Origin of the sequence: Campylobacter sp. BCW_4323 (assembly GCF_001763115.1) — a bacterium.
GTDB classification, from domain to species: Bacteria; Campylobacterota; Campylobacteria; order Campylobacterales; family Campylobacteraceae; genus Campylobacter_D; species Campylobacter_D jejuni.
The window spans coordinates 66,230-123,900 of sequence record NZ_MJYC01000087.1; the positions used below are offsets into that span (position 1 = coordinate 66,230).

At 30.9% G+C, this 57,671-nt stretch carries 55 protein-coding genes, 1 tRNA gene and 2 pseudogenes (2 of these 58 running past the window's edge); 25 read left to right on the plus strand and 33 right to left on the minus strand.

Features of this window, described 5'->3' with window-relative positions; translation table 11 throughout:
- The 4 genes in view from AJN60_RS08780 to AJN60_RS08795 are tightly spaced (at most 10 nt apart) and all read left to right on the plus strand, a layout consistent with a single transcriptional unit that may run on beyond the window.
- A protein-coding gene (locus AJN60_RS08780; RefSeq protein ID WP_002861961.1) for a hydrogenase small subunit crosses the window boundary here: on the plus strand, positions 1 to 340 show its 3' portion. The gene continues 800 nt to the left of window position 1, outside the view; 340 of the gene's 1,140 nt are visible here — the last part of the coding sequence; its start codon lies off the left edge, out of view; the stop codon is at positions 338 to 340.
- A 2-nt stretch (positions 341 to 342) separates the two neighbouring features.
- Complete coding sequence (locus AJN60_RS08785) at positions 343 to 2,058, plus strand: nickel-dependent hydrogenase large subunit (protein ID WP_070286288.1); 1,716 nt, start codon at positions 343 to 345, stop codon at positions 2,056 to 2,058.
- 10 nt (positions 2,059 to 2,068) lie between these two features.
- Positions 2,069 to 2,761 carry a Ni/Fe-hydrogenase, b-type cytochrome subunit gene (gene cybH / locus AJN60_RS08790; RefSeq protein ID WP_002855770.1) on the plus strand — a complete coding sequence of 231 codons (693 nt, stop codon included), beginning with the start codon at positions 2,069 to 2,071 and terminating at the stop codon, positions 2,759 to 2,761.
- A complete protein-coding gene (locus AJN60_RS08795; protein ID WP_070286289.1) occupies positions 2,758 to 3,294 on the plus strand; it encodes a HyaD/HybD family hydrogenase maturation endopeptidase in 537 nt (178 codons plus the stop codon). The genes cybH and AJN60_RS08795 overlap by 4 nt, the downstream gene beginning before the upstream one ends.
- Here AJN60_RS08795 and recR read toward each other — a convergent pair.
- Genes recR through AJN60_RS08810 form a run of 3 tightly spaced genes read right to left on the minus strand, consistent with a single transcriptional unit; the run spans position 3,291 to position 5,766 of the window.
- Complete coding sequence (gene recR, locus AJN60_RS08800; protein ID WP_070286290.1) at positions 3,291 to 3,863, minus strand: recombination mediator RecR; 573 nt, start codon at positions 3,861 to 3,863, stop codon at positions 3,291 to 3,293. The genes AJN60_RS08795 and recR overlap by 4 nt on opposite strands.
- A complete protein-coding gene (locus AJN60_RS08805) occupies positions 3,863 to 5,098 on the minus strand; it encodes an ArsS family sensor histidine kinase (protein ID WP_044780121.1) in 1,236 nt (411 codons plus the stop codon). Before AJN60_RS08805 ends, recR begins: the two co-directional genes overlap by 1 nt.
- Positions 5,095 to 5,766 carry a response regulator transcription factor gene (locus AJN60_RS08810; protein ID WP_002861955.1) on the minus strand — a complete coding sequence of 224 codons (672 nt, stop codon included), beginning with the start codon at positions 5,764 to 5,766 and terminating at the stop codon, positions 5,095 to 5,097. Before AJN60_RS08810 ends, AJN60_RS08805 begins: the two co-directional genes overlap by 4 nt.
- 154 nt (positions 5,767 to 5,920) lie before the next feature.
- Here AJN60_RS08810 and dnaJ point away from each other — a divergent pair, with 154 nt between their 5' ends.
- A complete protein-coding gene (dnaJ, locus tag AJN60_RS08815) occupies positions 5,921 to 7,045 on the plus strand; it encodes a molecular chaperone DnaJ (protein WP_070286291.1) in 1,125 nt (374 codons plus the stop codon).
- 117 nt (positions 7,046 to 7,162) lie between these two features.
- On the opposite strand, the gene AJN60_RS08820 is transcribed toward dnaJ, so the two are convergent.
- Together AJN60_RS08820 and AJN60_RS08825 are read right to left on the minus strand one after the other, a co-directional pair.
- Positions 7,163 to 8,467 (minus strand): major outer membrane protein, encoded by a 1,305-nt coding sequence (locus AJN60_RS08820; RefSeq protein ID WP_070286292.1) that lies wholly within the window; start codon positions 8,465 to 8,467, stop codon positions 7,163 to 7,165.
- A 251-nt stretch (positions 8,468 to 8,718) separates the two neighbouring features.
- Positions 8,719 to 9,174 (minus strand): low molecular weight protein-tyrosine-phosphatase, encoded by a 456-nt coding sequence (locus AJN60_RS08825; RefSeq protein WP_002861952.1) that lies wholly within the window; start codon positions 9,172 to 9,174, stop codon positions 8,719 to 8,721.
- Positions 9,175 to 9,227: 53 nt separating this feature from the next.
- Between AJN60_RS08825 and AJN60_RS08830 the strand changes: the two genes are divergently transcribed.
- Positions 9,228 to 10,412 (plus strand): MFS transporter, encoded by a 1,185-nt coding sequence (locus tag AJN60_RS08830; RefSeq protein WP_070240375.1) that lies wholly within the window; start codon positions 9,228 to 9,230, stop codon positions 10,410 to 10,412.
- Positions 10,413 to 10,429: 17 nt separating this feature from the next.
- A pseudogene (locus AJN60_RS08835) lies at positions 10,430 to 11,079 on the plus strand (DUF4230 domain-containing protein).
- 36 nt (positions 11,080 to 11,115) lie between these two features.
- On the opposite strand, the gene AJN60_RS08840 reads toward AJN60_RS08835, so the two are convergent.
- From AJN60_RS08840 to guaA, 7 genes are all read right to left on the minus strand, one after another.
- Positions 11,116 to 11,598, minus strand: a complete 483-nt coding sequence (locus tag AJN60_RS08840) for a DNA-deoxyinosine glycosylase (protein WP_070274396.1) — start codon at positions 11,596 to 11,598, stop codon at positions 11,116 to 11,118.
- Positions 11,595 to 13,754 carry a polyribonucleotide nucleotidyltransferase gene (locus AJN60_RS08845; RefSeq protein WP_052949410.1) on the minus strand — a complete coding sequence of 720 codons (2,160 nt, stop codon included), beginning with the start codon at positions 13,752 to 13,754 and terminating at the stop codon, positions 11,595 to 11,597. The genes AJN60_RS08840 and AJN60_RS08845 overlap by 4 nt, the downstream gene beginning before the upstream one ends.
- 69 nt (positions 13,755 to 13,823) lie before the next feature.
- On the minus strand, positions 13,824 to 15,872 hold the full coding sequence (locus AJN60_RS08850; RefSeq protein WP_070286293.1) for an LPS-assembly protein LptD: 2,049 nt from the start codon (positions 15,870 to 15,872) through the stop codon (positions 13,824 to 13,826).
- Positions 15,862 to 16,314, minus strand: a complete 453-nt coding sequence (locus AJN60_RS08855; protein ID WP_002871012.1) for an RDD family protein — start codon at positions 16,312 to 16,314, stop codon at positions 15,862 to 15,864. Before AJN60_RS08855 ends, AJN60_RS08850 begins: the two co-directional genes overlap by 11 nt.
- Entirely contained in the window at positions 16,311 to 17,561 is a 1,251-nt protein-coding gene (gene purD / locus AJN60_RS08860) for a phosphoribosylamine--glycine ligase (protein ID WP_002861945.1), read from the minus strand. The genes AJN60_RS08855 and purD overlap by 4 nt, the downstream gene beginning before the upstream one ends.
- 239 nt (positions 17,562 to 17,800) lie before the next feature.
- On the minus strand, positions 17,801 to 19,261 hold the full coding sequence (locus AJN60_RS08865) for a hypothetical protein (RefSeq protein WP_070240383.1): 1,461 nt from the start codon (positions 19,259 to 19,261) through the stop codon (positions 17,801 to 17,803).
- Between the two features lie 87 nt (positions 19,262 to 19,348).
- Positions 19,349 to 20,884 (minus strand): glutamine-hydrolyzing GMP synthase, encoded by a 1,536-nt coding sequence (gene guaA, locus AJN60_RS08870; RefSeq protein WP_070286294.1) that lies wholly within the window; start codon positions 20,882 to 20,884, stop codon positions 19,349 to 19,351.
- Positions 20,885 to 21,022: 138 nt separating this feature from the next.
- Between guaA and AJN60_RS08875 the strand changes: the two genes are divergently transcribed.
- From AJN60_RS08875 to AJN60_RS08885, 3 genes are read left to right on the plus strand one after another with little or no spacing between them, the layout of a single operon-like run.
- Positions 21,023 to 21,517: a hypothetical protein gene (locus AJN60_RS08875; RefSeq protein ID WP_070286295.1), complete on the plus strand. Its 495-nt coding sequence runs from the start codon at positions 21,023 to 21,025 to the stop codon at positions 21,515 to 21,517.
- Complete coding sequence (gene uvrC / locus AJN60_RS08880) at positions 21,510 to 23,312, plus strand: excinuclease ABC subunit UvrC (RefSeq protein ID WP_070286296.1); 1,803 nt, start codon at positions 21,510 to 21,512, stop codon at positions 23,310 to 23,312. Before AJN60_RS08875 ends, uvrC begins: the two co-directional genes overlap by 8 nt.
- 1 nt (position 23,313) lies before the next feature.
- A complete protein-coding gene (locus AJN60_RS08885) occupies positions 23,314 to 24,510 on the plus strand; it encodes a hypothetical protein (RefSeq protein ID WP_070286297.1) in 1,197 nt (398 codons plus the stop codon).
- On the opposite strand, the gene AJN60_RS08890 is transcribed toward AJN60_RS08885, so the two are convergent.
- The 5 genes from AJN60_RS08890 to AJN60_RS08910 form a co-directional block, all read right to left on the minus strand.
- Positions 24,507 to 25,409, minus strand: a complete 903-nt coding sequence (locus AJN60_RS08890; protein WP_052857449.1) for a radical SAM protein — start codon at positions 25,407 to 25,409, stop codon at positions 24,507 to 24,509. The genes AJN60_RS08885 and AJN60_RS08890 overlap by 4 nt on opposite strands.
- Positions 25,406 to 26,428: a uroporphyrinogen decarboxylase gene (hemE, locus tag AJN60_RS08895; RefSeq protein ID WP_002866238.1), complete on the minus strand. Its 1,023-nt coding sequence runs from the start codon at positions 26,426 to 26,428 to the stop codon at positions 25,406 to 25,408. Before hemE ends, AJN60_RS08890 begins: the two co-directional genes overlap by 4 nt.
- A 72-nt stretch (positions 26,429 to 26,500) precedes the next feature.
- Positions 26,501 to 27,034, minus strand: a complete 534-nt coding sequence (locus AJN60_RS08900; protein WP_070242778.1) for a hypothetical protein — start codon at positions 27,032 to 27,034, stop codon at positions 26,501 to 26,503.
- Between the two features lies 1 nt (position 27,035).
- Positions 27,036 to 27,356, minus strand: a complete 321-nt coding sequence (gene ciaC / locus AJN60_RS08905; RefSeq protein WP_002871002.1) for an invasion antigen CiaC — start codon at positions 27,354 to 27,356, stop codon at positions 27,036 to 27,038.
- Between the two features lie 55 nt (positions 27,357 to 27,411).
- Positions 27,412 to 28,611, minus strand: coding sequence for an MFS transporter (locus AJN60_RS08910; protein ID WP_070286298.1), 1,200 nt, complete (start codon positions 28,609 to 28,611; stop codon positions 27,412 to 27,414).
- A gap of 63 nt (positions 28,612 to 28,674) precedes the next feature.
- On the opposite strand from AJN60_RS08910, the gene AJN60_RS08915 reads away from it, so the two are divergent.
- Positions 28,675 to 29,202 (plus strand): hypothetical protein, encoded by a 528-nt coding sequence (locus tag AJN60_RS08915; protein ID WP_070286299.1) that lies wholly within the window; start codon positions 28,675 to 28,677, stop codon positions 29,200 to 29,202.
- Here AJN60_RS08915 and pdxA read toward each other — a convergent pair.
- Together pdxA and AJN60_RS08925 are read right to left on the minus strand one after the other, a co-directional pair.
- Complete coding sequence (pdxA, locus tag AJN60_RS08920; RefSeq protein ID WP_070286300.1) at positions 29,192 to 30,286, minus strand: 4-hydroxythreonine-4-phosphate dehydrogenase; 1,095 nt, start codon at positions 30,284 to 30,286, stop codon at positions 29,192 to 29,194. The two genes, AJN60_RS08915 and pdxA, sit on opposite strands and share 11 nt — an antisense overlap.
- Entirely contained in the window at positions 30,283 to 31,056 is a 774-nt protein-coding gene (locus AJN60_RS08925; protein ID WP_002870998.1) for a pyridoxine 5'-phosphate synthase, read from the minus strand. Before AJN60_RS08925 ends, pdxA begins: the two co-directional genes overlap by 4 nt.
- 55 nt (positions 31,057 to 31,111) lie before the next feature.
- On the opposite strand from AJN60_RS08925, the gene AJN60_RS08930 reads away from it, so the two are divergent.
- Positions 31,112 to 32,086: a Ppx/GppA phosphatase family protein gene (locus AJN60_RS08930; protein ID WP_070286301.1), complete on the plus strand. Its 975-nt coding sequence runs from the start codon at positions 31,112 to 31,114 to the stop codon at positions 32,084 to 32,086.
- Here AJN60_RS08930 and AJN60_RS08935 read toward each other — a convergent pair.
- Genes AJN60_RS08935 through AJN60_RS08970 form a run of 8 tightly spaced genes read right to left on the minus strand, consistent with a single transcriptional unit; the run spans position 32,039 to position 39,773 of the window.
- Positions 32,039 to 33,034, minus strand: coding sequence for an SAM-dependent methyltransferase (locus tag AJN60_RS08935; RefSeq protein ID WP_070286302.1), 996 nt, complete (start codon positions 33,032 to 33,034; stop codon positions 32,039 to 32,041). The genes AJN60_RS08930 and AJN60_RS08935 overlap by 48 nt on opposite strands.
- On the minus strand, positions 33,031 to 33,852 hold the full coding sequence (locus AJN60_RS08940; RefSeq protein WP_002870995.1) for a M23 family metallopeptidase: 822 nt from the start codon (positions 33,850 to 33,852) through the stop codon (positions 33,031 to 33,033). Before AJN60_RS08940 ends, AJN60_RS08935 begins: the two co-directional genes overlap by 4 nt.
- The gene (gene glyS / locus AJN60_RS08945; RefSeq protein WP_070261340.1) at positions 33,849 to 35,843 is read right to left on the minus strand and encodes a glycine--tRNA ligase subunit beta; all 1,995 of its coding nucleotides are present in this window, start codon (positions 35,841 to 35,843) and stop codon (positions 33,849 to 33,851) included. Before glyS ends, AJN60_RS08940 begins: the two co-directional genes overlap by 4 nt.
- A 55-nt stretch (positions 35,844 to 35,898) precedes the next feature.
- Positions 35,899 to 36,519, minus strand: coding sequence for an HAD family hydrolase (locus AJN60_RS08950; RefSeq protein WP_044779052.1), 621 nt, complete (start codon positions 36,517 to 36,519; stop codon positions 35,899 to 35,901).
- Positions 36,516 to 36,848, minus strand: coding sequence for a hypothetical protein (locus tag AJN60_RS08955; RefSeq protein WP_002853180.1), 333 nt, complete (start codon positions 36,846 to 36,848; stop codon positions 36,516 to 36,518). Before AJN60_RS08955 ends, AJN60_RS08950 begins: the two co-directional genes overlap by 4 nt.
- 9 nt (positions 36,849 to 36,857) lie before the next feature.
- Entirely contained in the window at positions 36,858 to 38,483 is a 1,626-nt protein-coding gene (locus AJN60_RS08960; RefSeq protein WP_002870991.1) for a cation:proton antiporter, read from the minus strand.
- 6 nt (positions 38,484 to 38,489) lie between these two features.
- Positions 38,490 to 38,864 carry a heat shock protein transcriptional repressor HspR gene (locus tag AJN60_RS08965; RefSeq protein WP_002861924.1) on the minus strand — a complete coding sequence of 125 codons (375 nt, stop codon included), beginning with the start codon at positions 38,862 to 38,864 and terminating at the stop codon, positions 38,490 to 38,492.
- A 15-nt stretch (positions 38,865 to 38,879) separates the two neighbouring features.
- Positions 38,880 to 39,773 (minus strand): DnaJ family protein, encoded by an 894-nt coding sequence (locus AJN60_RS08970; RefSeq protein WP_002870990.1) that lies wholly within the window; start codon positions 39,771 to 39,773, stop codon positions 38,880 to 38,882.
- 199 nt (positions 39,774 to 39,972) lie between these two features.
- Here AJN60_RS08970 and htrA point away from each other — a divergent pair, with 199 nt between their 5' ends.
- From htrA to AJN60_RS08990, 4 genes are all read left to right on the plus strand, one after another.
- On the plus strand, positions 39,973 to 41,391 hold the full coding sequence (htrA, locus tag AJN60_RS08975; RefSeq protein WP_002861922.1) for a serine protease HtrA: 1,419 nt from the start codon (positions 39,973 to 39,975) through the stop codon (positions 41,389 to 41,391).
- A gap of 75 nt (positions 41,392 to 41,466) precedes the next feature.
- Entirely contained in the window at positions 41,467 to 42,141 is a 675-nt protein-coding gene (locus AJN60_RS08980) for a response regulator transcription factor (protein WP_002777451.1), read from the plus strand.
- Positions 42,138 to 43,385: an ArsS family sensor histidine kinase gene (locus AJN60_RS08985; protein ID WP_004305599.1), complete on the plus strand. Its 1,248-nt coding sequence runs from the start codon at positions 42,138 to 42,140 to the stop codon at positions 43,383 to 43,385. Before AJN60_RS08980 ends, AJN60_RS08985 begins: the two co-directional genes overlap by 4 nt.
- Positions 43,386 to 43,477: 92 nt before the next feature.
- Positions 43,478 to 43,552, plus strand: a tRNA-Asn gene (locus AJN60_RS08990).
- Positions 43,553 to 43,770: 218 nt separating this feature from the next.
- Here the strand turns inward: AJN60_RS08990 and AJN60_RS10070 are convergent.
- Together AJN60_RS10070 and AJN60_RS09000 are read right to left on the minus strand one after the other, a co-directional pair.
- Positions 43,771 to 44,010, minus strand: a pseudogene (locus tag AJN60_RS10070) (ribbon-helix-helix domain-containing protein); the annotation flags it as partial.
- Positions 44,011 to 44,020: 10 nt separating this feature from the next.
- Positions 44,021 to 44,620, minus strand: coding sequence for a bacteriohemerythrin (locus AJN60_RS09000; RefSeq protein WP_070286303.1), 600 nt, complete (start codon positions 44,618 to 44,620; stop codon positions 44,021 to 44,023).
- A gap of 148 nt (positions 44,621 to 44,768) precedes the next feature.
- On the opposite strand from AJN60_RS09000, the gene dccR reads away from it, so the two are divergent.
- A complete protein-coding gene (dccR, locus tag AJN60_RS09005) occupies positions 44,769 to 45,434 on the plus strand; it encodes a two-component system response regulator DccR (protein ID WP_070286304.1) in 666 nt (221 codons plus the stop codon).
- Positions 45,427 to 46,617, plus strand: coding sequence for a two-component system sensor histidine kinase DccS (dccS, locus tag AJN60_RS09010; RefSeq protein WP_070286305.1), 1,191 nt, complete (start codon positions 45,427 to 45,429; stop codon positions 46,615 to 46,617). Before dccR ends, dccS begins: the two co-directional genes overlap by 8 nt.
- Before the next feature lie 44 nt (positions 46,618 to 46,661).
- On the opposite strand, the gene groL is transcribed toward dccS, so the two are convergent.
- Both groL and groES read right to left on the minus strand, forming a co-directional pair.
- Positions 46,662 to 48,299 (minus strand): chaperonin GroEL, encoded by a 1,638-nt coding sequence (gene groL, locus AJN60_RS09015; protein ID WP_070286306.1) that lies wholly within the window; start codon positions 48,297 to 48,299, stop codon positions 46,662 to 46,664.
- A gap of 19 nt (positions 48,300 to 48,318) precedes the next feature.
- Positions 48,319 to 48,579 (minus strand): co-chaperone GroES, encoded by a 261-nt coding sequence (gene groES / locus AJN60_RS09020; protein WP_002825273.1) that lies wholly within the window; start codon positions 48,577 to 48,579, stop codon positions 48,319 to 48,321.
- Between the two features lie 161 nt (positions 48,580 to 48,740).
- On the opposite strand from groES, the gene AJN60_RS09025 reads away from it, so the two are divergent.
- The 4 genes from AJN60_RS09025 to AJN60_RS09040 are packed head-to-tail and all read left to right on the plus strand — an operon-like array spanning position 48,741 to position 52,750.
- The gene (locus AJN60_RS09025) at positions 48,741 to 51,281 is read left to right on the plus strand and encodes a hypothetical protein (protein WP_070286307.1); all 2,541 of its coding nucleotides are present in this window, start codon (positions 48,741 to 48,743) and stop codon (positions 51,279 to 51,281) included.
- Between the two features lie 8 nt (positions 51,282 to 51,289).
- Positions 51,290 to 51,901 (plus strand): riboflavin synthase, encoded by a 612-nt coding sequence (locus AJN60_RS09030; RefSeq protein ID WP_070286308.1) that lies wholly within the window; start codon positions 51,290 to 51,292, stop codon positions 51,899 to 51,901.
- The gene (locus AJN60_RS09035; RefSeq protein ID WP_070286309.1) at positions 51,865 to 52,545 is read left to right on the plus strand and encodes a polyphenol oxidase family protein; all 681 of its coding nucleotides are present in this window, start codon (positions 51,865 to 51,867) and stop codon (positions 52,543 to 52,545) included. Before AJN60_RS09030 ends, AJN60_RS09035 begins: the two co-directional genes overlap by 37 nt.
- Position 52,546: 1 nt before the next feature.
- A complete protein-coding gene (locus tag AJN60_RS09040) occupies positions 52,547 to 52,750 on the plus strand; it encodes a hypothetical protein (protein WP_002853612.1) in 204 nt (67 codons plus the stop codon).
- On the opposite strand, the gene AJN60_RS09045 is transcribed toward AJN60_RS09040, so the two are convergent.
- A complete protein-coding gene (locus AJN60_RS09045) occupies positions 52,747 to 53,907 on the minus strand; it encodes a peptidoglycan DD-metalloendopeptidase family protein (RefSeq protein ID WP_070286310.1) in 1,161 nt (386 codons plus the stop codon). The genes AJN60_RS09040 and AJN60_RS09045 overlap by 4 nt on opposite strands.
- Positions 53,908 to 54,028: 121 nt before the next feature.
- Between AJN60_RS09045 and AJN60_RS09050 the strand changes: the two genes are divergently transcribed.
- Genes AJN60_RS09050 through AJN60_RS09060 form a run of 3 tightly spaced genes read left to right on the plus strand, consistent with a single transcriptional unit; the run spans position 54,029 to position 56,949 of the window.
- The gene (locus AJN60_RS09050) at positions 54,029 to 54,754 is read left to right on the plus strand and encodes a plasminogen-binding N-terminal domain-containing protein (RefSeq protein ID WP_070286311.1); all 726 of its coding nucleotides are present in this window, start codon (positions 54,029 to 54,031) and stop codon (positions 54,752 to 54,754) included.
- 2 nt (positions 54,755 to 54,756) lie between these two features.
- Positions 54,757 to 56,139: an FAD-linked oxidase C-terminal domain-containing protein gene (locus AJN60_RS09055; RefSeq protein WP_070286312.1), complete on the plus strand. Its 1,383-nt coding sequence runs from the start codon at positions 54,757 to 54,759 to the stop codon at positions 56,137 to 56,139.
- Positions 56,140 to 56,142: 3 nt separating this feature from the next.
- Positions 56,143 to 56,949 (plus strand): YihY/virulence factor BrkB family protein, encoded by an 807-nt coding sequence (locus AJN60_RS09060; RefSeq protein WP_052857490.1) that lies wholly within the window; start codon positions 56,143 to 56,145, stop codon positions 56,947 to 56,949.
- Here the strand turns inward: AJN60_RS09060 and AJN60_RS09065 are convergent.
- Positions 56,893 to 57,671 carry the 3' portion of a ComEC/Rec2 family competence protein gene (locus AJN60_RS09065; protein WP_002880582.1) on the minus strand. It continues 481 nt past the right edge of the window, so only the last 779 of its 1,260 coding nucleotides appear in the window; its start codon lies beyond the right edge, outside the window; the stop codon is at positions 56,893 to 56,895. The genes AJN60_RS09060 and AJN60_RS09065 overlap by 57 nt on opposite strands.

A 57,671-nucleotide genomic window follows, 5' to 3' on the forward strand; every position in this document is an offset into this window, starting at 1 on the left:
GCATGCCTTTGGAGATGAAGGAGCAAAACAAGGTTTTTGTCTTTATAAAGTAGGTTGTAAAGGGCCTTATACTTTCAATAACTGTTCAAGAGAAAGATTTAACCAGCACACTTCTTGGCCTATTCAAGCAGGGCATGGTTGTATAGGTTGTTCTGAGCCTGATTTTTGGGATACTATGGGACCTTTTGAAGAACCTATGGCTAGTCGTAAATTTGATACTGTTTTTGGTTTGGGCGCGGATAGTGTTTCAGATAAAATCGGCATAGGCGTGCTTACGCTCACAGGTGTTGCTATAGCAGCGCACGCAGTTATATCTTCCATGCAAAAAGATAAGGAATAAAAATGAGTCAAAAAATAATCGTAGATCCTATTACAAGAATTGAAGGGCATTTAAGAGTTGAAGTTGTTGTTGATGATAACAATGTGGTAAAAGAAGCTTATGCGGGCTCTACTTTGTGGCGTGGTATTGAAACCATAGTAAAAGGGCGTGATCCAAGAGATGCAGGTTTTATGACGCAAAGAATTTGTGGAGTTTGCACTTTTTCACATTATAAAGCAGGTATAGTTGCTGTTGAAAATGCTTTAGGTATTACTCCACCTTTAAATGCGCTTTTAACAAGAACTTTAATGAATGCGGCTTTATTTTTACACGATCATATCGTGCATTTTTATCAACTTCATGGGCTTGATTGGGCTGATGTGGTAAGTGCTTTAAGTGCTGATGTTAAAAAAGCAAGCGATGAAGCTTTTAAATACACTCCAAATCCTTATGCAACAGGTGCAGATAAACTTCTTGAAGTGCAACAAAGACTTAAAACTTTTGTAGATAAAGGAAATTTAGGACCTTTTGCTAATGCATACTATGGTCACCCAACTTATCGTTTAAGTCCTGAGCAAAATTTAATCGTTCTTTCTCACTATTTAGAATGCTTAAGAATCCAAAGAATCATTGCTCAATGTATGGCGATTTTTGGAGCTAAAAATCCACATCCACAAAGCTTAACTGTTGGTGGTGTAACTTGCGTTATGGATTTGCTTGATCCTGCAAGAATGGGTGAATATATGGTTAAATTCCAAGAAGTACAAGACTTTGTTAATCGCGCGTATTATCCTGATCTTGTGATGGCAGGAAAAGCTTATGCACATGAAGCAAGCGTTTTAAATGATATAGGGGTAAATAATCTTTACACCTTTAAAGAATTCCAAATCGGAAGAGATGAATGGCTTTTTGAAAGTGGTATTATCAAAAATGGAGATTTAAGCAAGGTTTATGAAGTAGAAGAAGATAAGATTACTGAAGAGGCAACTCATTCTTGGTATGCAGACAATGAACCTTTACATCCTTATGAGGGCAAAACAAATCCAAATTATACAGGACTTGTAGATGGGGAAAGCGTAGATCATCATGGAAATCATGTTCATTCTAAAGTGTTTGATACTAAGGGTAAATATAGCTGGATTAAAGCTCCACGCTATGAAGGAAATCCTATGCAAGTAGGACCTTTAGCAAATATCGTTGTAAATTATGCTAAGGGTAATCCAAATGTTGTTCCTGTAGTAGATGAGTTCTTAAAAGAAACAGGACTTCCTTTAAATGCTGTATTTAGTACACTTGGAAGAACAGCTGCGCGTTGTATTGAAGCAAAAATCGTTGCAAATAATGCTTTAAAAGCGTTTAATAATTTAGTTGAAAATTTAAAAGTAGATCAGAGTACTTGCGCGCCTTATGTGATCGATAATTCTAAAGAATACAAAGGACGCTATATGGGGCATGTGCCACGCGGAACATTAAGTCATTGGTGTAGAATTAAAAATGGCGTCATTGAAAACTGGCAAGCTGTGGTGCCTTCTACTTGGAATGCAAGTCCAAAAGACGCAAATGGCGTAGGTGGAAGTTATGAGCAATGTTTGATAGGACTTAAAATCGCTGATGTAAAACAACCGCTTGAAATCATTAGAAAAATTCACTCTTATGATCCTTGTATTGCTTGTGCGGTGCATGTAATGGATACTAAGGGCAATAATCTAAGCGAATATAAAGTGAATGTCAATTTATAAGGAGGCTTTCATGCAAAACAAAGAAGAAAAATTGCAAAGAAAAGCTGAATATGAATTTAGCATAGGTTTGCGTTTAACGCACTGGGTAAGAGCTATTGCTATAGTGATTCTTATTGGCACAGGATATTATCTTTCTTATGTGTTTCAAAGTCCTATTAGTAACGGCGAACCCGTAAATTTTATGCAAGCAAAATACCGTTTAGTACATCAAGCGGTGGGTTTTGTTTTAATCGCTTGTATTATTTTTAAAGTATATTTGTTTTTTTGTGACAAGGTGAGTGCAAAAGAACGCAGAAGTGTATGGGATATTTTTAATATCAAATTATGGATAGAACAAGTAAAATTTTACATTTTCTTAGGAAAACATCCGCATTTAAAAGGGGTTTATAATCCTTTGCAATTTGTAACTTATTTTTTCTTTTATCTTGTGATGTTAGGTATCATTCTTACAGGGCTTATTCTTTATACTCATACTTACCATGAGGGCTTAGGTGGGCTTTTATATCATATTTTAAGACCACTTGAAGCTGCAATGGGCGGTTTGGCTGATGTAAGAACTTATCATAGAATTTTGATGTGGGTGATTATGATTTTTGTACCAGTACATATTTACATGGCGATTTTTAACGCAGTAAAAGGTAAAGATGGTGCTATGGATGCTATTATTAGCGGATATAAATTTGTAAAAGAAGAAAAGCATTGAAATTCTTAGTCCTTGGAATAGGCAATATCATGTTTGCAGATGAAGGCTTAGGCGTTCATCTTTGCAAACAACTTGAAAAAAACTACAAATTCACTCATCCTGAATTTACTTTAGATTTTGTTGATGGTGGAACTTTGGCTTTGCAACTTAGCTATATCATCGCTAGGTACGATAGACTTATCGTTTTAGACTGCATAGAAGCGCAAGATGCGAGTATAGGAGATGTATTTTTCTTTCCTTATGATGCTATGCCTAATAAAATTAGCTGGAGTGGAAGTGCTCATGAAATAGAAATGCTTCAAACCTTGCAATACATGGAACTTGCAGGAGATTTGCCTAAAACACACATCTTAGCTTGTGTGCCAAAGCGTATCGAAGCGATGAGTTTTAAGCTCTCAGATGAGCTTATACAAGGGGTTAAAATCATGGAAAAAACTTTACTTGATTTTTTAAACAAGGAAGGTTTTGTTTATGAGAAGATTGCGGATTTTTCCTTGCAAGAATTAGCCGATATTTCTTATAAAAATTTCTAAATTTTTGTTCTAAAATTCATAGCTTTATTTAAAGAGATTAAATCCACATTTTCTAAATTTACACCACTTGGAATTCCTTGAGCGATTTTACTAAAAGTTAGGTTTAAGCCTTTAAATTTATCTTCTATAAAAAAGATAGTTGCATCAGAATTAATGCTATGTGTCAATGCAAAAATGAGCTCAGAGATATTTAGCTTAAGTATGATTTGCTTTAGTTTTTCAAGTTTTTCTTCATTTAACCCATCTAAAACAAAATATAGCCCATTGTAACTTTGACTCTCTTCGAGTGTTAGTATATCTTTTGGGCTTTCAACTATACATAAAATGTTTTTATTTCTTTCTTCATTGCTGCAAATTTCGCAAAGCTCATTTTCACTTAAAGCACCGCATTGCTCACAAGGTTTTATAAAGCGGATAGCATTTTCTATATTGTGTGCGAGTTTCATACCATCGATTTGATTATTTATGCAAAGGTGATAAGCAAGCCTTATGGCGGTTTTTTTTCCTATGGTAGGTAAATTTGCAAAACTTTCAACAAGTTCGTTGAATTTTTCTAGGCCTTTTGCCATTATTTTTCTTTATCTCCAAAGAAAATTTTAAAGCAATGCTTTCCATCATCATAAAAATAAATCAAATCAAAATTATGCAGTTTGCATACCTCTGAAACTATATAAAGTCCTAGCCCCATACCTTTAACCTGATTGTGTTTTTCTCTTGCGAAAGCTTCAAGATAATGTTCTATAGGCTCTGCTAAAGGCTTGCCTGGATTTTTAATAGTAAAACATTCTTTACAACAAAAAAGCTCACAAGTGCCATTGTTTGAGTATTTTAAGGCATTATCGATAAGATTTTTTAAAATTACAGAGAAAATTTCCATATCAACATTGATTAAAGCATCATATCTAATATCAACTTTTACAACTTTATTAAAATCATCTCTCATAAGGTGTTCTTTAGCTTCCTCAAGTATAGTGCTAAAACGACTAGGTTTAAAGTGTAAGTTGTAGTTTTTTGAAAATAAATTTTCGATTTTGGCAAATTCATTGATCAAAGAATCCATACGTAAAAATATAGCGATAAGTCTTTCTTTTTGTCTGTCTTCTTTGATCATTTCAGAAATGATTCTCCCTTTTCCTATAGGAGTTTTTAACTCATGCATAATTGTTCTTAGGAAAAGTTGTCTTGATTGGATTAATTCTTGATTTTTTTTAAAAGCTTTTTGAAATTCAAAGGCGATTTTGCCTACTTCATCTTCTTGATAATCTAAAAAATCAGGTTGCTCCCCATTTGCAACTTTAGCAACTTGCCTTCTTAATTTTTTTAAAGGTTCTAAAGATTTTAATACCGAAAAATACATAAAAACAACCAACAAAGAAAAAGAAAAAAATCCTATTAATAAAAGATTATAAACTCTATCGCTAGTATTTTCTTCATATAAGCCATCAAAATCTTTACATTGAACATCAAAATAAAGATTGCTATGATATTTTAAAGAAGAAAGGGTGCAAAATTCTCCATTTGCTTTAAAAAGTGATTGTCCATTATTTCTTATGCTTTTTACAAGATAGGGATTTTGTATAGTATTAAAACCGCTATTTTCAAGATAGGATCCTATTTTAGCACCTGAAGTGTTTTCATAGGAGATGAGTAAATTTTTTATAAGATTTTCTTGTTTTAAACTTTCTTCTTCGTTGTAAGCACTTCCTTCTATTTTCAAAAGAACGATAAAAAGCACACAAACTAAGAAAAAAGTAACAACAAATAAAATAATTAGCTTGGTATAAATAGAATAATTTTTTGTCATCCTATTAGTTTATATCCTATACCTCTAACAGAAAAAATATGTTTTGGAGATTTTGAACTATCTCCTATTTTTACTCTTAATCGACCAATGATAACATCAAGACTTTTAGAATCTTTATCTTTTAGATTTTTACAGCGACTTACAAGCTGTTCTCTTGAAACGCTATATCCGTGCTGCTGGATAAGGTATTCTAAAATTTCAAACTCAGCAGGAGTAAGTGTTAAAACCTTATCTTCATAGGTGATCTCATGCCTTCTCTCATCGATTTTGAAAGCAGAATTAATATTTTCATTATTTGCGTGTTCAACTCTTTTTGTGCGACGAATAAGACTCATAATCCTTGCATACATTTCTTTTGGATCGTAAGGCTTTGGTAGGTAATCATCAGCACCAATTTGAAGCCCTACAACCTTATCGCTTAAGTCGCCTCTAGCTGATGAGATAATAATGGGAATATTGCTTTTTTGTCTGATTTCTCTACAAACTTCAAGACCATCAATTCCTGGTAAAGTTAAATCCAAGATTAGGCAATCATAGCCTTGAACGCCTACATTTAAGGCGCTTTTAGGATTTTCAAAATTTGTGATTTTAATATTAAACTGCGCTAAATACTCAGATAATAATTGCGCAAAATCAGGATCATCTTCTATCATCAACACATTAATCATTTTAGTATCCTTTAAATTTTATCTAAGATTTATAATATTTGCATAATTTTATTTAAAATTTGATAAATTATTGATTTTATTTTTGCTAAAATTAGATTTTTGAATTTTTAAGATTAAAATTCTAGCAAAATTTTAAATTTTTTAAAGGAATAATGTGGAAATAAGTTATTATGAAATTCTTGAAATCACGCAAAGTGCTGATAAAGAAACCATAAAAAAAGCCTATAGAAAAATGGCTTTAAAATACCATCCCGATAGAAACCAAGGCGATAAAGAAGCAGAAGATAAATTCAAGCTTGTTAATGAAGCCTATGAAGTTTTAAGCAATGATGAAAAGCGAGCTATTTATGATAGATATGGAAAAGATGCTTTAAAAGGCGGTGGATTTGGTTCTAATAGCTCAGGTTTTGGTGGTTTTGAGGATTTAGGAGATATATTTTCTAGTTTTTTTGGAGAAGGCTTTGGCTCATCATCGCGTCGTAGAAAGAGTTCAAATGATGAGAAAATCCCTTCCGATTTTATCGTTAATTTAAAATTAAGTTTTAAAGAAGCGGTTTTTGGTTGCAAGAAAAATATAGATTTTACTTATAAATGTTCTTGTAAAACTTGTAATGGAACAGGGGCTAAAGATGGAAAACTTCAAACTTGTCCAAAGTGTCAAGGTAGAGGACAGGTTGGAATTTCTCAAGGTTTTATCACTTTTGCACAAACTTGCCCTGATTGTCAAGGAAGTGGAGAAAAGGCTAGTGAAAAATGTAGCGATTGTAAAGGTTTAGGTTATAATGAAAGCAAAGATAGTGTAGAACTTAATATCCCAGAAGGTGTAGATACAGGTATGAAACTTCGTGTCAATGCTAAAGGCAATATCTTAAAAAATGGCACTAGAGGGGATATGTATGTTAAGATCATTGCTGCCGAAGATGATACTTTTATCAGAGATGATGACGATATATATATAGAATTTCCAGTGTTTTTTACTCAAGCTATTTTAGGACAAAGTATCAAAGTACCTACCATACGCGGTGAAGCAAGTTTAAATTTACCAAAGGGTGCTAAAGATGGGCAAAGATTTGTTCTTGAAAAAGAAGGAGTAAAAGATGTTCATAGTTCTCGCATAGGAAATCAAATCGTTCAAATTTCTATCAAATTCCCAACTTCTTTAAACGATGAACAAAAAGAACTTTTAGAAAAACTAAGTGAAAGTTTTGGTATCAAAGATGGTATGCATCAAGAGCAAAAAGGGCTTTTTGAAAAAATCGCTAATTGGTTTAAGTCCTAATTTTCCTAAAGCTTTTTAGCTTGGGAAAATCTTTTTTTATATAAATTTAAGTTTTAAAAATCAGGCATAAAAAAAGGCGGGGTAAAACCCCGCCTTGAAGTTAGACTTGAAAACTTTTTAGAATTTGTAAAGAGCTTGAAGTCTTACAGCATCGTGATGAGTGCTTTCAGGATCTGTATTAACATTTACATAAGAGTAGAATGCTGAGAAGTTAAGTTTTGGAGAGTATTTGTAATCTACTCTTGCAACAGCTTCAAGTTTCTTACCACCATTGCCAATTTCCCCTGTTTTTGTTCCACCGTATACAAAGTCAGCACCAACGCGAACTGTTTCATTAAAAGTATATCCAGCAGTTACATAACCAAAGATATTTCTACCAATATCGCCATTTAAATTAGAACCATTAGTATAGAAAATTTCTTCACCTGCAAGCAAAGAGCCAAGATTACCTTGATCTTCAATTGTGGTTAAAGTAACTTTATCTTTTTTACCATAGTATAAACCACCAAGGCTAGCATCCCAACCATTTAATTCAACACTACCTCTTAAAGCGAAGAAATTACCGTTAGCTGCTTGATTTGAAAGTGCATTTTTAAGTTTGCTATCCAAGGAATTTCCTAGGTAAGCACCTTCGATGGTCCAGTTGATTCCATCAAAGATAGTTGTGCTATAAGCTGCATCTACAGCATATAAGAATGCATTATCACTCATATAAGCTAACCATAATTGAGGATTAAATTGTCCACCTAAGAATTCATAAGAACCTATGGCAGCAGCACCATAAAGATTTTTATCCCAGTTTAAAGCACCGCTTGTATCGCTATCACCTTGAGGATTTCCACGATTAAATTGAACTCCTGTAATTTTGTTACTACCAGGATCTTGAGTGATTATTACAGTAGAGTCTGAAGCTTCGTTGAAACTATCTACTGCAAAAGCAGCTAGAGTTAAACCATCGATGCTGTTGTTTACTACTTTAATACCTGTTCCAACTAAACCATCAACTCCATTATCAGTCCAGATAGTGTTTAGTTGTTGTTTACCAGCAATTACGCTTGTTGCAACATCTTCATTTGTATAAGTTAAATATAATTGGCGAACACTTAAGGTATCACTTGTGTTGCTGATGCTATTTTCACCATAACCACCATCTTTCGAATTATAGTCAAATTGAACAAAAGCTTTGAAGTTATCAGCTATAGCGGCATTAAAGTTAACTTGTGCTCTGTATTTATGATCTTGTTTACCAGAAATACCAGAACCATAATTATCATTGCTCCATGGATTGCTACTTTCATATCTGTATCTTAATACTCCAGATACATCGATATCTTTGATCGCTTCTTCAAGTGGAGTAGCGTTAGCTGCTGAAAAAGCACCTGCAGCAAGAGCTGCAACTAAACTAAGTTTAACTAGTTTCATGAGAATTCTCCTTGTCAAAAATTAATAAAACATCGTAATTGTAGCACATAAATTTGGAGTTTTTTCTTAAGAAGCACTTAAAATAGTAAAAATTTTAAATCTGAAGGATAAAAACATCTAAAGAAAAGCCTAGCTAAAGGGATTTAAGCTAGGCGTGTAATTTTAAGGAGTTTTTCTTATGAATGTTTTTCGGTTCGTTTAGAAGTATAAGTCTAAAAAGTAAACGAGAAGTAATATATAGTTGTTTTAAATTATTTTGATAAAAAAACAAGTAAATTTTTACAAGCTAGGGATAAAATTTTATAAGTTTCATCAAAATTCCCACTATACCAAGGATCAGGGACTTCATTATAGTTTAGACTAGGACTAAAATCAGTGATTTTTAAAACTTTGTTTTGGGTGTTGGTGAAGTTTTTTAAAACATTTTTGAAGTTGGAATTGTCCATAGTGATTAAAAAATCGCTTTCATCGCAAAGCTTTTGAGTGAGTTTTTTGCTTATGAAATTTTTGTGTTCTATGTTAAGTTGGGCAAGCTTGTTTTTGGTACCATAGTGCATACCTTCTCCATCGTGTTCTCCTGAAGTTCCAGCACTGCTTATAAAAAATTCTTTTTCTAAATTTGCTTTTTTGACAAGATCTTTCATGATAAATTCTGCCATAGGTGAACGGCATATATTGCCTAAGCATATAAAGAGTATTTTTTTCATTTTTATCCTTGAGTTTTAATTAAAAATTATAAAAAATATCATACAATAAATCCATGGAAAATTTCAATAGAACTTTGCTTGTGTGTTGGTTTGGTGTTTTTACCACAAGTATGGGGCTTAGTCAAATCGCTCCGATTTTGCCTTTTTATATCAAAGAACTAGGACATGTTAATACGAGTGAAATAGCGTTTTATTCAGGACTTGCTTTTGGGATCACTCCGCTTTTTATGGCTGTTTTTTCGCCTTTATGGGCTTTTTTAGGTGCAAAGTATGGTTATAAAAATATGCTTCTTCGTGCAAGTTTTGGGATGTCGGTTTTAACCTTATGGCTCAGTTTTGCTCATAGTGCTTTAGAAGTGGTTTTTGTGCGGGGTTTAACAGGAGTAATTTCAGGTTTTACTTCTGCTGCTGTTGTGTTTATCGCTGTAATAGCGCCTAAAGAAAAAGTCGCTTATGCTTTAGGAACTCTTTCTACGGCTTCTATAAGTGGAAGTTTGCTTGGGCCTTTGTTTGGTGGCTTTGTGGCTGAATTTTTTAGCATTAGTGCGGTTTTTGATGTGGTGGCTTTTTTGATCGCTTGTTCTTTTGTGACGATTTATTTTTTCATCCATGAAAGAAAAATTCAAAAAGAGGCGAAGAAAAATACCCAAAAAGTAAAAGAAAACAAAACCCTTATCATCGTTCTTTTTATCACTACTTTTGTGATACAATTTGGTACTTTTGGAGTGATGCCGATTTTAAGTATTTATGTTGAGCAAATTCATCAAGGTGGAACTTTAGCTCTTTGGGCGGGTATAGTGGTGGCTGCAAGTGGGATTAGCAATCTTTTTTTCGCACCAAAACTTGGAAAAATCGCTGATAAGATAGGGCCTAGTAAGATTATTTTTGGAGCTTTGATATTTTGTGGAATTTGCTTTTATTTGCAGGCTGTAGCAAGTAATGTTTATATGCTTATTTTTGTGCGTTTGCTTATAGGTATAGGGCTTGGAGGGCTTTTGCCTTGTGTGAATGCCTTGCTTAAAAAAAGCGTGAGTGCTAAAAATTTAAGTGTGATTTTTGGTTTTAATCAAACTTGTCAATTTTTGGGAAATTTTTGTGGTGCTTTTGGTGGAGGGCTTATGGCTTCGCATTTTAGCGTGGAATTTGTTTTTACTTTTGTGTGTTTGATTTTTATCATTAATGCTTTTATTTTCTTAGCGTTTGAGAAAAAATATATCTTTTCAAATCAAGGTTTATAAATTTAGAAAGGTTTAAAATGGAAATGATTTTATTTGTTTTAGTGATGATTTTGCTTGTGCTTTTGTTTGTAGTGCTTTTTAGGCAGTATAAAAGCCCTAAAATAGAAGAAAAAAGCACGCAAAGTTGCAGCTTAAATCCATAGGAGAATTAAGTGTTTTTCAGGTTTTTAGTAAAGAGATTGTCACTAAAAAAGATAGTGCTTTTAATGGAATTTGGAAAAATCTTTTAGGATGGTCTTTGAGTGAAAGACAGATTGCTTTGATTTTTGAATTTGAGATCACTTTCTTGTATGATTTAAGGGATAAAAACTTTGATATTTTGCCTTTAGGGGACGATGCTTATAAGATCATCATGCCAGAGTGTAGATACAAACACAGCATCATAGATATGAAATTTTATGATGAAAAAAATGCTAAATTTTTACCTTTTTTACTGCCTGATTCTATCAATAGTACGGGAATTAATTTTAGCGAAAGTGATAAAAACAAACTCATAAAAGAAGCCAAAGATGAGGTTAAAGACTTGTCTTTAAATCTTATCCAAAATTTAGAAAGCAAAATTCATAAAAGTGCTAAGGATACTTTAGAAGCTATTGCTAAAGGTTTTGGGGCTAAGAGAGTGGAATTTGAATTTAAGGATAACACGCAAAAGCTAGATGTAAACTAGCTTTTTTCTTTTCTTGCTTGAGTGATGCTTAGTTTGTTATTTTGTAAATTTTTTGATTATTTCATAGTTTTGTAAAAGCTGTTCAAAAGAAAAATTTAAATTTGAAGGAGAAGTTGAGGGTAGGGCTACGGCTTTTAAATGAGAGTGAAATTTAGTAAAAAATTTATAAGCACTTTGTCCGGTGGTAAAAATGGCTTGGATTTTGGCTTGAGAAAGGATCAGGTTTAAATCATTAGCTTTTGCATAACTTATGGTTTTATCATCTGAATTTTTTATCTTGCAACTTTGAAGTACATCCCAAAGAGCGATATGTTTTTTTCTTAAAAAGGCTTGTTGTTCTGTGATATTTTCTAATTTTACATCAAAAAGTGTTTCTAGTATAGGCCAAAAACGATTTCTTGGGTGTTGATAATAAAAGCCGTCTTGTCTTGATTTAATAGAAGGAAAAGAGCCCAAAATTAAGATTTTAGAATCCTTGTCAAAAAAAGGCTCAAAAGGATGAGTTAGAAATTCACTCACTCGCACAAATCCACAGAAATTTTTCCGTTTTTAATTTCGCTGATTTTAACTTTTAAGCTTTGGTTTTCGCTTAAATTAAGATGCTTGCTTTTTGAACTATGCAATAAACCATCAACACCATTTTTAAGTTCCACAAAGGCTCCAAAAGGAGCGATTTTTTTAACAATACCTTGAAATTCTTGCCCAAGTTCAAAGTCTGATATATCTTTGTCTTTAGAGCCTTTTTTAGTTCCTTTTTGAGAGCTTGTGATGTTTATGATGTAGTCTTTTGCGGCTTTGATTTGTTCGTTTTGATTACCTGCTATTTTTACTTCACCTTTTTCGCGATCTAAGTCTATAGAAACGCCAAATTTTTCTATGATTTCTTTGATGGTTTTTCCAGCTTGCCCTATGATATCAACGATTTTTGAAGGATCAACGCTAAAAAGCTCAAGTTTAGGTAAAACTTCTTCATTGACTACGATTTCTTTGGCGGCTTCTTCCATGATATTTAGGATGTGAATTCTTCCTTCTTTGGCTTGGTATAAAGCTTGTTTTAGTGTTTCTTGATCGATTCCGCCTAGTTTTATATCCATTTGAAGAGCAGTAACGCCGTCTTTGCTTCCTGCTACTTTAAAGTCCATATCCCCATCATGATCTTCAAGTCCCATGATATCTGTTAAAACAGCAAATTTGCTATCTTCAAAGATAAGCCCCATGGCTACTCCTGCAACAAGTTTTAAGCTTGGCACTCCTGCTGCTTTTAGGGCTAAAGATCCGCCACAAACCGTTGCCATAGAACTTGAGCCATTGCTTTCTAAAATTTCACTGACTAAGCGGATTACATAAGGATAGTTTTCATCTATGCTTGGATAAAGTGCTCTTTTGGCTAAATTTCCATGTCCTAGCTCTCTTCTTCCTGGAGCTTTGATAGGACTTGCTTCGCCTACTGAAAAACCTGGAAAATTATAATTTACCATAAAGCGTTCGCTTATAGGATTTTTTTCTGTAAGCAAGTCTATCATTTGAGCATCGTTTTCTCCGCCTAAGGTTGCAACCACTAGAGCTTGAGTTTGTCCACGAGTGAAAAGACAAGAGCCATGAGCGTTTGGCAAGATATTGGTTTCTATACTGATAGGACGCACCTCGTTTAAACTTCTACCATCAGCTCTTTTGCCTTCATTTAAAATTTGCTCACGAATAAGTTTGCGTTTGACTTTAGCTAAGGTATTTAAGATACTTTCTTCGCTCCAGTCTTTAGCGATTTCAAGATTTAAAATTTCTTTAGCGATTTTATTTAGTTCGCTTGCTCTTTCACTTTTTGCCATTTGGTTGATGGCTTCTTTGATTTGTTTTTGGAAATTATTTTCTATAAAAGCTAAAATTTCAGGATGTTCAATCTCATTTTTTAGTTCGATTTGAGAATTTTTTTTGTGTTTGCTAAAGGCTTCTTCATAAGCATTTGAACCATTTAATATAGCTTTTTGAGCTAAATTTAGAGCTTCTAAAATTTCATCTTCGCTAAGTTCATTCATATTTTGTGAAGTGGTTTGAGTTAAAACATCAGCATAAGGAGCTTCGATAAAAATTTCATTTTCTTTTTGATCAGGTAAGGCTCTCATTTCTATCATCAAAAGCTCATCTTTTACACCTGCTACATAGAGATCTAGAGTGCTATTTTGAAGCTCTTCATTGTTTGGATTGAGTATGAAATTTCCATCTATCTTTCCTATGCGAACACCACATACTGGAGCTTTCATAGGTATATCACTAAGATAAAGTGCCACGCTTGCGGCATTTAAGCTCATTACTTGCAAATCTACTTTAGGATCAGCTGAGAGAACCATCACAACGATTTGAGTTGGATAAGCATAGCCTTTTGGAAAAAGAGGGCGTAAGCTTCTATCGATAATACGTGCTGTTAAGGTTTCTGCATCGCTTGGCTTGGTTTCTCTTTTAACATAGCCACCAGGGATTTTTCCTGCGGCATAAGCTTTTTCGATGTATTGGACGGTTAGAGGTAAAAAATCTTCTTCAACTTGTTTTTCTTCTCTTGCAACTGTAGCTAGAACAACGCTTTTGCCTTGTCTCATTAAAACAGCACCAGCAGCTTGTTTGGCGACTTTATCTATATCAAATATTTCTGTATTTTTGTTAATTTCTATGCTGTATTGCATTATTTTTCCTTTTTTACCAGATAATAAATTCGTAAAATTTTTTAAAATATTTAGCAAATTTCATCCTTTTTAAATTTTGTTTTCACTTTCTGCTAAAGAGAAATCGTATTTTACTCCTCCTAAAGGATAGAAGTTGAAAATAAAATAAACTCCGCTTTGATTTTTAGCTGTGATACCACCACTTGTGAGTTGTGGATCGATTCTTTCTCTATACATTAAAGAATAGTTCCAACATTTTCTTTGGTAGGTATAGCCAAGTTCCCACATGTTTGCATGAGCTCTTTGGGTATCAAACCAAATTCCACCAAATAAATTGTAATTAGGTGTGGCAATATAATTTGCTCTTGTACCAATAAAGCTATATTTTCCATACTCATCGTTTTGATAAGCATGAGAAAACATCCAATTAAATTTTGAATTTGTATTGACTTCTATTTGGCTGATGACATTGGTAAAGCGACTTTGTTCATAAGAGTAAAGCACTTCGCTGTTGAGATTGATATTTTCATTAAAATAATAAGTTAAAAGATTTTCAAGTTCATAGAATTCATTTTGTTTATTGAGGTAGTCAAGTGAAAATCTGTGTTTGAGTTTTTTTTGTCCTTCGTTGTTATAGAAATATTGCACAGCATAAAGACTTGTATGTTCATTTTCTTTGTCGTATTCTTCAAGATAATCTTGCGTGATTTTACCTGATTTTGCTCCTGGTAAAACGTAATTCACCCCTAAATTTAAAGTATGAAAGAAATTTTCATAAGCTTTTGAAAGATCGGTGTAGAGATTAAAATCATGAGTGTTTCTAAAATAATGCTCATGGTTTCTTTCGGGATCGTTGCTATAATTTACAAAAGAAGCATAAAATCTTTCTGTAAAAGTAAAGTGTAAAAAATCTCCAAAAAAAGCATTGTGATACGAGATAGGCAAGTCTAAATTTAACTCATTTGCATAAGAACCAGCAGGACGGTAAAAATTATGAAATGAAGTATCAAATGAATAACGCAAGCGTTCATCAAAAAGGTTATTTAAAAATCTATGATATTGAAAGCTTGGATATTCTTGCAAGGTTGTATTGTTGCTAAGTTTAGATGTGTCGATATAATATCTTGCATAAGCTCCATAAAAATTGTTTTCATCGGCTAAAAAATAATTGATTTTGGAGGTTACAAGCGAGTTAAGATCTCGATAATCTCTACTTCCTAAATTTAAATAATCCACATCGTTGAGATAGGTTGCATCTATCCATAGACCTTCTTGAAAATTATCGCTGAGTAAAGATTTGATTAAATCATCTCTTGAGTATTTTAGTTCTATTCCATAGTGGGTTTGATTTTTCAAATTTTCATCGTGAAAATAGGAGCTATTTTCCCTAAAAGCACCAAAATTTAATTCTCCTGTTGAATATGGAGAATCAAGAAATCTTAAAGTAGAATAAAGTCCAAAACCACGGTTTGTTCGAATTTGTGGATCAAGTTCTAAATCCCAATTTTCTTGAGTGGCTATATAAATAGGTTGTTCATAGTATAAGCCTTCGCTACTTTTTAAAACGATTTTTGGGATTAAAAGCCCGCTTTGTCTATGAGTATCAGCACTAAATCCAAAATAAGGTAGATAAAAAACCGGGGTATTTTTAACATATAATCTTGCATTGTAAAGATGAACAAAATTGGTTTCCCGGTTAAGCCAGCCTTTTGAAAAACGAATTTCCCAATCAGGATCTTCAACATTGCAGCTTGAAACTGCTGAAATTTTACTTTCAAAGACTTTATCATTTAGATGGCTTGTTTTGCTTTGAAACCATACTTCAAGATTGTTATTGGAAAAGAAAAAATTACTAAAATCGGCTTGATTGGAATTTAGGTTGATTTTAGCATAATCAGAATGTGATCTTTCGTTTTGTCCCCTTAGGATGTTAACATCGCCAAAAAGCTCAACATCTCCGGTTTTTTCATTGTAAATTGCTTTATTGGCAGTGATGAAATAAAAATCAGAAAAAATAATAACATCATTGTTTGCAGTAAGAATATCACCTTCTTTTTTTGCATCAAGAGCGTAAATATCAACTTGTGCTGCACTTAAAGCTATGCTAGTTCCTAGCAATAAGGAAAATTTACGCCACATCGACTACTATTGTCCTTGCTAGATAATCCTCCCAAGCTTTACGTAAATCATTGCTTAAAGCCCAAGCAAATCCAAGCATAAATGCCATAGCACTAACCTGTCTTATGGCAGATCTGATGCAACTTTGGATGAGATTGGGTTTGTCAAGAAGATTTTCATCCAAGATGATAATTTTGCATAATATTTTTCCCAAACTTGCCCCATAAAGATAAGTAAAAATTGCTTGATAACTAAAATGAAGCAAGATGAAGCCAAGATAAAAATTTCCTATAATTTGAGTTGTTTCAAATAAATCTTTTGCTTGGATTAGACGATCATAAAAAATGATAAACACAATCAAAGAAATAATCATATCATCGATTAAAAAAGCTAGAACTCTTTTTCCAAAACTTGCTATTTTTAGATTTTCACGCTCTAAGCGGTCTTGTAAATTTTCTTTCATTTAAGAACCTGATGAGCGATGTCTTTTCTGTATTGCTTTCCTTTGAAATTTACATTATCACAAAGTTTATAAGCATTTTTTTGCGCTTCTTCTATACTTTTTCCTGTGCCAACGCAAACCAAAACTCTTCCACCATCAGCCATTAATTTGCCATCTTCTAGGCTTACTCCAGCATAAGAGATATGAGAGTTTTCAGGAATGTTATTTACAGTAATTTCACTTTTTGGTGAACTTTTGTAAGGATAGTTTTCACTCGCGCATACAACCCCTACTGCAAATTCTTTTTTGATTTTGATTTTTGTGTGTCTTAAGCGTCTTTGAGTAGCAGCTAAAATAAGCTCCAAAGGATTTTCGATTAAAGGCATTAAAACTTCACATTCAGGATCGCCAAAGCGAACATTAAATTCTAATACATAAGGTTTATTTCCAACGATCATAGCACCTATAAATAAAACACCACAAAATTCCGCTCCTTCTTTTTTCATGCCTGCTAAAGTCGGTAAAATAATATCTTTTTGAACTTTTCTAAGCAAGCTTTCATTCGCTAAAGAGCTAGGAGCGTAAGCACCCATTCCGCCAGTATTTGGCCCTTGATCATTATCGAGTAATTTTTTGTGATCTTGTGCTACAGGAAGTAAAACAAAATCATTGCCATCACATACTGCAAAAATGCTTAATTCATAACCATCTAAAAATTCTTCAATTACAACGAGTTTTCCAGCATCTCCAAAGCTTTCTCCGCTCAGCATTTTAGCTGTTTCTTCTATGGCTTCTTCATGAGTCTTAGCTATGATAACACCTTTTCCTGCGCAAAGTCCATCGGCTTTTACTACTATAGGAGGGGTTAAACTATGTATAAAATTTTTTGCTTTTTCAATATCATTTGTGTTTAAAAATTTGGCTGTTTTGATACGGTATTTTTTAAGAAAGCTTTTCATAAAAGATTTTGAGGTTTCAAGCATTGCAGCAGCTTTACTTGGCCCAAAAATAGCAAGTCCTTGTTGTTTAAAAATATCTACAACACCTTCAGCTAAAAAACTTTCACTTCCTACTATACAAAGATCAAAACCTTTTTCTTTCGCATAGGTTGCTAAAACTACTGGATCTTTTAGGTTTAAATTTGTTCCAAGACTTTCGGTAGCGCCATTTCCAGGAGCAAAATAAAACTCTAAATTTTTGTCTACTCTTCTTAAGGCTAAAGCAATAGAATATTCTCTTGCACCACTACCCAAAATCATTATTTTCATTTATATCTCCTTTTAAACCCAAACAGCCGTTTAACAAAGATTGACCCCAAAAAGTCAAAGAAAACCGCTAGGTAATTTTTAAAGGCTGCAACTTCTCGCTTTTTTCAAAGCTCAAACGATGCCACAGAACACGGTAAATCACACAATCGCAGTTAATAAAAATGTGTTGGATCACTTTAAATACCACAAACTGTTTAGGCAAGGAAATTATAGCTTAATTTAGCTTAAATTTCTATGTCTTAAATCAGTTTAAATTTGGTTTTTCCTGATTTGTCAAAATGCTTTCCTTGTAAAATAATATCGGCAACATTTTCCCAAACATGTTTTTCATCAATATAGACTATATCAAAGGTGTTATCACGCATTAAAGACTGATAATTCACTTTTTTAGGTGCGTATTTTACTAAATAATATGGATTTTGTGAAAAGTTTTCAATTTTTAATTTGCATAATAAATCTAAATCCGATGTGACAACTAAAAATTTTTTTCTTTGTTCTTTTGTAATTTTTTGAATATACACTAAAAGTTTTTGGTCAAAAGGATTTAGAGCGGATTTATTTAAGCGACTTAAGTAATGTTCTGCAAAAGAAAGAGAACAGAAAGAATTTTCTATATTGCTCATAGTAAAATAAGAATTTTTAACCCCTGATGATTTTAAAGATAAGTGCCAAATTTTAACATCCATTATGGTTGCACATAGATTTAAACCTGTGACAATTTTTTTAAAGAGCTTTTCTCGTGAAAGCTTAAAAGCATTTTCGAAAATATTGTAATTTTTCTTATAAAAATCCTCCCTTATAGCATCAAGTCTTTTTAGTGTTGTTCTGTAGTATTCTGCTTCTTTTTGTAGCTTAGCCAATCTTTCTTGTCGTGCTTTAAGTTTTTCAGGGTCTACATTGGCCGCATTACTTTTAAGATTTATTTCAGATTGTAAAGTTTTCATTTGTGCTTCAAGTGAGGCTAGACGATTTTTTCTTGTATCTATGGTGGCTACTAAAGCTTGGTAATGACACTGCAAAGATAAAAAAGTTTCGTTAAAAATTTTAGTGATATTTGGTTTTTGATCAGCTATCATTTGCTTATATGAATTCTCTAAATGCATCATGATACTTTTTAACGCGCTAAATTGGGTTTGGTCTATGCTATTATCCATAAAAATTAAAGTATCATAAGCTTTAAATAAAAATCTTTTAAGTATAAGATAATCAAGTATGCAAGGAATTTCCTTTTCATCTTGTAGATTGGCTTGAAGCGTTTCTACGGATAAAATTTCATGGGCAAAATATTTTTGTATAGCTTGAGGTATAGTAAAAGAAAGAGGAATTTTTTCTATACTGTCAAAGTCTGTTGTTCTATAGAGTTCTGTTATATAAGCACTTCTTCTTGAGTTTTGCAAGTCTTCTAATTCATCATCATTATCAGTTTTCCAAAAATCATGCTCAGTGATAAAATCCCCTTCTTTAAATTCTTGAAATTTTGAAGGTTTTATACCCGTTATGGTTTTGCTTGTTTGAACGGGCTTGCCGTCTTCTGCTTTTTTTTCGCTAGAAAGAGTTCTAAATTCCACAAGCATACCAACACTTGGCATACTTTTTTTATCATTCCAAATTTGGCGATTGAAGTCAAAAAAGGTATTTGCTGAGTTTGTAACGGTTCCACGTCCTGTAGAATCCATATAAATAGCTATTTTTCCATGCATATTTCTTCCTTGAAATTTCTTAAATAAATTCTAGCCTTATTTTTATTATAAAAATTTTATAATAAAAATAAGAGCTAGAAAAATGGATCATTCCCATTCTATGGTTGCAGGTGGTTTGCTTGAGATATCATAAACAACGCGGTTTATGCCTTCTACTTCATTGATGATACGGCGACTTATGTTTTCTAAAACTTCGTAAGGTAAATGCGAGAAAGTAGCTGTCATACCATCACTTGCATCTACAACGCGTATGCAAACTGCATTATCATAAGTGCGGTTATCCCCCATAACCCCAACACTTTTAACATTTAAAAGCACACAAAATGCTTGCCAAGTTTTATCATACCAACCTGTGCTTTTAAGTTCTTCAAGTAAAATTACATCAGCTTTACGCAATAGTTCTAAGCTAGGGCGATTTACTTCTCCCATAATGCGTATAGCAAGCCCTGGTCCAGGGAAAGGATGGCGATAAACCACTTCTTTGCTAAGTCCAAGCTCAAGTCCTAGGGCACGCACTTCATCTTTGAAAATTTCTTTTAAAGGCTCTATGAGTTTAAAATTCATTTTTTCAGGTAAGCCCCCTACATTATGATGGCTTTTAATGGTTTTGCTTGCACCTACAACAGAACTTTCTATGATATCAGTATAAAGTGTGCCTTGAGCGAGATATTTTACATCTTTGTGTTTTTTTGCTTCTTCTTCAAAAACTTCTATAAAGGTATTTCCTATGATTTTTCTTTTTTGCTCAGGATCTCTAACATTAGCCAAGCGACTTAAGAAAATTTCACTTGCATCAATGCTGATAAGATCGATACATAAGGTATTTTTAAACATAAATTCAACTTGTTCTTTTTCTCCGCTTCTTAAAAGTCCATTATCTACAAAAACTACTATAACTTGCTCTTTTATAGCACTGGCTAAAAGTGCAGCAACTACACTACTATCTACTCCGCCACTTACAGCACAAAGCACTTTATCACTGCCTACTTCTTCACGGATTTTTTCCGCTTGAGTTTTTGCAAAAGAACCCATATTCCAAACGCTTTCACAATTACAAGCGTATTTAGCAAAATTTTTTAAGATATTTTTGCCAAATTCACTGTGTTGTACTTCTGGGTGAAATTGCAGAGCAAAAAATTTCTTATCTTCGTTGCCAAAAACACAAAAAGGACTATTTTCACTTGTGGCTAAAACTTCAAAACCTTGAGGTAAATTTTCTACTTTATCAGAATGACTCATCCAAACGGTTTGTTTTTTTGGAAGATTTTTAAATAAAGCACTATCTTTTTTAACTTCTATGTTTGCTTTACCGTATTCTTTATGTCCTGCAGGTGCAACTGTAGCTTTGTAATGATGTGCCATAAGTTGCATACCATAACAAATTCCAAGAACAGGTAAACCTAAGTCAAATATGCCTTTATCGCAAAAATACGCATCAGTTGCATATACGCTTGCTGGACCTCCGCTTAAAATAATACCTTTTGGTTCTTTCGCCTTAATATCAGCTAAGCTTACATTAAAAGGTAAAATTTCTGCATAAACTCCTTGTTCCCTTAAGCGTCTTGCTATAAGCTGAGTGTATTGAGAGCCAAAGTCTAAAACTAAAATATCTGCTTTTTTCATTATTTACCACCTATGTAATTGTTCGTATTTTTTAATGGTTTTTACTGAGCCATTTTGTTCATAGCTTGTGTATTGAGGGTTGCCTTTATATCCGCAAGCACAGAAGAAAATTAAGAAAAGAAATGCTAAAATCATCTTATGGGAAAAAGAAATAATATTAAGATGACTAAAAACGCTAGTGCTGTTATTAATGAATTGATGGATAAACCTCATTATAAGCCTTTAAAAACCTTATTTTTTTGCAAAGATTTTTTAAGTTCTTTTCCGCTTGCTAAGCAACGTTTGATTGCTAAAATTTATGTAAAAAATCATATTTTAAATATAATAACCTTACATCCAGCAGCTTATCAAGAATTAAATCATGATGATAGCAAAATTTATATTAAATTTCTCATAAAAGCATATGGACAAAAATATCCTTTAAGTGGATTTGTTGATATAAAAGATATAAAAATCTTTTCCCAAAAATACACTTATGCGGTAAATAAAAACAAAAATGATGAAAAACTCTCTAAAAATTCTTATTTGGAGCTTTCTAAGGGTGAATTTAAAAATTGCTTTAAAGATGAAAAATTATTTAATAAATTTGAAGATTTAAGAGAACTTATAAAAAAAGGTTCTAATCTTGACTAAAGAGAATTTAGAAAATGAGTTAAAAACTCTTCCCAATAGCACTGGAGTTTATCAATACTTCAATCAAGAAGGAAAGCTTTTATATGTAGGCAAGGCTAAAAATCTTAAAAATCGTGTCAAATCTTATTTTGCTTTTACTCCAAATTTACATGCAAATCCAAGAAATTCTTTAAGAATTCAAAAAATGATTGAAGAAACAGTGCATTTGGAATTTATCACTACTAATTCAGAAGCCGATGCTTTGATTTTAGAAAATTCTTTTATCAAACAACTGCATCCAAAATATAATATTTTACTAAGAGATGATAAAACTTATCCTTATATTTATGTGGATTTTGAAGAAGAATTTCCACGCTTTGAGATTACTAGAAAATTGGTAAAAAAAAGCAAAATCAAATATTTTGGCCCTTTTTTTAAAGGTGCTAGAGAGCTTTTAGATGCGCTTTATTTATACTATCCTTTAAAGCAAAAAGCAAGTTGCAAATCTCCTTGTATTTTTTATCAAATTTCTCGTTGTCTTGCGCCTTGTGATAAACGTATCAGCAGGGAAAAATACCTTGAAATTTTAGATGAGACTATGCACGCACTTTTAAATCCTAGTATTTTAATAAAAAATTTAGAAAAACAAATGCTTGTTTTAGCGCAAAATGAAAATTACGAAGAAGCAGCTAAAGTAAGAGATCAGATTGCAACGATTAAAGATTTGGAAGTTAAGGTTGAAATAGATATTGCAAAATTAGAAGATTTTGAAGTATTTGCTTTAGCTTTTAAAAATTCTATGCTTTCAACCTTGCGTTTTGTGGTGCAAAATGGAAAAATTATTAGTGCAAATTCTAAGATTACTCCTATAAAAAATGATATACAATGGGATAAAAATGAAATTTATAAGCAATTGATTTTAGAAAATTTTAGTATGGATATTCCTTTGCTTGCAAATGTTATTTATGTTTATGAAGAATTTGAAGATAGAGTGCTTTTAGAAGAAATTTTAAGCCAAAGGTTTGATAAAAAAATCAGTATTAAAATCCCTAAAATAGGAGAAAAAAGAAGAATTTGTGATTTGGCTTTTCAAAATGCCCTTTTAAATATAGAAAAAGAGCAAAAAAATCATGATTTTACTATGCAAAAAGAATTAAAGTCTTATTTTGAACTTGAAAATTTACCAAATGATATAGAAATTTTTGATAATTCTCATTTGCAAGGTGTGGCAAATGTTGGAGCTATGGTAACTTATAGAATGAATTCTTGGGATAAGTCAAAATATCGAAAATTTCATTTAAAACATAAAAATGACTACGAACAAATGCGTGAAGTCTTAACGCGTAGGGCTTTGGACTTTGATAAAATACCCCCTCCTGATTTATGGCTTATAGATGGAGGAAAGGCTTTGCTTGATTTGGCTAAAGAAATTATTGTAAGTAGTGGAGCTAATGTCGATATTTTAGCTATTTCAAAAGAAAAAATCGATGCAAAAGCACATAGGGCTAAAGGAGGTGCTAAGGATAAAATTCATTCCTTAAAAGGAGAATTTAGCTTAAGTATTAACGATAAAAAACTACAATTCTTACAGAAATTAAGAGATGAAGCGCACCGTTTTGCTATCAGCTTTCATCAAAATACTAAGAAAAAACAGGACTTGAAAAGTTCTAAGCTTGCAAATTTAGGACTTAGTTCAGGGGTTATACAAAAACTTTTAGCGTATTATGGAAATTTTGAATCTATATATAAGGCTGATTTTAAAGATCTTGCAATGCTTGTGGGCAAGAAAGCGGCGCAAAAGATAAAGGAAAATTGATTTGATATTAGCGGGGATAATTTTTATTTTTAATCTAATTTTAGCGTATTTAAGTATTGATATCTTAAAGCTTGATAGTGTTACTGAACAACTGAAAATAGGTATGTTTTCTAGCATTTTTGTTTTATCTTTAACACTTTTTATTTTTGCTTTTAGACAAAATAGAAATATAAACAAAATATATCAAAAAATTTTTTGTATGCAAAATGATTTTTTAAATTTTCAAAAAAATATTGATGTTGATAGTGCGCTTGATTTGTTAAAGGAAAAATTTGAAACTACGGGACAAAATTTAACTAAAATATCCCATGAAAAAGACAGATATTTGCATTTATTAGAAGAAAATTTATATCAGCTTGGAAATATATCCAATGCAATGCGTTGCTTAAATGAAGGGTATAATAAAGAAATTAATTCTTTGATTTTAAATGCCTTAATTTCTCAAAAAGATCAAATTAGATTAGAATTAAATGAGGCTTTAGAGCATCATAAAAGCATTATAGGGACATCTCACGGAAAGGTTTTGCAGTTTGAAGCAAGTGTGGCTATAGTTAATAATGATGAGCTTGAAAATTTTTTACTTGCAAATTTACTTTCGTATTTTGGCATAGAAAGTACTTGTTTTAAAAATTTAAGTTTTGATGTTAATGACTTTCATTTGATTTTTATCAAGGATAAAATTTTAAATGAAAATGTAAAGAAAAACTATAATTTTATAGTGATGGGTCGGCATAAAAATACACATTATGAGTATTTTTTAACTTTACCTTTTGAAAAAAAAGATCTTGAAAATATTTTGCAAAACAAGCTTGATAAGGTTTGCACTTTAAAATTTAAAACCCCTTATCAAAATAATGTATTGCTTTTTAAACAAAATGATTTTGATGCAACCTTATTTTTTAATATAATAGAAAAACAATGCGATAAAAATATATGTATAAATTCTTTTAGTCAATTAAAACAAGAATTAAGCAAGGAGACTTATCGTTTGATTTTGCTTGATTATGAATTAATTAAATTTGATCTTGAGCAAATGAGAAATTTGCTAAGTGCTTATAAAAAACAGCATCCGCAAAGCCATATCATCTTTTTTTCAAAGGAAAAAGTTAGGGATTTTGATTGTGTGAGTGAAGTTTTAAGTGATGTAAGTAGAAATGATCTTATAACTTTACTTAGGAAGTATTTGCCAAAGGCCTAAACTTTATAAAATTTAACTCCAGCTAAATCGAGAATTTTTACCTTTTTTTCTTTGATAAGTTGACTTAAGAGAGTTTTAGATTGTTCATCAAATTTCGCTTCTATGTCTATTTCGCTTTGTGAGCGTAAATGAAGCATTTTTAATAATTCTTCTTTATTGAAGCCTAGTTTTTCACCTTCGTAATGCCTTTTGGCTAAGAGTACGGGAGTAGAATCTATAAGTTTAGAAAGTTTTAAAAGTTTTTCTTCGCTTACTTTTTTAACAGCATAAGCAGGAGGTCTATCTATGGTACTTAGATCAACTCTTAAAGGCATGATTTTTTTTAAAGCTTGATTGAGTGCTTTAAATTCTTCTTCGTTGTCATTAAGATCTTTAACAACTAGAATTTCCATAATCAAATCTCCATTAAACCTAGCTCTAAAATCTGCCATTTTTTCTATCATTTTTTCTAAGTCAATGTTTTTTAAAGCTCTATCAATACGATAAAAAGTTTTAGCAACTGCGCTATCTAGGCTAAATTTGACCACATCTAGTTTTAGCAAAGCATTAAATTTGTCTTCATCTAATACAGCTGTACCATTGCTTAAAATAAGTAATTTTTTATCTTTAGCAATGCTGCGTAAAGATAAAATAAGCTCATTTAAATAAGGATAAAGACTAGGCTCCCCGTTGGCAGTAAGGGTAAGAAAATCAAATTCAACATTTTTTTCAAGCATAGCTTTAACTTCGGAGATAATTTTATCTATGCTGATAATTTCATCTTGTTTTTCTTGGGCTTTTTTTGGATCAAGCTCGCAATAAACACAATCAAAATTGCATTGTTTTTTACTAGGGCTTAAATCTATACCCAAAGATCTTCCAAAACGCCTTGAGCTAACAGGACCAAAGAGTATTTTCATTTAGCTGAGCTTTCTTGTACAAGCTTGATAAAATATTTTGCATTTTCAACAGGAATATCAGGCAAGATCCCATGTCCTAAGTTGAAAATATGAGCTTTATTTTGCATGGTTTTTAGTATTTTTTCCACTCCTTCTTTGATGGCATTTTTATCATAAAGTCTGCAAGGCTCCATGTTGCCTTGAAGAGTGTATTTGTGTGATAGTTTATCGCGTGCTAAATCAAGCGGAGTACTCCAATCAACCCCAAAAACATCAAAATTACCATCGATTCTATCCAAATAACCGCTAATGCCTTTAGGGAATAAAATTACAGGTATATTTGGGTATTTGCTTTTGATAAAATTTGAAATTTCAAGCATATAATTAAAAGAGAATTCAAAAAATTTATCGTATTCTAAAGCACTTGCCCAGCTATCAAAAATTTGTATAGCATTAGCACCTGCTTTAATTTGCTCTTCTAAATAAAGTTTTAAAACTTGAGTTAGTTTATTTAGAATTTTATGTAAAAGTTCTGGGTTTTGATAAAGCATTTTTTTACACTTTGCATAATTTTTACTTCCACTTCCTTCTATCATATAGGTAGCTATAGTCCAAGGGCTTCCGCAAAATCCTATTAAAGCCTTGTTTTGAGATAATTTTTCTCTTGTAAGCTTTAAGGCATCATAGACATAATTTAATTTTTTATGCGCATTTTGATCGTCAAGTTTTTCTAAGTCTTCTAGGGTTGAAATAGGATTATCAAAAACAGGCCCTTCTCCTTTTTCAAAACGTAAATTCATACCCATTTCAAGAGGAACAACTAAGATATCTGAAAAAATGATTGCTGCATCTACATCTAAAATATCAATAGGCTGTAAAGAAACTTCAGAAGCTTTTTTATAGTCTTTGCACAAAGAGAGAAAATCACCCGCTTGTTTTCTTACTTCCATATATTCTGGCAAATATCTTCCTGCTTGACGCATCATCCAAATAGGGGTGTAGGGTGTAGGTTTTTTAAAGCAAGCATCAATAAAAATCATTATTTTCCTTTGTTTTTAGCAAAATTATAACAGAAATTGATAAATTAAATTATCAATTTCTCGATATTTGCTTTACACAGAAGAGCCAACAGGCGCTGAAAAAACATTAAAAAAATCTTTATTATTTTCTTCTTGTTTTTTGCTATTGCCAAAGATTGGACTATTTTTAGTGTGATATTTAGCTTCGGCTTGCATTTGCATATAGCTTATTCCCTCTTGTGTATTTGACTTTCCGGAATTAAATTCTTGCTTGTTGTTTTTTATATCTTGTTTTTCAAGATCGAGATTAAGTTTCCCGTTAATTTTTTCATTAACTTGAGTGCTGATTTTTTCTTTGGTTTGTTCTTCTAGCTTCAATCTTATGTGTTCCCTATAAGCTTCTTCATCAGGAACCATTTTTTTTTCGTATTCTCCTGTTTTTTTGTTTAATACAAGTTCTTCCTTAAATTTTTTAATTTTGGAGCCGACAAATTCTTCTACTTCTTTAAGTAAAACTTTAAAAGGGGTATTCCATAAAGAATTTTCATCTTGCTTGAAGTTATTAGAAATTTTACGAGAATTATTAGAATTCTCGTTTATGTAGTTTGAGTTTTGATTGATTTGCATATTAAGCCTTTGTATTGTTTGCAGCATTTCCTGCGTCAATTGTAGCAAAAAGCTTATTTAGCAAAGTCTCCTCATTTTTTTTGTATTGATCTTCTCTCATTTTTTGCCAAGCATAAGATCTAAAATCTTCTCTAACAGCACCAAGATCAATGTCTTCATTAGTAAATTTGCTTGAGTTTGTTTTTTTCTCTTCCTTTTCTTCTTTGTTTTTTACTTCATTTAATGTGGCTTGAAATTCATCTGCCGAAGTATTTTTCTCTTTAACTTTAGTTGTGGTGCTAAAGATAGCATTTGATGTTTTTTGAGTGATATCTACTACCATTTTCTCCTCCTTTATTTAACTTTACATTAAACAAACAAGCAATTTCTATTCCAATTTATACCTTTTTAAAACTTTTTCTTTGAAATTTTTTATAATTTAATTTATCTTTGGCAAAAAGCAAGGCAAAAATCAAAGCAGGGCTTACAAAAAGTGCCGAAAATAAAGCATTAAATTCTATACCCAATCCTGCTAAAACAATCCCACCTAAAAAACTTGCTAAGGCTATGCCTACATTAAAAGCTGCTTCATTTACACTTACTGTGCTATCTATGACTTTATGAGTATGGCGTTTAGCTTTAGCAATGCTAAGCATTTTTAACGCAGGTATGGTTGAAAAGGCAAAAAATCCTATCAAGGCTACGCTAAAAATGATTAAAATTTTAGAATGCATGGTGAGAAATACGCTTAAAAATACTAGAACTTGTATGCTTAAAATAAGACGTAAAGAAAAAATAGCACCTTTTTTATCTACTATTTTTCCGCCCCATAAATTCCCACAAATTGCACAAATTCCATATAAAAGCAAGATGTAAGCTGTATCTTGGACTCTAAAACCGCTTATTTCTACAAGTAATTTTTGCAAATAAGTATAAAGAACAAATTGAGCCCCACAACTACAAATGGTTATAGTATAAGTTTTTAACAAATTTTGATGTGAAAAAGCAGGGATTAAATTTTTAAGACTTGTTGGGCTAGGATGTAAATTTTTGGGCATCATATGCCATACTCCAAAAAATGCTAAGCTTGTAATGATAAAAATAAGTAAAAAGATAAATTTAAAGCCAAAATAATGCCCTATGAAAGTTCCAAGCGGCACTCCAGTAACCAAGGCTACAGTAAGTCCTGTGACCATTATAGCCAGAGCGCTTGATTTTTTATCATCTGGAGTTATAGCACTTACAGCTAAGGTAGCAATGACAAAAAATACTCCATGTTGTGTTCCTGCTATAAAACGTGCAAATGCTGTAAGATGGAAATTTTGGCTAAAAAAGATAATGAAATTTGCTAGAGCAAAAATTCCAAGATTGATTAAAAGTTGTGTATGTCTATGAAAACGACTTAAAGGTATGGTAATAAGAGGAGCGCCTATAACAACACCTATAGCATATAAGGTTGTAAGATATCCTGCGGTTTTTGCATCTACGCTAAAATACGCTTCAACATCAACCAAAACTCCTGCCATAACAAATTCGGTTACCCCCATACAAAAAGCACTAAGAGCTAGTGCAAAAAGAGCTTTTTTGTAATTTTGCATTTTAAGTTCCTTATAAAAAATAAAAACGCATTATAGTAAAATAAAAATTTTTAAAGGTAAATAATGAAAAAAATTATTTTATTGTTTGGTTTAAGTTTGGTGAGTTTAGGGGCTTTGAGTTTTGATGAGCTTATGATATGTAATGAAATTGGTGTGCGTAATGAATTTGAGAATAAAAAACTTGCTTTAGTAGATAACATCTATAGTAGTTTGTATCAAAATATTTCAAAAAAAGCAGATAAAAAGACGAAAAAAGATTTTAAAGCTATTTCAAAAAAGATGATTAAAGAAAGAAAAATTTGTATAAAAAATATGCAAAATACAAAAGCAGGGGAAAATCCTATTTTACCTTTACTCAATGCAAGTGATTGCATGCAAGAAGCTTATGCTAAAGCTTTATTAGAACTTACGCAAAGAGCAAAAAAAGATATAAAGACTAAAGAAGTTTTAGGGCAAATTTTTAAAAATAAAGTTGATAAATATGAAAATTTACTCACTCAAAGTTTAAATACCAATAAAGATTTGCAAGATTTTATAGACAGCTTGGCTAAAGAAGATTTGATTGATTCTAGGGCTAAATTTAAGCTTTAGGGTTTAAATTAATTGCGAATTTAGCCGCTTCAAAATAACTTTTAGTGTTGATTTTAGCATTTTTATAGGCCTTATCAAAGGCCGTACCATGATCAACGCTGACGCGTATGATAGGTAAATTTAAACTCACATTGATGCTTTTATCAAAATACAAGGCCTTTAAAGGAGCAAGGGCAAGATCGTGATACATAGCCACTAAACGATTGCAGTTTTTTAAACCAGCCTTAGTAAAAGCCGTATCAGCTACTAAAGGATAGGGTAGATAAACACCCTTGTCTTTAAAACTTAAAAGCAATTCTTTTTGTAAATTTTCATCTTTTAAAGCTTTTTTGAAAAATTTTTCATCTTTTTTAGAGCGTAAAAAGGCATTAACAAAGGTTATAGCTTTTTCCATGATTTTTTCTTCTTCTCCGCCTATGACTCCATAATCTCCAGCGTGAGGATTAAAACCTAAAAGCCCTATTTTTTTAAAATGCGTTTCTTTGTAAAAATCTTTTAAAAAGATGCTTAAATTTTTAAAAGTGATTTTTTTACTTACCTTAGCTAAAGGTACATGTTCGCTAAAAAGTCCTACAAACAGCTCTTTACAACCTAGCATCATAATGGCATTTTTTTTAAAAAAATCCCTTAAAGCATCGGTATGTCCTTTGTATTTAAGTCCTGCGTCTTCCCAAGCTTTTTTGTGTATAGGTAGAGTAAGCAAGGCATGGGCGTGTTTTTCATAGACAAAATAACTTGCCGCCTTAAAGCTTAAAAAACTATAAAGTCCACTTTTTGCATCTATTTCTCCGGCTTGGATTTTAAAATTTTCATCTACTTTAAAGCCTAAAGGAAAGCAAAAAGAGTAAATTTCAAGAGAATTTTCTTTTTTTATAAAATTAAACTCATAGTCTTTGTCATCTTTAAAAGCTACGATTTTTGCATTAAAAAGTTTTAAATTTAAAAGTTTTAAAGCTTTATTAAGCAAGCTTTCGTGGATAAAATAAAAAGGTGTGCAGATTTTACTTAGTTCTTCATGAGAACGCACTAAAATTTCAAGTCCTATGCCGTTTATATCGCCTATGCTAATGGCTAGTTTTTTCATCTTTTAAGGAGTTCTTTCATTTCTAAAATAGCGTTTTGAAGTCCTGTAAATACAGATCTTGCTACAATGCTTTGTCCTATATTTAGCTCGCAAATTTCTTTAATTTTTACTACGGGTTTTACATTTTTGTAATTTAAACCATGTCCTGCGGCTACTTTTAAGCCAAGTTCTACGCCCTTTTTAGCACAGAGTGTTAAATTTTGCAATTCTTTTTCAAATTGAGCTTGCAGGGTTTTTTTATCTTGATTGAGTTCTTTTAAGGCGAAAGCAGTATGAGAGATATTGCTAAAAAGTACGTTGTGTAAATTCGCATAATGTCCTGTATGAAGCTCTATGAATTGGGCTTTTAAAATTTTTGATTTTTCTATATCTTCTAAACTAGGATTAATAAAAAGTGAAACTTCAATGTTTGCATTTTGAAGTTTTTCTATGCTTTGTTTTAATTTAGCATGATTTAAACAAAGCCCCCCTTCTGTAGTAAGCTCTTCTCTTTTTTCAGGTACTAAAGTAACGCGGTGGGGTTTGAGTTTAAGAGCTAAATTTAAAATTTCATCATTTAAAGCACATTCTAAATTGATAGGGCTTTTGCAAAATTTTATGATATTTTCCAAGTCAAAATCCTGAGCATGACGGCGATCTTCTCTTACATGCAAAGTGATTTGATCTCCGTGTTTAGCTGCTATAAAAGCAGCCTCTAAAAGATCAGGATCATTTACCATTCTAGCTTGTCTTAACACTGCGATATGATCGATATTTACGCCTAAAAGCATATTTTTCCTTTAGAACTTTTTTGCTATTATACTATAAAATCAAACAAGGAAAGTCATGTTAGGTATAGATCTTGGTTCAAATACTTTAAGAGCAGTGCAAATGGATGAAAAATTAAATAAATTAAAAGAATATGAATTTGTTATTGGAGCAGCGAAAAATTTAAATCAAAGTGGAGAAATTTCTAAAGAAGCCATACAAAGATTAAAAAATGCTTTGAGTATTTTAGCTAAAGAGCAAGATTTAAGCAAAGCAAGAGCTGTGGCGACTGCAGCTTTTAGAAAAGCAAGCAATACAAATGAAATTTTTGCCCATTTAAAAGAAGAATTTGGGATTGATTTTAAGCTTATAGATGCTAAAAGTGAAGCTAAGATCAGTGTTTTAGGCATGCAATCAGGTTTAAGAAGGCTTAAAATTTGGGGAGAGTTTGCGTATTGTGATTTAGGAGGGGCTTCTTGTGAGCTTTCTTTTAGAAAAAGTTTTAAAAGTTTTGATTTTGGTATTATTAGTTTTTATGAAAAAAATCGCTATTCTTATTGTAAATCTTGTATTTCTTATAAAAAATTGATAAAAAAATATCCTAAATTTATCATCAATATTAAAGATAAAAAACTTAAAATTCATTTTTTAATTGCAAATCCCTATTTAAAGCATCTAGCTTTTAGGGCTTTTGATGAGGTGGTTATGATTAAAAAGGAACTTCGTTCTTTAGGGGTTAAAACGGTGGTTTTAAATTCCGGAGTTCCTACTACACTTGGTGTATTAAAACAAAATATAAGCTATGAAAAGTATGAAGCAAGTAGAGTAAATGGTAAAAAACTTTGCCATAAGGATTTTTTAAATTATGCTATTAAACTTTTTCATATGGAAGAAAAAAAGGCCATAAAAGAAGTAGGCATGATGAGAAAAAATTATTTGAGTGCAGGTTGTTTGCTGTTTTATGCTTTGTTTGATAAACATAAACTTCTAGTCATTGATGAGGGTTTAAGGGAGGGAGTTTGTTTGGCGAGTATGAAAAATATCAAATTTTAATTTTTTTTGGAATTCGAAAAAATGAAATTTTTCATCAAAATTAAAAAATAAAATTTTAGCTTGAGATAAAAAACTTTCGTAAGTTTTAATGTTTTTATTTTTTGTGTACTCTAATAAATCTTCAAAACCAAAATCCATTAAAGCAAGACTTTGTTTTTTAAAATTTAAAGGTTTAAAATCATATGCTTTGATGAGTTTTTGAAGATGGGTAAAATTAACATTATAAGTTAGATCACTTTTGCCGAAAAAATCTTTTAAAGATACTTCAAAAGGGCTAAAAACTTCGTGCTTTTGATAGATTCTTAAGCTAAAATTTTGTACATTAAAAGTTCCATAGTCAAATCCTGCAAATACAAATCTATCGCAAGCTTGATCTAAATCTTTAAAAAAATTTTCAAGTTCTAAGCTGAGTTCGCCTTTTGTAAAATTTAAAGCTTTGCATTTTGTGATTAAATTTTCATCCATATTTTTAAAAATAAGTTTAAAATTTTCTACAAATGCCATTTTATCATGATTTATAAGTTCGCAAGTAAAACTATCAAAAAGTTCATTGCAAAAGAAAAAAGCGTTCTTAAAATGGCATTCTTTAAGGCTATTTTTGTGAGTAAATTCCACTCCTTCTAAAGTGTTTTTTTGTAAAGCTCTTAATTTTTCATGCGGTTCTATGACGAAAAAAGAAATTTGAGAAAAAATTTCAGGTCTTAATTCAAGCAAAGCGGATAAAAAATCACGACTTAAATAGCCTTCATTAGCGCCTATTTCTACAAGTTCTAAAGGGAGTTGTAAAATTTTTTTATCTATTAAATTTAAAAAATGCTTGGCTAAAAGTGTGCCAAAAAGATTTCCTACGCTCACAGCAGTAAAAAAATCTCCGTTTTTTCCTATACTTACAGCATTTTTATAATAGCTCTCATGGAGCCAAGCATGGAAAAAGTCACTAAATTTCATTGAAAAATAGCATTAAATTTGGAGACAAAATCCAAAGGATCGACTTGTTTGCCTCCAGCTAAAATTCCAAAATGCAAATGCGGCCCACTTACCCTACCTGTAGCCCCGCTAAGTCCTATAAGCTCACCTTTTTTTATCTTTTGTCCTACTTTAACATCGATTTTAGAAAGATGATAGTATTGTGAATAAATTCCAAAACCATGATCAATGACTACTGAATTTCCTGCAAAATAACGATCTTTTGCAATTTTTACTATGCCTGAATTGGCTGCATAAATAGGCGTTCCTGTGGCAGCTCTAAAGTCTGTTCCACTGTGATAACTTGCTACTTTTTCATTAAAAGTTCTTGCTTTACCAAAATCACTTGTGATAAAAGATTTTAAAGGTATATTAAAAGCACCGTTAAATAAAGCTTTTGGAGTATAAGAGCTATAAATCGCATTGGCTTCTTTTAATTCTTTAGCGATGCGTTCTTGTACGGTTTTTGGCGGAAAAATCTTTTTGTTTTCAACTTGCAATTTTTCACTTTTATAATTACCTTCTAAAGTTTTTATGAAAATTTCTTCTTTTTTATTTTTATAAAATGCGATAAGTTTTGTATTTTTCGGGGGATTTTTGTAAGGTAAGGAAAAAATAGCTAGAATTTTTTCTTGATTTTTAGGATGTGCAAAGGTGAGAATATTTTTATCATTATTTTTTAAAGATAAAAAATCTTTCTTATCTAGCTCCAAAAATAAAGCTTGACCTTTGATGAGTTCTAAATTTTGAGCTCCAAAAAGCCAAAGAGTAAGGCTTAAAAAAAGCCATAAGGCTTTCATAGGCTTAACTCTTTAAGATCGGCGATTTTTAAAAACTCCGCATAAATTTCATAAACCAAAGCTTGGCGATTATTTTTAAGTTTTTCATCTTCAGCATTAATCATTACTTGATTAAAAAACTCGTCGATAAAAGGCTTGAGTGCAAAAAGATTTTCAAGTTTTTCTTGTAAAGAGTTGGCTTTAGTTTTTTCTTGAAAAGCTTTGTAAAGTTTGCTTTCTGCTTCTTGAGTAAAAAGACTTTCATCAACTTTATGAGGATTTTTAGTGGCGATATTGGCTAGTCTTTTAAAGGTTGCAAAATTTTCATTAAAATTATCTTTTTTGCTAAGTTTTATAAGAGCATTTACGCTTTGATTGATATGAATAAGATCTGTATTTTGTGAGCTTAAAACCGCTTTTACAAAAGAAGCATTGACCGTATAAAAAGTATAAAGTCTTTCAAAAATAAAATCTTTTAAAATTTGCATATCAAAGCTTTTATAATGACTTGAAAGTTTTTCTAATAAAATTTGGATATCAAATTCTTTATTTAAATTTAGAGCGATTTTAATGATCCCATTGGCTGCTCTTCTTAAGGCATAAGGATCCTTTGTTCCGCTTGGAATTTTTCCTATACTAAAAAGTCCTATAAGGGTATCAAGCTTGTTTGCAAGGGCTACTATGCTTGAAAATTCTGTGCTTGGAAGTGGAGCTTGTTCAGAATTAGGAAGATATTGTTCTTTGATGGCTAAGCAAATTTCATAATCTAAGCCCATTTTTTGCGCATAATAACTTCCCATAATGCCTTGCAAATCAGTAAATTCATAAACCATTTGTGTGGCTAAGTCTGCTTTGGCGTATTTTAGTGCTGTGCTGATATTTTCGATTTTATCATTATGAAGCATTTGACATAAAATTTCAGCAATTTTAATCTCTCTTAAACTTTTATCTTGCATTGTGCCTAAACCTTCAAGATAGGTCATTTTGGCAAGTTTTTCAGGTTGCAAACCATTTTGTAAATCATTTTGATAAAAAAACATTGCATCGCTAAGTCTTGCACGCAAAACTCTTTCATTTCCATGTATGATTTTTGAATAATCCTTACATACTGCATTGCTTACTACTATAAAATGATTACTTAAGCCTTTATCGTTAAAAACTGCAAAATAACGTTGATTTTCTCTCATTGAAGTGATGATTACTTCGCTAGGAATTTCTAAAAATTCTTCTTCAAAGCTTCCTAAAAGTGCATTAGGATATTCTGTGATAGCAACTACTTCAGCTAAAAGCTCCTCATCTTCTCCAATTTGTATATTTTTTTGACTTTCTATGAGTTTAAATTGTTCAAGTATTTTTTCTTTTCTTTTGATTGGATCAAGGATGATGTAGTTTTTTTCTAGTAGTTCAAAATATTCTTTTGCATTGTTAAAATCTTTCAAATCATAACTTACACTTCTGTGAATGAAAGTTTTTTTAGCACTTTTTACCCCATAACTTTGAAAATCAACAAGTTCATCATTTAAAATGCAAGCTATAGAACGGATCGCACGAATGAATTCAAAAGAATTTGCACCCCAACGCATACTTTTGCCAAAACTAAGACTTTTTAGAAATTTTTCTACCATTTCTCCTAAAATTTCTTGACTTTGTAAACCTTTGATAGCTTTTTGATGATATAAAACTTCCTTACCTTTGATTTCTTTAAAAGCGAGTTCATTTTCACTGATCCCTGCTTTTTGCAGGAAGCTTTGTCCCGCAGGAGTTAAAACTCCATCTTTATAAGCAACATTTTTAGGTGCTCCTATAAATTCAGCAAAACTATCTTCTTGTTTGTCTGCAAAATTTTCATGAAAAAAAACTAAACGACGCGGAGTATAATAAAATTTAAAATCACTTACCAACCGATATTCTTCTAAAACATTTTTCCATTTTTTTTCTATATTAGCTAATTCTTTTAACAAAGGAATAGCAGGTAATTCTTCTGTGCCAATTTCTATTAATAATTCACTCATAATTTACTCTTTTTAAAATTTGTTTCTAATTTTAACTAAAATTTCATTAAAAAACTTATAAATACTTTTGCAAAAAGCCTTTAAGTTCACTAGCGTTGCTAAATTCATTTTCTTTTAAATCTTTTTGATACCATTTGGCATGAAAATAAGGCAAATTGGCATTTTTAGCACATTCTTTATCTTTTTGACTATCTCCTATAAAAACGCTTGTTTTATGTGGAGCCTCGCTTTTTAAAAGCTCTAGCATCATAGGATGAGGTTTGGGTTCTATGCCTAAACTTATGCCTAAAATTTTATCAAAATAAGGAATGATATCGTGTTTTTTAAGTATGCTTGAAAGTGAGCTTTGAGGGGCGTTAGTAGCAATAGCTAAAAAACAATTTTTGCTTTTTAAAAATTCTAAAAGTTCCTTCACTCCTTCAAAAAGCACCACACTTTGTTCATAGTGTTTGACAAAATATTTTTCATAGCCTTCTTTAAAACTAGAATGATGGAAATTTTCTATATTATAAAGTTCTTTTGCCCAGTCAATATTGGGAGTATTGATGGTTTGCATAATGATTTCTCTTGAAAGTGGGGCTAGGTTTAAATCCTGCCTTATTTCATTAACTGCACAAGAAATGGCATTTGCACTATCGATTAAAGTTCCATCCATATCAAAAAATACATTAATCATTCATAATCCTTTAAATAATTTTTATGTTTTTCTTTTTTCTCACCTTGTTTTTTTTGCTTATCTAAAGCATTGGCAAGATTTAAAAGTTCGCTTTTTTCTTTGGAAAAATCTAAACAAGCATTGACAAAAAATTCAAGATTTTTTGCATAGGTTGAGTTAAGATTTACTGCGGGATTTTTTTCAAAAAATTTAGCATTTTTTAACATTCTTTCTTCAAATTTAGTTTTATCAAAATCTTCTTTTTTAAGCGCAGATATGGCGCCATTGAAAAATTTTTCAAGATTTCTTAGGTATTTTACACGTAAGGCTTTTTCTTCATTTTTTGTCAAAATTGTTCCTTAGGTATTTTTATGAATGCGACATTCTAGCGCTTCTTGAACTAAATTTCTAGCGATTACTTTTTCAGAGCGAATGATGCGTATATTTTCATCTATGCTTGAAAAAAGCATCTTTTTCAAAGTTCCATTTACATGAATGATGGTGTCTATAGGTTTTGGATAATTAGCTAGTACTTGACATAAAATTTCAAGTTTAGCTTCATTTGTAACTGTGATAATAGCTACGGCACATTCTTCTATATTGGCAATTTTTAAGGTTTCTTCTTGAGCAGCATTAGCAAAAACGACATTTTCGCCTCGACTAACTCCAAGTTCTACTAAATTTAAATCACTTTCTAAAACTAGGTAAGGCACACCTGAGTTTTTGATTTTTTGAACGACTTCTTGACCTAAACGTCCGTAGCCAAAAACAACAAGATGATTTTTAAGCTTGATATTGCTGTCAATATTTTGCACAGCGTTGGTATTAAGTGCTATATCTTCTACAACATTGGTAATTTTTCTTATATTGTTTAAAATAAAAGGTGTGATAATCATGGTTAAAATAGAAACAACAATTAAAATTTGTGAAGTTTTGATATCAAGCATATTTTTTGCTTGTAAAAGAGAAAAAATTGCTAGTGCGAATTCGCCAATTTGCGCTATGGCAAAAGCTGTTTTAAGCGCTACTCTTTTTTTGGTGTAAAGAAATAAAAAGCCAAAAACTATGCCAAATTTTAAAGCCATTACAAGAAGGGTTAAAACTATGATTAAAAACCAATTTTGCGCCACTACATCAAGTTGAATTTGCATACCTACAGTTATGAAAAAAAGTCCTAAAAGCAAATCTCTAAATGGGATCAAGTCTGCTTCTATTTTGTGCTTATATTTTGTTTCTGCTATCAAAGCACCTGCTATAAAAGCACCCAAAGAATAAGAAAATCCGAAATAATTTGCTAAAAAACTTGCTCCAATAACCATAAATAAAACAGTACTAATAAAAATTTCTTGAGAAGAAGTGTGGATAATGAGTCTAAAAATTCTATCCACTAGATATTTACCTATGAAAAATAATAAAGTGATTAAAATAAGTGCTGAAATTAAAGTGGTAAAAAGGAGTTTTTCTATGTTTTGATTGTTGGATGAAAAAATATCTACGAGCAAAAGCAAAGGAATAACAGCTATATCTTGAAAAAGTAAAATTCCCAATGCTTTTCTGCCATATTGCTCATTTATATCACCATTATCATTTAAAATTTTAAGCACCACTGCGGTTGAAGAAAGTGCTAGTGCAAAGCCTGCTATGGTAGCGCTTTTATCTCCAAGTCCCAAAATTCCTATAGCAAGTAGCATAAAAACAAAGCCACAAGTAAGCATCTGCAAAGAGCCGTTTAAAAAAACTTCTTGTTTCATTGCCATTAAATGCTTAAAAGAAAATTCAAGCCCTATGGTAAACATTAAAAACACTATACCAAATTCGGCTATATGGGTGATTTCGCCTTTGCCGCTTAAATGATAAATTTCAGAAATGATTTCTCCGGCAGCTATATATCCAATGATAGTTGGAATTTCAAATTTTTTAAATATGACATTTAAAACTATAGCTATAGCAACGGTGATTAAAAAAATTTCTAAAAAATTATCCATTATTTTTTATTTTTTCTCATAAAAAATCAAGTCAAAGCTATTTTTATGCTTGACAACGGCTTTACTAGCCGCTTCTTTATCTTGTTGTTTACTTAATTCTAAGCGTAGTTCATCAATTAAATTTTCAAATTCGTGAAGTTGGTTTTTTAATTTTAAGATAACATCTACTCCAGCAAGATTGATTCCCATGTCTCTTGTTAAACGCAATATAAGTTTAATACGGTCAATATCCCTTTGAGAATAAAGTCTTATTTTGCCATCGGTTCTACTTGGCTCTATCAATCCTTCTCTTTCGTATTGCCTTAAGGTTTGTGGATGTATGCTTAAAACTTTAGCTACAACACTGATTAAATATACAGGTTCATCATAATGGTGTTCCATATTTTATTCCTTTCTTTAAGGTAATTTTTCTTTTAAGAGTTCTATAAATTTTTCATCAAGAGCATCTAAATTTGGCAAAACAACATTTAAAATCAAATACATATCTCCATAAATATCACTTTTTCTATTTTGCACCCCATAACCTTTTAAACGAATTTTTTGGTTATTTTTTGAATTAGGTGTTATGTTAATTGTCGCTTCTTCCTTGCCTTCTTTGAGTGTTTTTATATTTATTTTTCCACCAAAAAGTGCAGTTTTTAAAGAAATATCAACCTTTTGATATAAATCATCATCTTCTCTTGTGTAAATAGGACTTTCTTCTATTTTTACAATAATGATTAAATCGCCTCTAGCTCCATTTCTGCTTTGTTTTCCTTTAGAGCGAATTCTTAGTTTCTCGCCTTCTTTTATACCGTGTGGAATTTTAAATTTAATGGTTTCGCCTTGAAAATTAAAACTATGTTCCCCGCCTTTAACAGCTTTTTCAAAAGGAATGTGAAGCTCTAGATTGCTGTCTAAATTTTCTTCTTCAAAACCTCCAAATCCTCCAAAACCACTGCTAAAGCCTTTTGAAGAAAAGCCGTTAAAACCCCCTCTTGAGCGTCCACCAAAGCCTCCTCCAAAGAGATCTTTTAAAATATCGTCTAAATTTACCCCACCAGTATTTCTTGAAAAATCATGAAAACTTTGTCCACCAAACATAGAATCGCCGTATTGGTCATACTGAGCTCGTTTTTTTTCGTCACTTAAAATTTCATAAGCAGCATTAATTTCTTTAAATTTTTCTTCCGCACCCTTTTCTTTGTTGATATCAGGATGGTATTTTCTAGCTAGGCGACGGTAAGCTTTTTTTATTTCATCTGCACTAGCGTTTTTGCTAACTCCAAGAGTTTCGTATAAACTATTCATGTTATATTTCCTTAAAAATTTTTACTTGATTATATAAAGGATTAAATTATAACATAAACTTTAGCCTAAGTCAATCAAGTTTTATAAATTTTTATCACTCAAGGTTTTATTTACAATTTTGTAAATTTTCGGTTTTATACTATGAAGACAGTAAAATATTTTACGAGATAATTTATCTTTAAGAACAAAAGGAAATGAAATGAAAAAGATTTTTTTATCATTAAGTTTAGCGAGTGCTTTATTTGCCGCAAGTATTAATTTTAACGAATCAACTACAACGGCTAATCGTGTAAATCCTGCTGCTGGAAATGTAGTGCTTTCTTATCATGATTCTATTAAAGATGCAAAAAAATCAGTGGTTAATATTTCTACCTCAAAAACTATTACAAGAGCGAATCGTCCAAGTCCTTTGGATGATTTTTTTAATGATCCTTATTTTAAACAATTTTTTGATTTTGATTTTCCTCAAAGAAAAGGAAAAAATGATAAAGAAGTAGTGAGTTCTTTGGGATCAGGGGTGATTATTTCAAAAGATGGTTATATAGTAACAAATAATCACGTTGTAGATGATGCTGATACGATTACAGTGAATTTACCAGGAAGTGATACAGAATATAAAGCAAAACTTATAGGTAAAGATCCAAAAACAGATTTGGCTGTTATAAAAATAGAGGCTAATAATCTTTCAGCTATTACTTTCACAAATTCTGATGATTTAATGGAAGGAGATGTTGTTTTTGCACTTGGAAATCCTTTTGGAGTCGGTTTTAGTGTTACAAGTGGGATAATATCTGCTTTAAATAAAGACAATATAGGTTTAAATCAATATGAAAATTTTATACAAACAGATGCTTCTATCAATCCAGGAAATTCAGGTGGAGCTTTGGTGGATAGTCGCGGATATTTAGTAGGTATTAATTCAGCTATTCTTTCTCGCGGAGGTGGAAACAACGGCATAGGTTTTGCTATACCTTCAAATATGGTTAAAGATATAGCTAAAAAACTTATTGAAAAAGGCAAGATTGATAGAGGATTTTTGGGTGTGACTATTTCAGCTTTGCAAGGTGATACTAAAAAAGCTTACAAAAATCAAGAAGGAGCTTTAATCACTGATGTTCAAAAAGGTTCAAGTGCTGATGAAGCAGGGCTTAAGCGTGGAGATTTAGTTACTAAAGTTAATGATAAGGTTATAAAAAGTCCTATTGATCTTAAAAATTATATAGGAACTTTAGAGATTGGTCAAAAAATTTCATTAAGTTACGAAAGAGATGGAGAAAATAAGCAAGCAAATTTTACTCTTAAAGGTGAAAAAGAAAATCCTAAAGGCGTACAAAGCGATTTGATTGATGGTTTGAGTTTGAGAAATTTGGAACCAAGACTTAAGGATCGTTTGCAAATTCCAAAAGATGTTAATGGTGTTTTGGTGGATAGTGTTAAAGAAAAGAGCAAAGGAAAAAATTCTGGTTTCCAAGAGGGTGATATTATCATAGGTGTTGGACAAAGTGAAATTAGAAATTTAAAAGATTTAGAACAAGCTTTAAAACAAGTTAATAAAAAAGAATTTACTAAAGTTTGGGTATATCGCAATGGTTTTGCGACTTTGCTTGTGCTTAAATAAAAATAACGGAAGGATTTTCCTTTCGTTATAAATTTTAGTTTAAAATTAAAATTAAGTTTAAAATAAAGGAAAACTATGACAAATATTCTTATGATAGAAGACGATTTAGAATTAGCGGAAATTACAGCTGAATATTTGGAAAAATTTGATATGAAAGTTGATATAGCTCATGAGCCTTATATAGGTCTTTCTAAGCTCGCATTAAAAGAGTATCAGCTTATCATTTTAGACCTTTCTTTGCCAGGGCTTGATGGGCTTGAAGTATGTGAAGAAATTCGTAAAAAGTATGATACGCCTATTATTATTTCAAGTGCAAGACATGATATTACAGATAAGGTTAATGCTTTAGAGCTTGGAGCAGATGATTACCTACCAAAACCTTATAATCCAAAAGAATTACAAGCACGTATTAAAAGTCATTTAAGACGTATTTCAAATACAAAAAGCGCCATAGCAAAAAGTGTAAAAGATCTTGTTTATGATCAATATAAGCATATTATTACCATGAAAGGACAAGAGCTTACTTTAACTAATGCTGAATTTGATATTTTAAGCTATTTGATTAAAAAAGAGGGTGGAGTGGTAAGTCGCGAAGAACTTGTTTATAATTGTTCTTCTATTAGTGAGGATTCTAGCAATAAAAGTATAGATGTTATTATCAGTAGAATTCGTCAAAAGATGGGAGATGATCCAAAAACTCCAAAATATATTCACTCTATACGTGGAATAGGTTATAAGCTTACTCAATGAATAAATCTTCGATTTTTTATACTATAACTTTTATTTTTATTTTTGCTGGGGTTAGTGTTATACTTGGCTTTTTGTGGCTTATAGAATACGATCAGCAAAATTATACTAGAGAATTAAATACAAAATATTCTTTAATAGCTAATGCAAGGCTCTTAAATTTTGCAGGAGTTATCAGTGAAAAAGAATTTGAAGAGCAGACAAAAAATTATAATAAAATGGATGAGATAACAGAAGCAAAGCAGATCCGTAAAATTCTTTTTAGGGGCGATGTTTTAGCTAGAGTTGAGGTTAATAATGGCTTAATCGAGATTATTTCTTATAATAGACAGGTATATTTAAATATTATTTATGATGGAAAGGTTTATCTTTATAAGGATCAAGATTATCAAACCTATAGGTATTTTATTATCAAAGCTATAGCTGTAGCTGTGATTTGTATTCTTGTATTACTTTATATTTATATATTTAAAAAATTAAAACCACTCAAAAGACTTAAAAAACAAATTGATAAATTTGCCCAAGGAAAGCTTAGCGATATAGAAGATGTAAGCACTGGAGTGGATGAAATTTCACAAGTAAGTGAAGCTTTTTATCAAGCCATTGTTCAAATTCGAAAGCTAAATCAATCTCGTCAGTTTTTTTTAAGAAATATTATGCATGAACTCAAAACTCCTATTACTAAAGGGCTCTTAACGTTAGAAATGATAGAAGATAATAAATATAAAGAGCGCTTAAATGGGGTTTTTACTAGACTTGAAATTTTAATTAATGAATTTGCTGCTATTGAGCAAATTACTTCAGGGGCTGCTTTTATAAATAGAAAAAAATACAATATTTTAGATGTTTTAGATGAAGCCAAAGAAATTGCAATGCGAGATGATAGCAATATACGTATTTTTATGGAAGAAAGTTTTTTTGTAAATGTGGATTTTAAACTTTTTACTACAGCGATTAAAAATATGATAGATAATGGTATTAAACATTCTGAAGATGGATTTGTGCAAATTGATATTATAGACGATTATATTTGTTTTAAAAATCGTGGTCCTGAGCTTAACAATACTTTAGAATATTATACTCAAGCTTTTACTCAAGGATCAAAACAAAAATCAAGTTTTGGATTAGGGCTTTATATTGTAAATACTATTTTAGAAACACATGGAATGAAGCTTGATTATTTATATGAAGATGGGGTAAATTTGTTTTATTTTAGAAATTTAAAAAGTGTTATTGTTAAGGAGTAAATTAATTTTTTGCATAAAAAATGCATTTTTGTGTAAAAACCCTTGACAAAGTTTTTTAATTTCACTATAATTACATTTTACTTTTTAAATATTCCGGATTAGCTCAGCGGTAGAGTAGTCGGCTGTTAACCGATTGGTCGTAGGTTCGAATCCTACATCCGGAGCCACTTTTTAACTCCATTTTTAATATTCATAAATGTATTTTAACATAAAAAATTAATAAGTCTTTATCACAAAAATTGTGATAAAGTTTTTATTTTGTTTGTTTAAGATTTTTGACAATTTTATCTATTTTTTTACTTGCCTTTTGATAATCCCCATCTTTAAGTTCTTCTAAAGCTTCAATAGCAAAATCAAAATCACCAAGTTCGTTATCATTAGAATCTTTTTGAAGATTTTTGACAATTTTATCTATTTTTTTACTTGCCTTTTGATAATCCCCATCTTTAAGTTCTTCTAGGGCATTAACAGCAAAAGAAAAATCTTCAACTTCATTAAGATAAGCTTCTATAGCTTCTTTTACTATAGCTGATTTTGGCTTAGAAAGATTTTTACTTAAATTATCCAAACGCTCTTTAAGCTCTAAAGGCATTCCAAAAGAATAAGTTTTTACATTGTGTTTCATTTTATCCTCCTTAAGAATGTTTTTTGTAAAATTTTATAATTTGCTTACAAGTTTTGCAGGTAAATTTGTGACCTTGTAATTCTATTTTTTGATGAATGTTATAAGGAACATCGTGAATTTTACCAGGACAATTACAGGTATAAAGATAAAATTGTGGATGCTCATTATCTTTATCTTCTGCTGCTTCAAAGCTAATATCACTGCCATCATCTGTAGACAAAGAAGAACTTCTCCATTTTTCAACTTTCATGTCTTCATATAGTATGTGTTCTAAAAGCCACTTTTTAGCCACTATATAAAGTTTTTCTTTAAGATCATTGGTTGATTTGATATCTTTGATTAAATTAATCATGGTTTGGATGATTTCTTTATGTATTTTTCGATGTTCTTCTAAATTTGGATAGCCTATTAGCTGCATGTATTTTTCTTCATCATTAAAGTGATCTTTCATATAATTAAAAAATTCAGCCAAAAGTTCTTTGACTTCATTTTTGCTTACAGATCTATCTGATACAACTTCAACTTTTGCAGCAAGTTCAAAAAGCTTTTTATGTTGCTCGTCAATTTTAGCATTGTGCACACTATAGCTATTATCCCATTTTGGAAGCATTTTAACTCCTTAAGGAAAAATTTATTTATATAAAAGGATTATAGGTAAAAATAAATTAAATAAAAATGAAATTTTATTAAATAATTGATAAGAATTTTGATACAATGATATATATTTTAAGAGATTTGAAGTTAGAAAGATTTAAATTATGGCTGCTAAAATTTTACTTTTAGAAGATGATTTGAGTTTGAGTGAGATCATTGAAGAGTTTTTAAATGATGAAGGATATGAAGTATTTTTATGCGATAATGCGCAAGAAGCTTTAGATATAGCTTATGAAAGATATTTTGATCTTTGGATTTTAGATGTAAAAGTTCCTTTAGGAGATGGATTTTCATTGCTTAAAGAATTAAGAAAAAGCGGAAAGCAAACTCCAGCAATTTTCATGACTTCTTTAAACACAACAATCGATTTAAAACAAGGCTTTGATGCAGGTTGTGATGATTATATAAAAAAACCTTTTGAGCTTGCTGAGCTATCTATTAGGGTTAAAGCTTTGCTTAAAAGAGCTTTTTCACATAAAAATGAAGATTTTGAAGATTTAGGGAATGGATTTAGATTTGAATTTACTACACAAATTCTTTACTATAATAATAAAGCCTTGACTTTACCGAGTAAAGAAATTAAGCTTTTGTCTTTATTGCTTAAAAATAAAAACAACTTTTTAAGCACAGAGAGAATTTTTGAAGAACTCTGGGATTATGATGAGGAGCCTAGTGAGCTAAGTTTAAGGGCTTATGTGAAAAATTTACGTAAAATTTTAGGAAAAGAAAAAATTATAAATCAAAGAGGCAGGGGATATTGCTATGGCTAAAAAAGTCATTAGGCAAATTTTATTAATCTACCTAACAACTACAGGTATTTTTTTGACTATTTTTTTTGCATTATGGTATCAAAAATTATATGAAGAATTGGTTGTTTTAAAGGGTGCTACTTTGAGAGAAAATCATAGAAATATTGTTATAAGCATCTTAAATTCTCGTTTTACCCCTATAGATATAAGTGCAAAAAATATTGCTCAAAGCACAGCATTAAAATTTGCTATATTTGATGCTAAAAAGATTGTTTTTAGTAATATAGATTTTGATTTAAGAAAGGCAAAGATAGAGCTTAAAGGTAGAGGTATTTGTGATAATAAGGTTTTTTTTCTTGCTCCTATGAGTGCAGATCATTATTTTTTAAGACATGCTAGCAATGAAGAAGTAAATACTAACGATGGTTTGCAAATTTTAATACAGGGTGAAGATGTTGGTAAAGATCTTTTTTGGATTAGAACGAAAGTTTTTGGTTTTGCTATTATGGCTTTTTGCATATTGGGCTTAATATCTTATATTCTAGTAAAAATTGCTCTAAAGCCTTTAGAGGATAAAATCAGCACACTAAATCGTTTTATTAAAGATTCAACTCATGAACTCAATACTCCATTAAGTGTTATTTTGATGAGTATAGAACAACTTGAGCATCAAAATTTAGGAGATAATGCTAAATTTACAAGGATTAAGCTTGCTGCAAAAAGTTTGTCTCAAGTGTATTCTGATCTTGTTTTTTGTAATTTCCCTAATACCTTAGAAACAGAAAAACAAAAATTTGATTTAAGAATGCTACTTGAAGAAAGATTGGAATATTTTAAAGTATTTTTTGAGCAAAAAAAAATTACACTAAAGCTTGATTTAAATCAAGCAAATATTTTTGCTCCTAAAAGTCAAATTTCTAAATTGATTGATAATCTTATAAGCAATGCTATTAAATACAATAAAAAAGGTGGAGTAATTTCTATAATTTTAAAAGCCAATTTTTTAAGTATTGCGGATACAGGTTGTGGAATTTCAAAGTCAAATTTAAATCATATTTTTGATAGATATACAAGATTTAATACCGATCAAGGAGGATTTGGTATAGGGCTTTCTTTGGTAAAAAAAGTTTGTGATGATAATGATATTAAGATTATTTGCGAATCTGTAGAAAATCAAGGGAGTGTTTTTAAATTAAATTGGTAATCAGCAAGAAAAATTCTTGCTGATAAGAGAGGTTAGAGCAGATATTACATCATTCCACCCATGCCACCCATTCCTCCCATGCCGCTCATATCTGGCATAGCAGGTTTATCTTCTTTAATTTCACTAATTGTTGCTTCTGTGGTTAAAAGCATACTAGCTACAGAAACTGCATTGAGTAAAGCTACTCTTTCTACTTTAACAGGATCGATAATTCCACTTTTAAGCATATTAACATATTCACCTTTTGCAGCATCAAATCCTGTGTTTTCATCTTTAGCATTTTCTACGCTATTTACAACTACACCTGCATCAAATCCTGCATTTTCGGCAATTTGTCTTAAAGGTGCTCTTAAAGCTCTTTCAACGATAGCTGCACCGATTGCTTCATCACCTTGTAGATCAAGTTTGATTTTAGCTTTTGCTTTGATAAGCGCTGCGCCACCACCAATTACTATACCTTCTTCAACTGCTGCTTTAGTAGCACTTAAAGCATCATCAACACGATCTTTTTTCTCTTTCATTTCAGTTTCAGTTGCTGCACCTACTTTAATAACTGCAACACCACCGCTTAATTTTGCAAGTCTTTCTTGTAGTTTTTCTCTGTCATAATCTGAAGTTGTTTCAGCAATTTGTGCTTTGATTTGATTTACTCTTGCATCGATATTTGCTTTTTCACCTGCGCCATTTACTATGGTTGTATTGTCTTTATCGATGATTACGCTAGAAGCTTGTCCAAGATCTTGTATGGTCGCACTTTCAAGAGTTCTTCCAAGTTCTTCAGAAATCACTTCTCCGCCTGTTAAAATCGCTATATCTTCAAGCATAGCTTTTCTTCTATCGCCAAAACCTGGAGCTTTTACGGCTGAAATATTAAGAACACCGCGAAGTTTATTTACAACCAAAGTTGCAAGCGCTTCACCTTCAATATCTTCAGCGATAATTAAAAGTGGCTTGCCTGTTTTTTGAATTTGTTCTAAAACCGGTAATAAATCTTTTAAATTTGCAATTTTTTTATCAAAAAGCAGGATATAAGGGCTTGAAAGCTCTACGGTCATTTTTTCTGCATTAGTGATAAAATAAGGGCTTAAATAACCTCTGTCAAATTGCATACCTTCAACTACATTTAATTCATCATTGATTGATTTTGCCTCTTCAACAGTGATAACACCATCTTTGCCCACTTTTTCCATAGCATCAGCGATTAAATTTCCGATTTTTTCATCAGAGTTGGCTGAGATTGTAGCAACTTGTGCAATTTCTTTTTTATCTTTTACTTCGCGAGAAAGTTTTTTAAGTTCCCCTACTATAGCTTCGCAAGCCTTATCCATACCGCGTTTTACTTCAATAGGATTTGCACCTGCTGTGATATTTCTTAAACCTTCTTTGAAAATTGCATGAGCTAAAACCGTTGCAGTAGTTGTTCCATCCCCTGCTTGATCAGCTGTTTTGCTTGCTACTTCTCTTACAAGTGAAGCACCCATATTTTCAAGACTGTCTTTAAGTTCTACTTCTTTAGCAACACTTACGCCATCTTTAGTAATGCTTGGAGCACCAAAGCTTTTTTGGATTAAAACATTGCGTCCTCTTGGCCCCATAGTTACTTTTACCGCGTCATTAAGTTTTTTAACGCCCTCATAAAGTTTATTTCTTGCTTCATCTGAAAAAATAATTTCTTTTGCCATTTTTTATCCTTTTTATAAATTATTTTAAAATTCCTAAGATATCATCTAAATTTAAAACTAAATATTCATTATTATCAAGTTTAATTTCTGTTCCACCGTATTTAGCAAACACGATTTTATCACCATTTGCAATGTCAGTGATTTCTTTACTTACTGCCACTACTTCACCCATTAAAGGCTTTTCTTTAGCATTATCTGGTATAATTATGCCTGAGGCTGTTGTTTTGGTTTCTTCAACGCGTTTAACTAGAACACGCTTTCCTAAAGGTTGAAAATTCATTTTTGTCCATCCTTAAAAATATTGATTTTAGCACTCTTTTATTTAGAGTGATAAAATCATACTATAAAAAATGAATTTTGTCAATACTTTAAATTAAAATATTTATAAAAGTTTAGTTTTATAGACTAAAGTTATTTTATAAAATAAACTAAAGGATAAAAATGAAAAAGATTTTTTATGGAGTTATAGCTTTTGTTGTTGTGCTTTTAATTGCTATTTATACCATACTTTTCACAAGTTTTGGTAATAATATAGTGGTAAATATAGCGCAAAAAAAGATCAAAGAAAGTGCGGGATTAGACGTAAATATCACGCATTTTAATTTGCGTTTTTCAAGTCTTGAACTGCAAGCAAATATCGCAAATATGGCAGATTTCAATCTCAAGGGAGCTTTGAGTCCTTTTAAGCTTGGATTTGATTTTGACTATCTTATTTCTTTAAATCAAAATTATGCTAAAAATTTAGGTTTAAATTTAAATCAAAACCTTTCTTTTGGCGGTAAGATTCAAGGTAAAGCAAGTGATTTTACTTTAGATGGAAAAGGTTATTTATTAGGTTCAAATGTACTTTTAAATGCAAGAATGTATAATTACAATCCTATTGCTTTAAATTTAGATGCGCAAAATCTTAAGGTAGAAGAAATACTTCATCTTTTATCTTACCCTAGTTACGCTAAAGGTTTTTTAAATGCTCAAGCAAAAATTTCAGCACAGAATTTAAAACCTGATGGAAATATTATCATAAAACTTGATACAAGTTATATAAACTATGAGGCGATAAAAAAAGATTTTTCTTTAGACTTGCCTTTAAATTCTAATCCTAAAGCAGAAATTTTGGCCAATGTTAAAGAAGATAAGATTTATGCTGTAAGTAAAATTTACAATGATTATCTTAACTTACAAACCCAAAAAACTCTTTATGATATTAGCAAGAATGCTTTAAGTACTGATTTTAATTTAAGTATTCCTTCTCTTGCAAAGCTTGAAAAACTTACAAAAACTAGACTAAATGGTAGTTTGGGTGTGATAGGTCAAACAAGTGTTGTAAATAATGCCTTATCAAGTTTAAATGCTCAAGTTATCGGACTTGGTGGAGAGGTAAAGGCAAGTTTGAAAAATAATAAAATTTTTGCAGATATTAATGAAGCAAGTTTGGAAAAATTATTAGCTCTTGCAGGATATGGAGCTTTGGTTTCTGGAAATTTAAATGCTAAACTTCTAAATGCGGATTTAGATTTTTCTAATTTCGATCTTGAAGCAAAAATAAACAATGCAAAGATTAACACCAATGAGCTTAAAAAAATAGCCAAAATAGAACTTCCAAATACAATTTTTAGTCTTGATACTAAAGCAAATGCAAAAAATAGCAATATTTCTTACAATGCTTTACTTGCTTCAAATTTGCTTAATATTAAAAAACTTCAAGGAACTTATAATTTAAAAAATAGTGAGTTAAATACAGATTTAAATGCTTTTATTGATGACTTGTCTCAGTTTAGTGCTATAGCAGGACAAAAATTACAAGGTAAGGCAGATCTTACTGCAAAAGCTCATATTATAGGCACTCAAATACAAAATTTAAATGCAAATGCAAATTTGGCAGATGGTGTAATCAAGGTTGATTCAAATGGTAAAAAACTTGATTTAAACATTGATAAACTTGATTTATCTAAACTTTTTGTTATAGCAGGTATGCCAAATTATGCCAGTGGGATTGTTAATGCAAAAGTTAATTTAGATAATATCGATTTTAACAACCTTAATGGTAAAGCAAATTTAGAAGCTAAAGGTATATTAAATGCTGCAACTTTAAGTAACATTTTAAATAAAAATTTTCCAAACAATACAAGTTATGATTTAAATACCAAAATTAATTTTAAAAACAATATCGCTCAATTTGATTCTGTTTTAAATTCATCTTTAGCTGATCTTACAAAACTACAAGGAAGTTTTGATATAAGTAAAATGCTTTTAAATTCGGATTTTAATCTAAAGATAAATGATTTTTCAAAACTAGGCTTTTTGTTGGATAGAAAACTTAAAGGTAGGGCAGAATTTAATGGAAAGGTAGGTTTTGATAAGAATTTAAATTTTGTTGTAAATAGCCCAAATTTATTTGAAGGGAAGCTTCAAAGCACACTTAAAGATAACCTTTTGCTTGCTGATTTAAATGGAGTGGATTTAAGTAGTCTAGCTCAAGGTTTGGACTTTATGGATGTTTATCAAGGCAAGGCAGATGTGAAGGCAAATTACAATCTTTTAAGCGAAGAAGGCGAGGTTAATTTGGATATGAAAGAGGGTAAATTAAAACCAAATCTTATTACCAATGCTTTAAAAATTTTAACGCTAAAAGATATTACAAATGATGTTTATCGCACTGCTAATGCTAAAGCTTTGATTAAAAAAGAAAATATCAAGTTTGATCTTAATATGCAAGCAGATCGTTCTTATATTTTAGTACAATCAGGAGCTTTAAATTCTAAAAGTGGAGCTTTAAATTTGCCTTTTGATATTAAACTCGATAGGGTCAATTTTAAAGGAAGTATTACAGGAACTACGGAAAATCCTAAAGTAAATTTAAATGCAGGAAGTGTGTTAAATTCTATTAAAAATGTAGTAGGTGGCGGTGTGAGTGATGGTGCTAAAAGTACAGGCGATAAAGTAGATAAAGCGGTGAATAAATTATTAAATAAGATTTTTTAAGGTAAAAAATGTTTAATGGACTCATAAGAGAAATTGCTAAAGTTCAATCTTATCAAAACAATACTTTAAGCTTAAAAGCAAAATATCGCCCAAATCTTGGCGATAGTATAGCCATAAATGGAGCTTGTTTGAGTGTGACAAAACTTTATGAAGGGAGTTTTGAAGTGGAACTTTCTCGTGAAAGTCGCACTCACATAGCTATAGAAAATTTAAAAGATAAAGTTCATATAGAACCTGCTTTAAGGTATGGTGATAGAATCGATGGACATCTTATGCAAGGACATATTGATTTTATCGGCACGCTTGAAAAGATTCAAAAAGATGAAAATGGAGTGGATTTTCATATATCTTTACCTAAAGAAGCTATGAAATTTATGGCAGAAAAAGGAAGTATAGCTGTTGATGGAGTAAGTCTTACTATTAATGAAATTTTAAAAAATGGTATTAGGCTTACTATTATTCCTATTACCTTTAAAGAAACGCTTTTTAAAGACTATCAAGTAGGTAGAAAAATAAATATAGAAAGCGATTTGCTTGCTCGTTATATTTATGCACAATTACAAGGTAAAAACAAAGGATTATCATGGGAAGAAGTGGAAAGAATTTCTTATCTTTATTAGAAAATGATAAAATCGGTATTTTTTGTGCTTTTGATAAGGATTATAATGTTTTTAGAGCTAGGGTTTATAATGAGAATTTATTTTCTCATTTAGGTTTTAAAGATATTGAAAAATGTGTTTTTATGGATCAAATTCACTCTCATAAAGTTATTATTTATGATGAAAATTTAAAAAATCTCAGTTGTGATGGGCTTATAAGCAAGGAAAAAAATACTGCTCTTTGTGTTTTAAGTGCGGATTGTTTGCCTTTAATTTTATATCATGAAAGTGGCATTATAGCAGCTTTACATTCAGGTAGAAAAGGAAGCTTTGAAAATATCCTAAAAGAATGCGTTGATCAAATTGCTATGCAAAATTCACATTTAGATAAAAATAAATTTCATCTTTTTATCCTGCCTGGAATTTGTGCTAAAAATTATGAAATAGATGGAGAAATTTTAGAATTTGCTAAAAAAGAATTTAAAGAATTTGTTCAAGATGATAAACTTGATTTAAAAGCTTTAGTAAAATTTCAAGCGCAAAATTTAGGCATTGAAAATATTAAAGATTGTGGAATTTGTAGCTTTGATGATGAGAGTTTTTTTTCTTATCGTCGAGATAAAACGACTAAGCGTTTTGTGAGTGTGGTTTATTTAAAGGATTAAAATGTACGAAAGAAAAGATTTAAGAGTGTTAAAAATCATTCAAAAAGCTAGAGAATTTGGCGATGGGGATTTGTTAAATGAAGCTTTGGTGAAACAATTGATTGATGCAGATTTTTGTGAAATTAATGAAAAAGAAAAAGAAGAGCTTGCAACTCTTCTAAATTCTTTAATCAATGCAAAAGATAAAGCGTTGTTGAGTAATTAAAATTCTATATAGTTTTCAAAATCTTCTTCTTTTGGAGGATTAGGTTGATTCGAGGCTAGGGCTTCTTTAACAACCTGCTCGTATCCAGCTATGATATGTTTAAAATTCTCTTTCGCTTTTCCACTAAGTTCTGATTTGGCGATTTTTACAACAGATGCAGGATTTATAGCTTTATTGTTTAAATATACTCCAAAATGCAAATGAGGACCTGTGCTCATACCTGTTGAACCAACATATGCAATTACTTGTCCTTGATTTACCTTTTGTCCGTTTTTAATTTTTGCAAAACGACTAAGATGAGCATATAAAGTCATATAACCTGAGTCATGCTTGATTTGAATTACATTTCCATAACCACCTTTTGTGCCTATAAAGGTTACTACTCCTTTGCCAGCACTTTTCACGGGGGTTCCGGTAGGTGCAGCATAGTCTATACCAAGATGGGCGCGATAGCGTTTTAATATAGGATGATATCTTGCTGTTGTAAAAGGAGAAGAAATTCTAGTGTAATTCACAGGTTTTGTAAGCAAAAAAGATTCCAATTCTTTGCCATCACGATCATAAAATATATCATTATAAGAAAAGACTTCTCTTGCGCTTTTATTGATTTCTACCATTGCCATTTTTATATTTATATCACCCCAAAGTTTACCCATGCGTCTTTTTTGTTCATAATATAGGGTTACTTCATCACCTTTTTGGATATTGCGAAAATTTATACTTCCTCGAAAAGCACGAACCATAGCACGAGCTAAAGTGCTGCTACCACTTTCTTCATAGACATCTTGATAGGCAGAGCTTTTAATGGTTAAATGTAAAATTCTATCTTCTTTTTGATAAGATACAGGAGTAAAAGCAAGAATGTATTGCCCATCTTTATTTTTATAGATATGAATTTGTAAATCATCGCTAATTGGAATTAAAACTTGTTCTATGTTGTTGTTTTCATCTTTTAAAACTTGATATTTTATTTTATAGGCTATATCAGAAGCAAGTTCTTGGTCTTCTCTATCAAGTCCATAATAAAGCGACATAGGTATGGAATTTCTTTGTAAGAATTTAAGCAAGGTATCTCCATTATCCCAAGTTAGCTCTTCAACACTTAAAGCTGCAAAACTTTGAATAACAAAAATAAATAAAAGTAATAATTTTTTCATGAGATAACCTTAATTGCTAAAAGAATTTTGAAATTTGAAAGCTATATTTTACTTTATTTTTCTTACAATTGCTTAACAAAAAAGGATTATAATTCTATAAATTTTTATTTAAGGAGTAAATTTGTTTAAAACTATAGTGTGTTTTTTAGCTTTAAACCTTAGCCTCTTTGCGGTTGGATTTGATTTAAAACCTATAAAAAGTGAACTTGTAAAAGTTGATGATATTTATGGTTATATTAAAGATAGTGATGATATAAAGCTTTATTCAAGTGGTGTGGTAATACAGCGCTTTAAAAATTCGCGAAGTATCATCGCTAGAGCAAGTGTTATAGATAAAAAAAATGGTTTGGCAAAATTAGAATTTAGTGTTTTTTCAGCTCTTAAGCAAGATGCTTTGCCTTTACCAAATGTTTTACCTAAAGTAGGTGATGAGGTTGTTTTAAATTTTCTTTATGATAGAGGATTGGTAATTGCTCCTGATGAACAAACTTATAATGAACTTGTTAGAGAATTTCCGCAGATATATTTTACCCATATTGACATTTTTGGAGCACAATTAATTAGAACGGCCACTCTTTCTCCTAAGCGTTCAGATTTTAGGCAATTTTGTGATGATAATGCGGTTGGCATTTTGGTTGTGGCTTTGGAAAACCAAGCAGAAGTTGTGGATTGTCAAGATTTTAATAAGCTTTATGAAGTGCCTATAAGCAAGCCAGCTAGCGTTCAGGTTCCTTTTTATTCTCGTATAGGTGGATATAAAAGTAATTTTTTTGATTTTAACTCTCAAGAAATAGGAAATTATTATAGGTATTATGATGCTTTGATTAATCTTCCTAAGGTGCAATAAACATGAAAAAAGAATTTGAACAATATTTTAAACGATTTTTAGGAGAAGAAAACGCTTACTTTGATGAAATTCACAAAAGAGCTTATAGCTATGATGCGACAAAAAAACATTATTTACCCGATGGGGTTCTTTTTCCAAGAAATGAAGAAGATATTGCTCAAATTTTAAAATTTTGCAATGAAAATAATATCATAGTCATACCACGAGGCTCAGGATCTGGTTTTACAGGAGGAGCTTTAGCTGTTAATGGCGGTGTGGTGCTTGCTTTTGAAAAGCATATGAATAAAATTTTGGAAATTGATCTTGAAAATTTAGTGGCTGTTGTGCAACCTGGGGTTATTAATATACATTTACAAAAAGAAGTGGCTAAATACGGACTTTTTTACCCGCCTGACCCTGCTAGCATGGAGTATTCTAGCTTAGGGGGTAATGTAAGCGAAAATGCTGGGGGAATGAGAGCTGCAAAATATGGTATTACAAAAGATTATGTGATGGCTTTAAGGGCTGTTTTGCCTAGCGGAGAAATCATTCGTGCAGGAAAACGCACTATTAAAGATGTGGCAGGTTATAATTTGGCAGGAATTTTAATCGCTAGTGAAGGTTCTTTGGCAGTTTTAAGTGAGCTTACTTTAAAATTAATACCTTTACCTAAATTCAAAAAAACTGCTTTTGCTATTTTTCCAAGTGTAAAAAGTGCTATGAATGCGGTTTACAAAAGTCTTGCTAGCGGTGTAAGTCCTGTATCTATGGAATTTTTAGACAATCTTAGCATTAGAGCGGTTGAGAGTAAATTTAATAAAGGTTTGCCTATAGAAGCTGGCGCTATTTTGATTGCTGATGTGGATGGTAATGTTAAAGAGGCTATTGATGAGGATTTAAGAAATTTAGAACATTATTTTTTAGAAGCTGGAGCTAGTGAATTTAAAATAGCAAAAGACGAACAAGAAGCCGCAGATATTTGGTTTGCTAGAAGAAATTGTTCTCAAAGCATTGCCATGTATGGAACTTTAAAACTTAATGAAGATATTACAGTTCCGCGTTCTAAACTACCTGCCTTGCTTGAAGGTATAGATGAGATTTCTAAAAGATATGATTTTAAAATTCCTTGTTTTGGGCATACAGGGGATGGAAATGTGCATACCAATGTGATGGTTCCTGATAAAAATGATCAAGAGCAAGTGAAAAAAGGCTATGAAGCTGTGGAAGAGATTTTTAAATTAACAGTGAAACTTGGAGGAACTTTAAGCGGAGAGCATGGTATCGGACTCTCTAAAGCACCTTTTATGAATTTAGCTTTTTCTGAAGCCGAAATGAATTTAATGAGAAATATTAAAAAAGCTTTTGATCCAAATAATATACTAAATCCTTTTAAAATGGGACTTTAGAAGGTGAAAAATTTTTTTACTATTTTGCTAAATTTGCGTGATAAGGAAATTTTAAATTATGCAGCAGCGCTTAGTTTTTATACTGTATTATCTTTAATACCTATTTTATTTGTATGTTTTTCTGTTTTTACGCAAATTTCTAGTTTTAAAGCTTATTATGAAAAAGCAAAGCAAGTAATTTTTGCTTTTTTAATACCAACGCAACAAGATGTTGTTGCTACTTACATCGATACTTTTTTAAAAAATAGTGTAAATTTGGGTATTGTAGGTCTTATTGCTATGGCATTTACTTCTTTAGCTTTTTTTTCAGGCTATGATTTTGTAATCAATCGTATTACTAAAAATGAACCTAAAGGACTTTGGCAAAGCATTAGTTCTTATTGGACTCTTTTAACTCTTGTTCCTTTGGGGCTTGGGCTTAGTTTTTATATTTCAGGTTTTATCCAACAAGCTTTAGATGATTATAAAATAGGGTTTAATTTTTTTGAAATTTTACCCTTTGTAATTATTTGGGGTTTATTTTTTATATCTTATTCAAGTTCTGTTCATAAGGGAACTCTTAAAAGTTTAGCTTTAGTATCTTTTGGAGCGGGTGCTATTTGGTATATAGGAAAAAATTTATTTGTATATTATGTGGTATATAATAAAACATACGCTAGTGTTTATGGATCTTTTTCTACTATTTTATTCTTTTTTATTTGGATTTATATTTCTTGGATTATTTATCTTTTTGGGCTTAAACTCTATTATTTTCTAAATCACAATCATAATGAAGGGAATAAAATTCGCAAAAATACAAAGAAAAGCTAGATATTTAAATCGCACAGAGATTAAAGAAGCAATAAGATAACTTATAAAAATCCAAAACGGGATATGGATATTAGTTCCATAAATTTTAAATTTAAAAAATTCATCCAAGATAAAATTGAGCAAATCTCCATAGTTTATAAGATGCAAAAATAATACTAAAGGATAAAATATTACAAAAATTCCACTCAAAATAATACCTAAAATTTGTTGGTAGCTTATAAGTGGAAAAAAATAAAGCACAGGTAAAACCATAGCAAAAAAAGTCCAAATATTAAGCAAAATAATATTTATAAGATTATTAAATTTATTTGCAAAATGATGCATATATAAAAAAATATAAAAAACACCTAAAATAGAAAATAAAAATCCAATGCTAAATAAAAGTCTAGGGTAAAGAGAAATGCATAATAAAATACTACAAAAAAGTGTAAAGAAATTAATAATTTTTATATTTTTACACAATAGATAAAAAACCCAAAAAGCCATAATCAAGGAGCGTACAAAAGAAGGGACAAATCCTATTAAACAAGCATAAGCTAAAAGTAGTGTAAAAATTAAAATACTTAAATCTAAACGTAAATTTCTATAAGGAAAATATCTTTTTTGGAAAAAACTATAAATTGGAGCTAAAATAAAGAAAATTAAACTAAAAAGCAAGCCTATGTGATAACCGCTAATTGCTATAAGGTGTGCTATGCCGTAGTAATTTACATCGTTTCTAA

Coding starts and splice junctions, on each gene's coding strand:
- AJN60_RS08970 (WP_002870990.1), bottom strand. CDS start 39,773: ATGAATAGTTTATACGAAACTCTTGGAGTTAGCAAAAACGCTAGTGCA.
- groL (WP_070286306.1), bottom strand. CDS start 48,299: ATGGCAAAAGAAATTATTTTTTCAGATGAAGCAAGAAATAAACTTTAT.
- AJN60_RS08855 (WP_002871012.1), bottom strand. CDS start 16,314: ATGAAAGAAAATTTACAAGACCGCTTAGAGCGTGAAAATCTAAAAATA.
- guaA (WP_070286294.1), bottom strand. CDS start 20,884: ATGAAAAAAGCAGATATTTTAGTTTTAGACTTTGGCTCTCAATACACT.
- AJN60_RS09055 (WP_070286312.1), top strand. CDS start 54,757: ATGAAAAAAGAATTTGAACAATATTTTAAACGATTTTTAGGAGAAGAA.
- AJN60_RS08930 (WP_070286301.1), top strand. CDS start 31,112: ATGTTAGGTATAGATCTTGGTTCAAATACTTTAAGAGCAGTGCAAATG.
- AJN60_RS09045 (WP_070286310.1), bottom strand. CDS start 53,907: ATGAAAAAATTATTACTTTTATTTATTTTTGTTATTCAAAGTTTTGCA.
- AJN60_RS09040 (WP_002853612.1), top strand. CDS start 52,547: ATGTACGAAAGAAAAGATTTAAGAGTGTTAAAAATCATTCAAAAAGCT.
- AJN60_RS08810 (WP_002861955.1), bottom strand. CDS start 5,766: ATGATTAATGTGTTGATGATAGAAGATGATCCTGATTTTGCGCAATTA.
- hemE (WP_002866238.1), bottom strand. CDS start 26,428: ATGATTTTTATTGATGCTTGCTTTAAAAAACCTACACCCTACACCCCT.
- recR (WP_070286290.1), bottom strand. CDS start 3,863: ATGGCAAAAGGCCTAGAAAAATTCAACGAACTTGTTGAAAGTTTTGCA.
- AJN60_RS08910 (WP_070286298.1), bottom strand. CDS start 28,611: ATGCAAAATTACAAAAAAGCTCTTTTTGCACTAGCTCTTAGTGCTTTT.
- AJN60_RS09025 (WP_070286307.1), top strand. CDS start 48,741: ATGAAAAAGATTTTTTATGGAGTTATAGCTTTTGTTGTTGTGCTTTTA.
- groES (WP_002825273.1), bottom strand. CDS start 48,579: ATGAATTTTCAACCTTTAGGAAAGCGTGTTCTAGTTAAACGCGTTGAA.
- AJN60_RS08935 (WP_070286302.1), bottom strand. CDS start 33,034: ATGAAATTTAGTGACTTTTTCCATGCTTGGCTCCATGAGAGCTATTAT.
- AJN60_RS09030 (WP_070286308.1), top strand. CDS start 51,290: ATGTTTAATGGACTCATAAGAGAAATTGCTAAAGTTCAATCTTATCAA.
- AJN60_RS08850 (WP_070286293.1), bottom strand. CDS start 15,872: ATGTGGCGTAAATTTTCCTTATTGCTAGGAACTAGCATAGCTTTAAGT.
- AJN60_RS09035 (WP_070286309.1), top strand. CDS start 51,865: ATGGGAAGAAGTGGAAAGAATTTCTTATCTTTATTAGAAAATGATAAA.
- htrA (WP_002861922.1), top strand. CDS start 39,973: ATGAAAAAGATTTTTTTATCATTAAGTTTAGCGAGTGCTTTATTTGCC.
- AJN60_RS08785 (WP_070286288.1), top strand. CDS start 343: ATGAGTCAAAAAATAATCGTAGATCCTATTACAAGAATTGAAGGGCAT.
- glyS (WP_070261340.1), bottom strand. CDS start 35,843: ATGAGTGAATTATTAATAGAAATTGGCACAGAAGAATTACCTGCTATT.
- AJN60_RS08985 (WP_004305599.1), top strand. CDS start 42,138: ATGAATAAATCTTCGATTTTTTATACTATAACTTTTATTTTTATTTTT.
- AJN60_RS08925 (WP_002870998.1), bottom strand. CDS start 31,056: ATGCTTTTAGGCGTAAATATCGATCATATCGCAGTGTTAAGACAAGCT.
- AJN60_RS08900 (WP_070242778.1), bottom strand. CDS start 27,034: ATGCAAATCAATCAAAACTCAAACTACATAAACGAGAATTCTAATAAT.
- AJN60_RS08805 (WP_044780121.1), bottom strand. CDS start 5,098: ATGACAAAAAATTATTCTATTTATACCAAGCTAATTATTTTATTTGTT.
- pdxA (WP_070286300.1), bottom strand. CDS start 30,286: ATGAAAAAACTAGCCATTAGCATAGGCGATATAAACGGCATAGGACTT.
- purD (WP_002861945.1), bottom strand. CDS start 17,561: ATGAAAATAATGATTTTGGGTAGTGGTGCAAGAGAATATTCTATTGCT.
- AJN60_RS08980 (WP_002777451.1), top strand. CDS start 41,467: ATGACAAATATTCTTATGATAGAAGACGATTTAGAATTAGCGGAAATT.
- AJN60_RS08965 (WP_002861924.1), bottom strand. CDS start 38,864: ATGGAACACCATTATGATGAACCTGTATATTTAATCAGTGTTGTAGCT.
- AJN60_RS08950 (WP_044779052.1), bottom strand. CDS start 36,519: ATGATTAATGTATTTTTTGATATGGATGGAACTTTAATCGATAGTGCA.
- AJN60_RS08875 (WP_070286295.1), top strand. CDS start 21,023: ATGGGAAAAAGAAATAATATTAAGATGACTAAAAACGCTAGTGCTGTT.
- cybH (WP_002855770.1), top strand. CDS start 2,069: ATGCAAAACAAAGAAGAAAAATTGCAAAGAAAAGCTGAATATGAATTT.
- AJN60_RS09000 (WP_070286303.1), bottom strand. CDS start 44,620: ATGCTTCCAAAATGGGATAATAGCTATAGTGTGCACAATGCTAAAATT.
- AJN60_RS08915 (WP_070286299.1), top strand. CDS start 28,675: ATGAAAAAAATTATTTTATTGTTTGGTTTAAGTTTGGTGAGTTTAGGG.
- dccS (WP_070286305.1), top strand. CDS start 45,427: ATGGCTAAAAAAGTCATTAGGCAAATTTTATTAATCTACCTAACAACT.
- ciaC (WP_002871002.1), bottom strand. CDS start 27,356: ATGGTAGTAGATATCACTCAAAAAACATCAAATGCTATCTTTAGCACC.
- AJN60_RS08820 (WP_070286292.1), bottom strand. CDS start 8,467: ATGAAACTAGTTAAACTTAGTTTAGTTGCAGCTCTTGCTGCAGGTGCT.
- AJN60_RS08940 (WP_002870995.1), bottom strand. CDS start 33,852: ATGAAAGCCTTATGGCTTTTTTTAAGCCTTACTCTTTGGCTTTTTGGA.
- AJN60_RS08960 (WP_002870991.1), bottom strand. CDS start 38,483: ATGGATAATTTTTTAGAAATTTTTTTAATCACCGTTGCTATAGCTATA.
- AJN60_RS08825 (WP_002861952.1), bottom strand. CDS start 9,174: ATGAAAAAAATACTCTTTATATGCTTAGGCAATATATGCCGTTCACCT.
- AJN60_RS08890 (WP_052857449.1), bottom strand. CDS start 25,409: ATGAAAATACTCTTTGGTCCTGTTAGCTCAAGGCGTTTTGGAAGATCT.
- AJN60_RS08830 (WP_070240375.1), top strand. CDS start 9,228: ATGGAAAATTTCAATAGAACTTTGCTTGTGTGTTGGTTTGGTGTTTTT.
- AJN60_RS08845 (WP_052949410.1), bottom strand. CDS start 13,754: ATGCAATACAGCATAGAAATTAACAAAAATACAGAAATATTTGATATA.
- AJN60_RS08865 (WP_070240383.1), bottom strand. CDS start 19,261: ATGCATGGAAAAATAGCTATTTATATGGATTCTACAGGACGTGGAACC.
- dccR (WP_070286304.1), top strand. CDS start 44,769: ATGGCTGCTAAAATTTTACTTTTAGAAGATGATTTGAGTTTGAGTGAG.